Origin of the sequence: Mycolicibacterium hodleri (assembly GCF_025822245.1) — a bacterium.
Classification (GTDB): domain Bacteria; phylum Actinomycetota; class Actinomycetes; order Mycobacteriales; family Mycobacteriaceae; genus Mycobacterium; species Mycobacterium hodleri.
Genome location: NZ_JACKTL010000026.1, coordinates 305071 through 362741 on the forward strand (window position 1 = coordinate 305071; position 57671 = coordinate 362741).

Genomic DNA, 57671 nt, shown 5'->3' on the forward strand with positions numbered 1-57671 from the left:
GTCACCTACGCCTCGAACGGCGCCGAGGTCACCTCCGACAACTTCACCTATACCGTCAAGGACGACGCCGGACTGACCAGCAACGCCGCGACCGTGACAGTCACGATCACCCCGGTGAACGACCCGCCGGTGGCCAACGGCGACGTCGCCACCGTGGCCGAGGGCGGGACCACGACGATCGTGCTCACCGGCAACGACACCGATGCCGACGGCACCGTCGACGANCCGGTGGCCAACGGCGACGTCGCCACCGTGGCCGAGGGCGGGACCACGACGATCGTGCTCACCGGCAACGACACCGATGCCGACGGCACCGTCGACGAGTCCACGGTCGTGATCGTCCGGCAACCCACGGCCGGCACCGTCACCGTCAACCCGAACGGCACCGTCACCTACGCCTCGAACGGCGCCGAGGTCACCTCCGACAACTTCACCTATACCGTCAAGGACGACGCCGGACTGACCAGCAACGCCGCGACCGTGACCATCACCCCGGTCAACGACCCACCGGTGACGACCCCCGACACCTACACCGTCGCCAAGGGTGGCACGCTCACCGTCGCCGCCCCCGGAGTGCTCGGCAACGACAGTGACGTCGACGGTCCGAATCTGTTCATCATCGACGGAACCGGCGTGACGCATGGCTCGTTGGAGCTGCTCTCCGACGGCTCCTTCACCTACATCCCGGCGGCGTACTACGTCGGCTCCGACTCGTTCACCTATCAAGTCACCGACGGAATCGCCGTCTCCGCACCGGTGACCGTGAGCATCACCGTCACCGGAGTCAACGAGCCACCCGTCGGAAACGAGGACTTCTACTCACTCGCGGAGGATGGCACGCTCACCATCGGCGCTCCGGGCGTACTAGCCAACGACACCGACGCCGACAGCCCAGACTTGTTCGTCTCGGCGGCAACCGGCACGGCGTTTGGTGGGTTGGAGGTGCGCTCCGACGGCTCCTTCACCTACACCCCGGCGGCCAACTACAACGGTGCCGACTCGTTCACCTACCAAGTGTCCGACGGCAGTACGTCCTCGGCTCCGGTCACCGTGACCATCAGCATCAGTTCGGTCAACGATGCGCCAGTCGTCGCCGACGACACCATTCCCTTCCCGAAGAACGGATTCATCGGCTTCAGCCTGGCCAACAGATCCTCCGATGCCGACGGCGACACGCTGGTCGGCACACTGATCACCGGTACGCAGCACGGGAAGTTGTTCTTCGACGGCAACCAACTGGCATTCAGCTACATGCCCACCAAGGACTTCACCGGCGAAGATTCCTTCACCTACAAAGTGAACGACGGAACCGTCGACAGCAACGTCGCGACCGTGAAGTTGGTCGTCACCTAGCCGGGCGCGCGCATTGGGACACTGGGGTGTGAGCAACAGTGAACCGCTGCTGGGCCCGGGCCTCGTCGTCGTGTGTGTCGTCATGGCGGTGGCGGCGGGACTCGTCTCGAAGTTCGTCCTCAGAGGCTCCTGGTGGCCCGTACCAGGCGCCGCCGTCCGTGCGGCGGTGCAGCTGGCGGCCGTCGCCACCGTGCTGGCCGCGGCGATGTCACGATTGTGGTCTTCGGTGCTGGTGCTGATGGTGATGTTCGCGGTGGCTGCGGTGACGGCGGCCCGCCGTAGCGAAGCCGACCGCGGATCGCTGTGGCTGGCGCTGTCGCTCGCGGTCGGGATGTCCGCGGTCATACCGCTTCTGCTTCTTGCCGGGGTGGTGCCGTTGACCGGGGTTGCGCTCGTTCCGGTGTTCGGAATCGTGCTTGGCGGCACGATGACCGCCGCGGCGGTGGCTGCCCGCCGCGCACTCGACGCGTTGAGCCTACGTTCAGGGGAAGTCGAGGCGGCGCTGAGTCTTGGTCTGTCCGAGCGTGACTCGCGGATGGAGGTGATCGAGCGGCCGCTCTCCGATGCGCTGCTTCCCAACCTGGATCAAGCTCGCACGGCCGGTTTGGTGACGCTGCCCGGCGCGTTCGTGGGTGTCTTGTTGGCGACGGGGTCCGCGGCGCAGGCCGGCGCGGTCCAGGTGATGGTGTTGGTCTCTCTTCTGCTCGCGCAAGCGTGCGGTGTTGCGGTCACCGGTGAACTGGTGGCGCGCGGCCGGATTGCGCGCTCCGAGCCAGTCGTGTCGCAATCCCACGGGTGGGGCGCGGCTGCCGGTCGGCTCGCGTCAATCATTCACCGCCGACGGGGTGAGCCCCGGGCTTAGCCGCTACCGCCGGATCCGCCGCGGGCGTCGACTGACCCGTGTGAATCGTCACCGCCGTGGTGACCCGCTTTCACGCTGGCTGTGGTCATCGCCGCCGCGGTGATGCGTGACGCCATGTTCGGATCCCGCGACGAACCCCGCGGCGAACGCGAACCCGATGATGATTGTCGTCGCCGCAACCGACATCAGAATGGCGGTCACCTGACCGAGTTGCCGCCGGGGTCTGACGTGGTACCCGCGCGACAACGCCGGTGTCGAAGACCGTTCATCCGTCGGTATTTCATCGTCTGAGACGTATGGCGGCGTCGGCGACGTGTCGTCGTGTGGCAGTCGGTCGGTGCGTTCTGACACTTCGATTCGTCCGCTCGTCGAGGTGCTGGGCTACACCAGTGCAGTCAGCAGGTCGTCGAGGGCGTGTGTCTCGGTGGCGGGATCGGGACTGGCGGCCCGGATCGAGGTGAGCACGGCGTCGATGCGGCCGTCGACGGCCGTCCAGGTGTCTTCGTCCATCGGCTCGAGTGTGGGTTGCGCTTGGTCCCAGGCGGTTTCGAGGTTCTCGGCACTGGCCGTCGCGCCTGCTTGATCACCTGCCTTCACCTTGATCAGGGTGTCCAAGGTGATCGTGTGGAGACTTGCGAGGTCGGCAGGAGGGAACTTCGCGGTGGCCTGGCCGGGTGCAATCGCGGTGATCACCGCGGGGCCCTCCGCTCCAGGGGGTGCGCCGTGGGGTTGGGCGTGGGCCCACCCAAGCAACGCCGAGGCGGCGACGGCAACCACGGCGAAATAGGCCAGCATCACCCTCTCGTGACCGGGGTTGGCCGCCTGGGGTGGGTTGGTCTCCTCGATCACGTCAGCGTGGGTGACCGTGAGGTAGATGACGGTGGCGAGAATCGCCGCCAAGAAGATCACGCTGGTGATGGCGACGCCGAGCCCGAGACCATGCTCATCAGCCGAAAAGCCGAGCCAGTCACCCAGGTTGGCGCCGAGTGGGCGCGTGAGGATGTAGGCGAGCCAAAACGACAGAACCGCATTGGCGCCGAGTTTCCAGCCGACGGCGACGGCGACGATCAGTCCGACGGGCAGGAGAACCGCGATGCCGGGGCTCCAGCCGGTGAGCTCCAGGGTCCAGTCGCCCGCAGCGGTGCCGAGGGCGAACGTGACGAGGATCGCCAGCCAGTAGAACAATTCGCGAGGCATGGTGGTGATGCTGTGGATCGACAGCGTACGTTCCTTGGCCCACCACACCCCGAACACGACTGCCAACGTCGCGGCGAACACACTCGTACTCAAGGCAAGTGCTACGCCGAGATCGTCGGTGAGGATGTCGGTGTAAAGCGTGCCGGTCACGCTGACGAGGACGACCGTCAACCAGTAGACGAACGGTTTGTACCGGTCCAGGGTCAACTGCCACCCCAGGACGACGGCCAGCACGACGGTGAACATGATCGCCGTGACGTTCAGTCCGACACCGAGGCTCGCGTTGATCCAGTCGGCGAAACTCTCCCCCACGGTCGTGCACAACACCTTGATCACCCAGAACCACACGGTGATCTCCGGCACCTTGCTCAGCACGTGGCGGCGCGTCGTGGCCTCCGCCGATCTCGTTGTCTCGCTCACGAATCGGAAACGTACGGACACGTCGCTGAGACGCCGCTGAGAAGAGTCGGTCCGATGGGTCCTCAGCGTGATCACAGGGATCCATCCCGATGCTGGCGCCATGCATCTGCATCGTCGGGATGACCCTGCACGACAGCTCCAACCACCTGGCGACCGTCGGCCTCGTGCGGCGATCCTCGTACTCGCGTCGACGATGTTGTTGCTCTTCCTTGGGTTGGCCGCCGTCGCACACACTGCCGGGGGCGGGACCGCGGTGGATCACGCCGTCCTGGAGTGGATGGTCCATCACCGGGGCCGGTGGGCGACGACACTGGCGATCGCCGTCACCAACGCCGGCAGTCCGGTCGCGATGGCCCTGCTCGCGGCGCTCGCCGCGGTGCTGCTGTGGCGGCGATGTCGCTCGGTGGCCCCTGGCCTCGTCGTGGTCGCTACGTTGGGGGCGGCGACCGGGGTGAGCACGATGACCAAGGCCGTCGTGGCCGCCCGTCGTCCACCACGGTCGGTACAGCTGCTGCTCGAGGTGGATCCGACGTTCCCATCGGGACACGTCACGGGAACGTTGGCTCTGGTCGGCATCGTGGCCGTTGTCCTGGGTCGCGGCGCGAGTGCTGCGGCGCGTTGCCTACTGGTGGCGTGCGTTCTGGTCGCGACGGTCGGCGTCGCGACCACCCGCCTCTATCTCGGTGTGCACTGGCTGACCGACGTGATCGGCGGGTCGCTGCTCGGTGGACTTGCCGTGCTCGGAGGTTCGGTGGCGCTCGCCACGCTGGCACCGGTGCACGTGCGGGCCGGCCGGCAACCATGCGAGTCACCCGTCCCGCCGCCGTCGCGGATGGCATGATCCGCACAGTCGCGCTGCGACGAATGCGTTCCGTCGAAGCGGAAAGGGACCATGCCGACCACCGCGGGGGAGCGCCCGTGCCTCACTTGAGACGCCCGGGCACCTGGTGGCGGCCGCGGTACTGGGGAATCTCGGCTCGATCGGCGCTGGTCGCGGCCACAGTCGTGCTGGTGGCCTTCGTCCTCGCCGGTGCGGGTCTGGCATTCATCCTGTACCGCTCGCTGCTCTCCGGCGTCGACGACGCGGCCGCGGGCCGGGTCCGGGACATCGTCGCGGCCTTGCAGTTCGACACCGGCCCGGAATTGGACGCTGCACTGATGGCGACCGATCAGCGCATCGTTGCGGTACAGGTCGTCGACGCATCGGGAACCGTCATCAAGCGTTCGGCGTCAGCACCCGATGCACCGCTCGTCGACGTGGCCGCCTTTGGTAGCGGCCTGCGAACCGGGTTGTCGGATCACGCCTCCCGCGACGGGGACATGCGCATCAGCGGTGACACCGTCGACGCCATGGGCGGTCGGTACACCATCCTCGTCGGGGCGGGCAGCGAAGGCGTGGAGTCGACCGTCAAGACCGTCCTGGTCTTGCTCATGGGTGCGGCGCCGATCGTCACCGTGGTCTCGGCGGCGGTCACCTATGGCTTGGTGGGACGCTCGCTTCTCTCCGTGGACGCGATTCGCGCACGGGTCGCCGAGATCAGCACCTCGGACCTCGCCGAGCGCGTTCCCGTGCCGACCAATTACGACGAGATTTCCGCACTCGCGGTCACCATGAACGAAATGTTGGCCCGCATCGAGTCCGGCCACGACACCCAGCGCCGCTTCGTCGGCGACGCGTCCCACGAACTGCGTAGTCCCGTTGCTGCCATCCTCTCAGCACTCGACGTCGCGCAAGCGCACCCGGAACTTCTCAACGACGAATTCGCGTCGGCCACCTTGCGCCCCGAGGCGCAGCGGATGGAGTCCCTCGTCGAAGACCTCCTCTTGCTCGCTCGTGCCGATGAACGCGGACTAGCGTTGCAGCGCAGAGACGTCGACCTGGACGACATCGCATCGAACGAGATGGGACGTCTCCTCAGGAGGACGACGATGACCGTCGACGCCGACTTGGCGCCGACGCGTCTCGTCGGCGATCCCAGCGGACTTTCCCGCGTCCTGCGCAACCTCCTCGACAACGCAGCGAGGCACGCCACGTCGCTGGTGGAACTGAGGGTCCATGGCGATGGGAGCAACGCCGTGGTGACCGTCGGCGACGACGGTCCCGGCATCCCGGAGGCGGAGCGAGAACGCGTGTTCGACCGGTTCGTGCGACTGGACTCCGACCGGTCTCGACGCGGCGGCGGAGCCGGATTGGGGCTTGCCATTGTCTCGGAAGTGGTTGCTGCACATGGCGGCAACGTCACGATCGAAGACCGGCCCGGGGGAGGTGCGCTATTCGTGGTGCAACTGCCGCTGGTCAGCGTCGCCGACGGCTCGTACGACGCGGGTGGCCGCGGTTGAGGCATGGCCGGATCTGTCAGCTTTCGGTGACGAACTCTCCGGAGTCCAACCGGTATCCGGCTCCGCGGACCGTCTGAATCGTGTTGGTGCCGAATGGCGTGTCGATCTTGCGGCGAACGTAACCTAATTACACCTCTACCACGTTGTCCGGACCGGCGTAATGAGCGTCCCAGACGTGCTGCAGCATGTCGTTCTTGGTGACGACGGTGTCCTTGTGGCGCATAAGGTATTCGAGCACGCCGTACTCGCGTGGCGTCAGCTCTATCGGCGTGGAATCGCGCTCCACGACCCGTCGTGCCGGATCGAGGGTGAGGGTACCCGCGGTCAAGATGACCGGACGCTGCGGCGCGCCGCGACGCAGCAGGGCGCGCAGTCGCGCCAGCAGCACGATGAACGCGGCGGGCTTGCTGAGATAGTCGTCTGCGCCGAGATCGAAGGCATCGGTTTGGTCGTAGTCACCGTCCTTGGCGGTCAGCATCAAGACGGGCGTCCACACCTCACGGGCACGCAGCTTGCGCAGTACCTCATAACCGTTCAGGCCCGGCAGCATGATGTCCAGGACGATGACGTCGAACGTGTTCTCGGTTGCCTCCCAGAGGCCGTCGACGCCGTTGTCGGCGTGGACGACCACGAACCCCTCCGCGCGTAGGCCCATGGTGAGGGTGGCGGCGAACCGCGGTTCGTCCTCGACGATCAAGACCTTCACGGGTGCTCATCCTTCCCGCGTTGAGCGAGGGTTTCCAGGGGCAGCGGCGATGAGGCCGCGACCGGGCGCGTCAGGGGGAGGACGCGTCGGCCGCGGCCGGCCATCGTGGAAGCCGGCTACCGGGTCGGCGGTGCGGGCGCTGGGGTCGAGTCCGGGGTGTCGCCCGGCTCGGGCAGATCGGGCTGACCCGGCACGTCGGGGGCGTCGGCCGCGTCAGGGGTGTCGCCGGGTTCTGGGATGTCTGGCACCCCCGGCGCGTCGGGTGTGTCGGTTGGCGTAGGGCCCTGGGGGAGTGGACCGTTCAACGGATTGGCGGCCGCGACTACCCCCGCGCCGCCGACTAAGATGGCTGCCGCCGCGATGCCCGCGGCGATTACGTGGCGTTTACGCATGGTGGGTTCTCCTTTCACGCGCCGCCGGGTTGTGCGGCGTCGACCAGACCACCGTCGCAGCGAGCCGCTGTGAGGACGCTGAGCCTCCAAGGGCTGATGGGGCGTCCTCCGCATAGCTGGCGCACACTCGCTCTCGCCACGGTCACTTCAGCGACGTGGGCAACGTGCCGTGCCCTTCATGCCGCGAGGAGTTGCGCGGTGAGGTCTGGGGCTGGCCCAGTGCTACTGCGTGGACGATGCCGTCGTCGTCATGGAATCAGCAAGGTCCGACCGCGCAGTGCGCCGTCCTCGCTGAGTTGGTGCACCTGCGCAGTGTCGGAGAGGGGACGGCGCGCCTTGATGTCGAGTTGGAGCCGTCCGAGGTCGACGAGATCGACGATCTGGGTCAACTGCGTCGTGTCGCTGCGCACGCTGAAGAACACCACCCGTTGGGGACGGTCGGAGAAATCTCCACCCGGTTGGGTCGCCGACACCAGGGTCCCGCCGGGCACGATGCCGTCGAGCAGGGCGACGGTGTCCTTGGCGGTGCCGATGACGAGATTGATGGCGAGATCGACCGGTGCGTCGAGTGCGTCGGTGATCGTGGTCGAGGTGTAGTCGATGACGTGGTCGGCTCCAGCGGCGTCGACGGCGTGGGCACTGCGGGGACTCGCGGTGGCGATCACTTCGGCGCCCGCCCGTTTTGCGAGTTGGACGACGAACCCGCCGACACCGCCGCCGGCTCCGTTGACTAGGACGCGCTGTCCGGCGACGAGGTTGCCGTGTTCGAACAGTGCCTGCCAGGCGGTGAGCGCGGGGACCGGAATCGCGGCGGCGTCGGCAAGTGCGATGGTGGCGGGGGCCAACACCAGCAGTTCGGCGGGGGCGGTGACGTATTCGGCGCCGGCCCCGGGACCGGTCATGGGTAGGAATCCGATGACCTCGGCTCCGATGGCCGGACCTTGGACGCCAGGACCGTGGGCGACCACTGTTCCAGCCAGGTCGAGGCCCAGCGTGTGAGGAAGGCGCACCGGCATGATCTCTTTCATGGCTCCTGTTCTGAACCATCTGTCCACTGGGTTGAACGCCGTTGCCGCGACGGCGACGAGCACTTCTCCGGGGCCGGGCCTAGGTGTGGGGGCCTCTTCGTAGCGCAAGACGTCGACGTCGCCGTATTCGTGAAAGCGGAGCGCCTTCATAACACTTTCTCCTCTGAGATGAACCGATCGGAAGTTCGGCTGGTGAGGCGGCCACACTGTCCGTCGCGCTGTCGCGCACCATGATCGCGAAACGCTTTGTCGTGCAGCGCTTATCCGTTGCTGTAGACCCGGTCGGGGCGGATGAGTACCGCAGCTCGGCGCTGCTGGGCCATTGTCCGGTCGTAGTCGTCCCAGTCGTCGTGTTCGCCGCCGGCTGCGGTGAAGATCGCACGGAGCAGCAGCCTCAGCCCTTCGGCGTCCAGCCAGGGTTGGGGGTCATCGGGCCCGGCGAGTTCGGCGCGGCCTTCGACCGCCGCCCACTGCCAACCGTTGCGGAAGGTGGCGGTGACTTGGGGTCGAGCGCGCAGGTTCGCCAGCTTGACGGGGCCTGCCGCGACCACGGCCAAGACGGTCTCCCCGGTGGCGGGATGGTCCAACACGCCTGCGTTGACCAACGACGACTGGATGGTGCCGTCGGCCCGGAGCGTCGACAGCACCACCAGGCCTTGCTCGTCGCTGGACAGCGATGCTGCTTCGTGAAGTGTGGTCACGGAATGTACTCCTCGGTGTCGTGGTCTATCTCTCGTCCGTCTATGTCTGGCCGCCGCCGCGGCGCGTGTGGCGGCAGACGTGTAACCGTGGCGGTGGGCGCTGGCCGTCAGCGGGATTCGACGCCACCGATGGTGTGGGGAGGCGATTGTCGATGTGAGCGTGACTCTTTCACGAAGCGGTGGATGGCTTCGTAGGCATGCTGTTGTATCGCCGGGTCCTTGAAGTCTGCGACGATCTCCGACTGATCCACGAGGGGTCCGACGACTTTGCCTGGCCTGCTGGCGTAGAACACGCCGCTGCGCAACCGATCGTCTGTGACTCCGTCGGCCAGCCGCTTGGCGCCCTTCTCCAGCTGGTGTCCGACGCCCAGGGCGGGAAGGACGTGGGGCAGCATGACGTGATTCATCAGCGCCCGAGTGACGGAGCCCATGTCGCGCAACGCGTCGGTTCCCGCGGTGTTGCCCGGGCTCACCGTGAGCAGCCGCAGGTCGGGGTGCTGTCGCGCCAGTGCCGACATCCACAACGCACCAAGGTATTTCACCTGTCCGTAGGCGAGGAAAGTGTTGAACTCGTGCTGCGTGAAGTACGAACCGTCGATGACGCTGACGAATTCCTCCACCGAGTGGTCGGTGAACGTGGGCCGCGGCATCCGCATCATACGAACGCCGCGCGCAGCTTCACTGCCCACCAGGACCGCGGCGTTGGTCAATGCCCCGGCGGCGAGGAGATTCTCGAGTAGGACGACGTGGCCCAGGACGTTCGAGCCGAAGACATGCGTGACGCCGTCGGCGGTGAGCGCCAGTGGTGTTGGGCCGCCGGTGCCGCCGGCGTTCATGACCACCGAATGCAGTGGGCCATCCAATGTGTTCAGCGCGGACCTCACCGAGTCCACGTCGGTCAGGTCCATCCGCACGACCGAGAAGATGGGCCTACCCGTGAGGCGCTGCAGGTCGAAGGCGGCAGATTGCCCGCTGTCGGCGTTTCGACACGCCAGATAGATCCTGTCGAAGTCGCCGGTAAGAGCGAGTTGGCGTGCCACCTCCTTGCCGAGCCCAACGTTGGCACCGGTGATCAAAACCGCCTTGGAAGACGTCGCAGCCATGCTGTCATTTCCTTTCGATGGAGACTCGATGGAGCCTTCGCGCCGGCGCCACCGACGGGAGAAGCCGTCCGTGAGCGTGTCGCTGCGGCCCGATGGAACAGCCCGAAGATCTCGGGCTGTGATGTCGCGTAGTTGTCTGTGCGCAGGCCGCGCCGAGTGTCGACGTCGCCGTCAGTGTTTCTTCTGTACGCGACGACTGCCCTAGTCGTACACGTGTTGTTTGTAGTGCGTACTACATAATTGCTCTTCGGGACTCGGATGTCAACCGTTGGGTCGGCTGGTGGGAGACATAGCTGACATGACGTTGAATCTGGCCTATCAGAAGGTTATTGGATGATTTTGTCGCACGGAGCAGGTTCACCGCGGCGTGGCGACCCCGTATCGGTCGCTCTAGATATCGAATATCAGAATGTAGTGTGGAGTTCACTGAGTAGGGCGATGGGGCTACACTCACTTTCAGGTTGCCGCGGGCGGTACCCCGTAGAACCCCAGTAGGTCGGACGACCGGTTCGCAGCACCGCGAGCAGAACGCATGACGACTGGGAAGGGGGATCAGGGGAGCGGGGCCGCGCAACGGATCTCGCCAGACCTGACCAAAAGTGATGGCAGCGAACGAATCAGTCACCGAGCCGCGACGGCTCACCCCCAAGGGGCACGCGACGCGGGAGCGGATCGTCGCAACAGCAGCGCAACTGATGCACGACCACGGTGTCGCCGGCACGAGTCTTGGCGACGTCCAGAAAGCAGCGGGCGTTGGCGTTTCGCAGGTGTATCACTACTTCGCGGACAAGGATTCGCTGATCAGGGCCGTTGTCGCGCACCGCATCCAGGCTCTGCTGGCCACGCTCGGCGGCCTGGACACGATGGAGGGCCTGCGAGCTTGGCGAGACCTTCTCGTCGACACCCTCGGCCAGCGCAACTGTCAGGGTGGTTGCCCGGTCGGGTCCTTGGCCGGTGAGTTGGCCGAGTCCCTCCCGGAGTGTCGAGCCGACCTCGCCGTGGGATTCGACCAGTGGGAAGCGGTGATCCGCGAGGGCCTACAGACCATGTACGACCGGGGCGATCTGCGCCGCAAGGCCAGCCCCGATCGGTTGGCGACCGCGCTGCTGGCCGCGGTCGAAGGCGGCATGCTGCTCGCGCAGGTTCGCCGCGACCCCGCCCCTCTCGCAACGGCACTCGATGAGGTCCTCGACCGCATCGAGGAGCTCAGGCCCCGACGCGCACCGGCTCGTCAGTGAGCCTGCACGTCACCGTCATTGCTGGAGTCCGTTGGCGCGGCTCCTTGCGTGGCCGGGGTGGTGGGCTGCAGCACCGCAACGGCCACCGCCCCGTTTCGGAGGCGCGTGAATTCCTTGACGCCATAGCGCTCGTTGACACCGGCACTGCTGAACCGCTCTATGTAATGCATTGCGCATCACCACCGAGCCGTGCGGGGCGGCACGCGGTGGCCGTCATGGGGTGTAGTTGGCTAGTGCGGTGACGTCGATCTCGGTGTAGGGCCGGATCGGCAGGCTGGCGAGCGCCTCCTCCAAGGCATTGGCATCAGCGGCTGACCAGATGCCGATATTCGCCCGAGTACCAGGCAGCCGCCAGAGTTGCCGAATCACCCCCTGCGACAGCAGCTCTCGGCCCCTTGACCGTTCACGCTCGAGCAGAACCGTGCGTTCGTCCTCGGGTAGGTCGTAGGCGCGGCTGAAGTCCACGCGAACCAGGAAGTCCATCGTTCTCCTCTCATCACATGGTCCGCACGCGGACCCTTCGGGGCGCAGGTGGCCCTCGTTCGGCCCGTTCACGGCCCGAATGCGTTGCCGTGGCCTCGTCGCGGGAGGGCGCGTGCTAGTCGAGCACCGCGATCGCCTCCACCTCGACGAGGTGCTCGGGGACGAACAACGCGGCGACGCCAATCAAGGTGCCCGGCGGCATGAACGTGGTGACACCGAGTTTGGCGCAGGCTCGGGCGCGCCCCTCCTGCACCAAGGGCATCTTGTCCACCGACCAGTCGGTCACGTAGTTGGTCAGTTTGACGATGTCGTCGAAGGAGCCGCCAATCTCGGCGAGTGCCGCACCGACGTTGAGATAGCACTGCTCGACCTGCGCGGCGAGGTCGCCCTCACCGACTAGCGTTCCGTTAGCATCCCAGGCGACCTGCCCGGCCATGAACACGATTTTGGAACCGGAGGCGATAGACACCTGGTGGAAGAACTCGACTTTCGGCAGGCCCTGCGGGTCCGTCAAGGTGACGCTCATGTAGAACTCTCCTTCTGTCGTGAAGGCCGCTAGCCCCCAAGGTTGAGAACGCGTGGCACTCCAGGAATGGACCGCGCCGCGGCGCCCCAGATGAACACCGAGGCTTACGGCACATCGCAACGGCAATGCATCATGGGAGAAGTGACGCCTCGGCCGCGGGGTCGGCCACGTCGTCGATCCAACGCAGCAGCCGCCCCATCTGGCGGTGCATCATGTCGGGGTCGCGCAGGGAATGGGTGAGCACGGCGATGCCCTGGTAGGCGGCAACCAACGTGACGGCCAGATCGCGTGCATCGGGTTGTCCCATCTCACGAAATTGCCGCTCAACCCAGTCGATTACCACACCCAACAGCTCGGGGCTGCGGGAGGACGCTTCAATCCCAAAGCGCTTGTCCAGCTCGGAGGCGAGCGTTCCGATTGGGCACCCATGCTGCGAGACGGAGTCACGGGTGGCGTCGAGCTCGTCGACGAGAGCCCTCAGACGCGCGCGCGGTGTCCGTCGCCGATCCAGACGTGCGAGCAGCTCGTCACGTTCGTTGGAATAGCCTTCGACGATCGCGTCGACCAACTCGTCCTTGGTCTTGAAGTAGTAAAAGATGTTCCCAACGGCCACGTTGGCCTCTGTGGCGACATCGGCCAACGTCGTACGCTCGACGCCTTGGTGGTAGATCATCCGGCGAGCACCCTCGACCAGCCGCTGACGTTTCTGGGCTCCCTGCGCTCTGCGTGACCCGACCATGTTCACCGCCATCATGAGTTGGTTGACTGACTAAAGCATAGCGCCCAAAGGACGCCCGCCTACCGGCTTGGGGCCGCGAAGACAAATCGGGTGGCCTTGAATGGGCGGTCACCATCTCACCCGCTGGATCGGAACTCACATCCGAATCACCCCGCGCCCGCTGGCCATTGAGATGTTAGGTTAGTTGTCCAACCAACTATTAAGGGGTGGAACTCGGATGCGCATTGGACCTACCCATGCGTCGACCTCGCCGTCGCGGCGCCGGAGACCCACCCTCGCCGGGCGCTCGTGTGATCGCGGTCGGCTCATCGGTGAGCGGGCATCGGCTCAGAACCGCTTCGCCCACAACCGAAAGGCGTTTCAGTGAAAGGCTTTTCGGTCGTAAGCGTGGTCAAGCGACGCTGGACGGTGATCGTGACGGTGCTCGTCGTGACGGTCGCGGGTTTCGGCGTGGACCGGCTGCACGACGTCTTTGGTTCCAATGACGTGGTGTCGTGGCCACGCGCGGACTCGATAGAGAACAGCAAGTTCAACCCGAAGCAGGTCCTGTTCGAGGTCTTCGGCAGTCCCGGGGCGGTGGCGACCATCAACTACCTCGACGAGCACGCCCAGCCCCAACGGGTCGACGACGCGAGGCTGCCCTGGTCGCAGCTGTTGACGACCACTGACCCCACCCTATTCGCCGACCTGCGTGCGCAAGGGGATGCCGACACTCTCACCTGCCGCATCACCGTCAACGGCATCGTCAAGGACGAAAGGTCCACCACCAACGTGAACGGCTACATCTCCTGCCTGGACAAGTCCGCATGAGCGAGCACCGCGTCGATGACCCGGTCCGGCATTCAAGGGTTGCGCGCACCATCCGTCGACTCGCCATACCCATCGCCATCTTCTGGGTCGCCGTCGCCGCCCTGACCAACGTGCTGCTCCCCACATTGGAGATCGTCGGCGCGAGACACACGGTGGCACAAAGCTCGCCGGACTCACCGTCCCTGAAGGCGATGAAGCACATCGGCAAGGTGTTCGGAGAGTTCGACTCCGACAGCAACGCGATGATCGTCTTGGAAGGTGACCAACCCCTAGGCCCCGACGCCCACCAGTTCTACGCCACCCTGGTGAAGAAGCTGGCTGCCGACCCCCACGTCGAGCACGTCCAAGACTTCTGGGGTGATCCGCTGACCGCGGCGGGCTCACAGAGCAAGGACGGTAAGGCCGCTCTGGTGCAGCTGTACCTGGTGGGCAACCAGGGTGAGTCGACGTCCAACGAATCGGTCGACTCCATCCGCAAGATCGTCGCCGACACGCCGCCACCACCCGGGGTCAAGGCCTACGTCACCGGTGCGGCGCCGCTGACCACCGACACGTTCGAGATCGGCGGTTCGGAGAACATCCTGATCACCGGGGTCACCTTCGCGGTCATCGGGGTGATGCTGCTCGTCGTCTACCGCTCGTTCGTCACCATGATCTTGATGCTGATGACGGTCATGGTCGAACTGTCCGCGGCCCGCGGCGTCGTCGCCTTCCTCGCCAACTCCGGGATCATCAGCCTCTCGACCTACACGACGAATCTGCTGACCCTGCTGGCGATCGCCGCGGGCGCCGACTACGTGATCTTCGTCGTCGGGCGCTATCAGGAGGCCCGCTCCGCCGGAGAGGATCGAGAAGCCGCGTATCACAGCATGTTCCGTGGGGTCATCCACGTCATCGTCGGTTCGGGACTGACCATCGCCGGGGCGGTGGCCTGCCTGAGCTTCACCCGGCTGCCCTACTTCCAGAGCCTCGGCATACCCGCCGCCATCGGCGTGCTGGTCGCACTGGCGGCCGCGCTCACCCTAGGCCCCGCGATGCTGGTGATGGCCAGCCACTTCGGGCTGCTCGAACCAAAGCACGCGACCCGCACCCGCGGCTGGCGGCGCATCGGCACGGTCATCGTGCGGTGGCCCGTTCCCGTTCCCGTCCTCGTCGCGTCGATCGCGCTGGCCTTGATCGGCCTACTCGCGCTGCCCGGGTACAAGACCGACTTCGACGCCCGCCCGTACGTGCCCGCCACCTCACCTGCGGCGGTCGGGTACACCGCGGCCGAACGCCACTTCTCCCAGGCGCGGCTCAACCCCGAACTGGTGATGATCGAATCCGATCACGACATGCGCAACCCCGCGGACATGATCGTCCTCGAGCGGGTGGCCAAGGCCGTTTTGCACACCCCCGGCATCGCCATGGTGCAGTCGATCACCCGGCCCCTGGGCACGCCAATCAGCCACAGCTCCATACCGTTTCAGATCAGCGCGAGCAGCGCCAGCACCATCATGAACCTCAGCTACCAGCAGGCCAGGGCCCAAGACATCCTCAAACAGGTCGACCAGACCTCCAAATCCATCGACATCCTGCAACGACAGCTCGCGCTCCAGCAGGCCAGCGCCGCCGCCACCGACGAGCAGACCAAGGCATTCCACGACACCGTCGACACCATCAACCAGGTTCGCGACAACCTCGCCAACTTCGACGACTTCTTCCGCCCGCTGCGCAACTACTTCTACTGGGAGCCGCACTGCTTCGACATCCCGTCGTGTTCCGCGTTGAGATCGGTATTCGACTCCCTCGACGGCATCGATCAGCTCGCCGACAAGTTCGGGACCATCACGGCGAGTTTGGACAAACTCAACGCCCTGCAGCCGCAGCTGGTGGCGCTGTTACCGCCCCAGCTCGCCGTTCAGGAAGCCAACCGTGACCTGCTGCGCTCGAATTACGCCACCACGGCCGGCACCGATGCTCAGTCCGCGGAGGCACTCAAGACCGCGACCGCGCTCGGAAAGGCCTTCGACGACGCCAAGAACGACGACTCGTTCTACCTGCCGCCGGAAGCCTTCGACAACCCCGACTTTCAGCGCGGCCTGAAACTGTTCATGTCCCCGGACGGCCACGCCCTGCGCATGACCGTCACCCACGAGGGCAATCCCGCTACACCGGACGGAATCTCGCACATCGACCCGCTGCGAAACGCGGCATTCGACGCACTCAAGGCGACCCCGCTGGCGGACGCCAAGGTCTACGTCGCCGGAACGGCGTCGACCTACAAGGACATAGGGGAGGGCGCGACGTACGACCTGATGATCGCCGCGCTGTCGGGGATGAGCCTCATTCTGCTGATCATGGTCTTCATCACCAGGAGCCTGATCGCCGCGCTGGTCATCGTGGGCACCGTCGCCCTGTCCCTGGGTGCGTCGATGGGGCTGTCGATACTGGTGTGGCAGTACATCTTCGGCATCCAGTTGTACTGGGTCATCGTGCCACTGGCCGTCATGCTGCTGCTGGCGGTGGGGGCCGACTACAACCTGCTATTGATCTCCCGGTTCAAGGAGGAGCTGCCTGCCGGCCTGAAGACCGGCAACATCCGCGCGATGGCGGGCACCGGTGGGGTCGTCACCGCGGCGGGCTTGGTGTTCGCCGCCACCATGTCCTCCTTCATCGTCAGCGACCTCGTCATGCTTGGTCAGCTCGGCACCACCATCGGCCTCGGCCTCCTCTTCGACACCCTCGTCGTCCGGGCATTCATGACACCGTCCATTGCGACTCTCCTTGGTCGCTGGTTCTGGTGGCCGCTCAACGTGCGTACCCGACCGGCCAGCCAGATGTTGCAGCCATACGGCTCGCGCATCTCCGTCCGAGAATTGCTTGGCCACCAACGCCGCCCGGCAACCGGACCGCCCGCGGGCACCGAGGAGGAGGGGCAGCGACCATGACGTCGACTAAGACCGTGACCTGGCTGATGCAGGCCGTCTCGGCGGCCATGGCCGCGGTCTTCCTCGCCGCGCCTGCGCCCGCGCACGCCGACGTCGACACCGACTTCGCCAACCAGTTGCACGTCTACGGCATCTACGGTCCCCGCGACGAGAACGCCTGGCTGGCCAAACTCACCTGCAAGCGGTTGACCAGCCGGGTCGACGGGGACGCGTTCGCCTCGGCGAGGTTCCTCAAGACCAACCTCGCTCGCACCACGTCCACCCAGCAGGTGTGGCAGTTCCTTGGGGCAGCCGTCGACGTCTACTGCCCCGAGCAGACACCGGCATTGCAGTCGGCGGCGGATACCTCTGCTGCGGCAACGAAGAATGAGGAGCAGGGATGAGAGACGCCACAACGGTCGTTCGGCGGTCCATCACGAGGTCAGTGGCCCTCGGCGTGTTCGCCGTGGCGACGGTGGCGCTGGCCCCCGCCAACCTGGCCGCCGCCGACGCCACCGACGACTTCCCCATCCCGCACCGGATGATCATCACCACCTGCGACACCGAGCAATACATGGCCGCCGCCCGCGACACCAGTCCAATCTACTTCGAGCGCTACATGATCGACCGGAGCAACCGCCCCGCCGACGTCCAGCAGCAGGCCTTCGACCGCATCCACTGGTTCTTCTCCCTGGACGCCGTGGCACGCCGCCAGTACTCCGAAGACACCGCCACCAACGTCTACTACGAGAACGTGGCCACCCATTGGGGCAACTGGGCCAAGCTCTTCTTCAACAACAAAGGCGTGGTCGCTCACGCCACCGACGTGTGCATGAACTACCCCAAGGGCGACATGTCCGTGTGGGATTGGGCGGTTACGCCCTGACGTGGCGCAGCAACACGCGCTCCGCACACCCCGTTCATCGAACAGCGCAATTGTCCATCGAGAATGCACGAAACCCGTTGCCGTGGCGTTCCGCCTTCCTCGGCGGAGCTGGCACCGCACGCAGGCGCAGGCCGGGCGCCGGCACGCAGGCCCAGTGCACCATTCAGCAGTGACGCATGAAGCGAGAAGCGAGAAGCGATGGAATGCAACACATTCGGCGATCGCCTACTTCATCTTCATGGGCCTCCAACGTCAACGAATCGCCGTAGCGAGTGTGATCGACAGTCGCAAGCGGCCCACAGTGGCATTGGCGCCATTCTCACGTGCGAGAAGGTCAAGGACTCCCGACGCCACCGCAAAAGGATGGCAGGCCGTCGCCCATGGTCGGGAGTCGGACGTCAATCCCGTTCTGTGGCAACCAGATTACGCCGTGGACGTGACGGCTGACTGCCTCGTGGGCGATGATCACGCCGTCGACGCTGTTCCGCAGGCTGACTGTGGATGAAACCTGAGAAGCCACACCCATCAGGTCGACGAGTCAACCCGTGGCCTGGGCGGCGGGCCGGTCGAGCGCTCCGGCGCTTTGGCGCATCTGTCCGAGAACGCGTATGACGACCTGGGCGGCGAGCCACAGCGCCACCTCGTCGTCATGCGACACCGCGGGTAACAGCTGCGCGATGCGCTGACGACGCACACGGGCTCGGTTGTCCCAATTCTGTTGTCCTGCCTCGCCGAGCACCACCAACGACGCACGACCGTCCTTCGGATCGCTGCGCTTCTCCAGCAGTCCTTGGCGCTCCAGGCGTTGGACGAGCTGCGTCATACCCGACTGGCTGGCACCCTCGGCTTCGGCGAGGGCGGTCAGTCGCATGGGACCTTCGCGGTATAGCCGGTTCACCACGAGGGCGGCGCTGGCGCTGAGATCTCCACGGTCGATCAGGTAGCGCCACATCAGGTCGGTGCCGAGCTCGATCATTTCGGCGATGCTCTCCACACTGTCCCCGACTGGGTGTTTCATAGAAGTTTTATATCACTTAAGTGATGATTGGGGAATAACCGAGGCTGTGCGGCGGTTTTAGTCGAGTTTCATCGGAACACCCTAAATCCGCTCGTAAGCGCGTTGTTTGGAGCAAATGTGTAGCGACGTCACCTTGAGATTGGCTGTGAATAGCCGGTGAATCTGCCCGGCAGTTGAAAAATTCATCGTAGATCGGATATAAAAATCAGGCGAGCGGTTCGGGTCGACGATTTGCGTCGAGAGCCCCGATTGCGGACCCTGGCACGGAATTCGAGGAGTCATTCAGTGCGTCGACGACCAAGCGCCAGGATCGTAGTGGCGAAGACGTGGCTGCCCCTGGTGATCGTCGTGGCGCTCGCCGTCGGCGGGCTGGGCATGTACAAGGCGCACCAGTCGTCGGAGCCCGGCGCGGTCATGGCGGTGCCCCCGCCGCAGGCACCGGAGGAGTTCACTCCCAAGCACATGACCTATGAACTCTTCGGGGACGTCGGCAGCGGCGGAATGTTGTCCTACATCGACGTCGACGGTTATCCGCACGAGGTCAACTTGACCGAGCTGCCGTGGTCGCACGTCGAAACCACCAACCTCAGCGTGGTGTCGGGGAGCATCTCAGCCCAGGTGCACGGTGGCCAAGTTGGCTGCCGGATGTTGGTCGACGACGTCGTTCGCGATGAACAGACCGCCACCCGGCAGGACGCCGATGTCACCTGCCGGGTCAAGTCCGCGTGAGCGCGCACCAAGCGGCAAGGCCGTTCATCCCAAGAATGGTGCGCCTCTTCGCCATTCCGATCATCATCTTCTGGGCACTGTTCGCGATCACGACCAATACCTTCGTGCCCAAGGTCGAGGACGTCGCCACCGAACTGGCCGGCCCTGAGGTGCCGACCTACGCGCCGTCGCAGGCCGCGCTGCTGCACATCGGGGACAAGTTCAAGGAATCCAACTCCACCAGCCTGACGATGGTCGTGCTGGAGGCCGACCATTCGCTCGGTGAACCCGAGCACCGGTACTACAACGATCTGGTCGTCCGACTGAACGACGACAAAGAGCACGTCCAGTACGCGATGGACCTGTGGGGTAGCCCGGTGACTGCGGCAGGCGCGCAGAGCATCGACGGCAAGGCGACCTACCTCCTGTTGCGCCTGGCGGGCAACGTGGGACAGATTCAGGCCAACGAGTCGGTCGACGCAGTACGGGACATCATCAAGGACGACCCGCCGCCGCAGGGTCTCAAGGTCTTCGTCAGTGGGTCGGCACCCATGGCCTCGGACACCCTGTCCATCGCCAACGACAGTCTCAACAACATCACCATCGTCACGATCGTCTTGATCCTGGTGATGCTGCTGCTGGTGTACCGCTCGCTAGCCAACGTCGCCGTGCCCATGTACAGCGTGTTGTTCGAGATCCTGATTGCCAAGGGCCTCGTCTCGACCCTGGGGCACTACGGGTTCATTCCCATGTCGTCGTTCGCGGTGAACATCGTGGTGTCGTTGACGCTGGGCGCGGGCACCGACTACGGCATCTTCCTGATGGGCCGCTACCACGAGGCGCGACGGTTGGGGGAAAGCCGGGAAGAGGCCTACTACACCGCCTACCGCGCGGTCTCGCCGATCATCATCGGTTCCGGGCTGACGATCGCCGGTTCATGCTTCTGCCTGACGTTCGCGCGGCTGGACTACTTCCACACCATGGGCCCCGCGGTGGCGATCAGCATGCTGTTCACCATCGCCGCGGCGCTGACGCTCGCGCCGGCCTTGTTGACCGTGGGCTCCCTGTTCGGGCTGTTCGATCCGAAGACGGCGACCCGCGGCCGCTTGTACCGGCGGATCGGGGCGAGTGTGGTGCGCTGGCCGGTGCCGATCCTCGTGGCGAGTATGGCGGTGGTCCTGATTGGGGCGATCTTCGTGCCGACTTATGCCGTGAGTTACGACGATCGGGCCTACCAACCGCCGACCGGCGCGGCCAACGAAGGTTTCGCCGCGGCGGATCGCCATTTCGCGCCCAGCAAGCTGTTCACCGAGATGTTGATGGTGGAGTCCGATCACGACATGCGTAATTCGGCGGACTTCATCTCCCTGGATCGGGTCGCCAAGGAGCTGGTCCGGCTGCCGGGCGTGGCCATGGTGCAGAGCGTCACCCGACCGCTGGGCCGACCACTCGACCACGCCAACGTGCCCTACCTGTTCACCGTCCAGGGTGGCGCAGCGGGTCAACAATTGCCGTTCAACGAACACGCCAACGACAACACCGATCAGCAGGCCGACATTCAGGCCCAGACCGTCGCGACCCTTGGAAAGACCATCGACCTGACCCAGCAGTTGGCAGACGATCTGCACGCCACCACGCTCACCGCGGAGAACCTGGCAGCGGTCACCGACGAGGTGAACGACGACATCGCCAACCTCGACGACACCTTCCGACCGCTCAAGGCCTACTTCTACTTCGAGCCACACTGCTACGACATCCCGGTGTGTTTCGCGATGCGTTCGCTGTTCGACTCCTTGGACGGCATCGACGCGCTCGACGAACAGATCCACAACACCGTGACCGATTTGCAGGCCGTCGACGCGCTGATGCCCCAAATGGTGGCCCAGCTCAAGATCACGCGCGATGAGACTCAGGCGCTGCAGACCGTCATCGTGAACAATTACGGCCCGGCCCATCTACAGTCCACGCAGACCGACCAGACTTACTTCGACCAGGTCAACGTCGGCAACGACTTCGACAGGTCCCGCAGTGACGACTACTTCTACATGCCCCGAGAAGGGTTCGACAACGTAGACGTCAAGACCGACCTGCGGTTGAACATGTCCCCGGACGGCAAGGCCGCGCGGTTCGTGGTCACCCACGAGGGCAATGCCATGGCACCGGAGGGCATCGATCACGTCAACCAGTTTCCCGACGCGATCCGGGCCGCACTGAAGGAAACGTCGCTCGCCGGGTCGAAGATCTACATCGGTGGTGCGGCATCGCAGAACAAGGACATCAAGCAGTACGCCGAGTCGGACCTGACCATCGTGGCGATCGCCGCCTTCGTGTTGATCTTCCTGATCATGTTGGTCCTTACCCGCAGCCTGATAGCCGCCATCGTCATTCCCGGCACGGTGGCCTTCTCGTTCGCGGGCGCGTTTGGGCTGTCGATCTTGGTGTGGCAGCACCTGATTGGATTGCACCTGCATTGGTTGGTCCTGCCGATCACGTTCGTCATCCTGGTGGCGGTGGGCTCCGACTACAACCTGCTGCTCATCGCCCGGGTCAAGGAGGAGATCGGCGCCGGGGTTCAGACCACCGGTCTGCACACGGGGCTGATCCGCGCGCTCGGCAGCACCGGTGGTGTGGTCACCTCCGCAGGTCTGGTGTTCGCATTCACCATGCTGGCGATGCTGGCCAGCGACCTCAAGACCATTGCCCAGGTCGGTTCCACGGTGTGCATCGGCCTGCTCATGGACACCCTGATCGTCCGAACGTTCTTCGTACCGGCACTCATCAGGCTTCTCGGCCCGTGGTTCTGGTGGCCCACCCTGGTCCGGATGCGCCCCCGCCGTCTCAGCGAACCCACCGACTTCCTCGGAGTGACGCGATGACCTTCGACACCAGCACACACACCGCCGGCCTCGGTTTGTGGGGCCTGCTGATGTTCGTCGCCCTCGGCGTCGAACTCGTGCTGGCCAGCCTTGCGTTCGTCTACGTTCGACGACTACTGGCCCTTCGGACTCTTCCGGGCGCCGATGACCTCAACAGCTATCAGAAGGCGCTCCGCAAGCTTCGCAAGGACGAGCCCATGACCGAAGACGAAGTGAACCTCGCCGGTCGAATCATCGACATCCGCCGAGCTCCGTTGGCGTACACCGTCCCCGCCGCGTTCATGACGTTGGGCGTCTTCTACGTCCTCGGCAGCTTGGAATACCTGCACGGCCACCAGGCCTCCGAACGCACCTTCCTCGGCGTAATCCCGATGTTCACCGCCACCAATCTCATCATTCAAATGCGTAAGACCGCGCGCCTGAAGAAACGATTGACCAAGCTGCCCGCACCGCAGCCCATGTCCGGACCGGTGACGGCGCACTAACCGACTCAACCCTCAGCCCAGTCAGCGGTGAACGGTGCGTCCATCACCCCGCTCGGACGCTGGGGCCGTTCTGAGGAAACCGCGGCGTTGACCGGCTACTGGACACGTTGTGACGCGCAATGATCGCGGTCGTCACCGGCGCTCCTGGTGGTTGTCGCGGTGGGCACGCAAAGTGCGTTCGGTCTGCAGGTAGACCTGCTCCTGCAGGTGCTCGGTGCGGGACTTCGCGGAGGACTTCTTCTGCTTGGAGGGCGTGTGGTAGCCGCCGGTGACGGTGGCCAGGTCGGGGTCGGTCATGATCCGGATCACCCCGGCAGAGCCCTTGCTGGCGTGGCCGTAGAACGGTGAGCCCAGCTTCATCATCAGCCCGAAGATTCCGCCGGCCTTGGCGCCGAAGCCGCTGTTCACGCTGCCGGGGCTGACCGCGTTGACGGTGATCCCGCGTCCGTCGAGTCGGCGGGCCATGGCATAGACCCAGAGCAGGTTGGCCAACTTGGCGTTGAAGTAGGCCTGGGTCTGGGAGTACTTGCCCGGGAAGGACCAATCGGTTTCGACGTTCCCGCGCCCCTCGATCAACGCGGTCATGCTGACTACCCGAGACGGTCTTCCCAACGAGTCCGCACCCGCGTGCAGCAGGTCCAGGAGTGCGTCGGTGAGGGCGGCGACCGCGACGTGGTTGATGGCCATGGTCATCTCGATGCCGTCTGGGGACAGCCGCCGTTCGTTGAACCCGGCGCCGGCGTTGTTGACCAGACCGTGGATGCCTTGGGGGGCTGCGGCGCGGGCGGCCTCGGCGAGCGCTCGCGCGCCGGCGATCGAGCTGAGATCGGCGGCGAGTGGGAGGAACGTGCCCGCTCCGTTGCCGTCGACGACGAGGCCTTCGACGTTGGCGCGTGCCGCTTCCGGGGTGCGGGCGTGGGTCAGGACGGTGGCTCCTTCGTCACCGAGAAGGCGGGCGGTCTCGTACCCGATGCCGCCCTTGGTGGTGCCGGTGACCAGGACGGTCTGGCCCCGCAAACGGCCGTTGGGGGAGGGGTTCTTGCTCATTGGAGTCTCCTAATCGTGGGGTGCGGTTGTGAGGGTGGGCGTGGGCCCGGAATGAGATGCAGGTCGGGCCGCCAGCGGTGGCTTCGAGAACGCGGAGGCGGCGGCGGTGACGAGGACGTCCTTGCCACTGAATCTCATCGGTCGTTCCTTCTCGATTGGCGTTCGCGGCTAGCTGTTGATGACGAGGTCGCAACCGTTTGGACTGATCACTCCACAACCATCTACCGGTCGGATTGGAATGTCAACTCCAGAAATTACTCCTTGGAACGACGATCGAACGCGCGGTGCAGTCGCCTGAAACCGCATCTGGGCGCGCCACGATGCGGGCAATCTAGCTGCGGTAATGACCCTCGCGCGTTTGCCCGTTTCGCGATGGCGGGCCAGCGTCGTCGGTGGAGGGCTCTTAAATTATGGACTGATCACTCCACAAATATCCGGTGAATGTGGAATGCCAATACCAGAGCCGGTTACCATCGGAGGATGATCACGCGCAAGGGCCAGGTGACTCGCGACCGCATCGTGGCCGCCGCCGCGGGCCTGATGTATCAGCAAGGTGTGGCTGGCACCAGTACCGAAGACCTCCAGGCCGCCGCTGAGGTCAGCGCGTCGCAGATCTACCACTACTTCGACGGCAAGGACTCCCTCGCCTGCGCCGTCATCGGGCATTGGAGCGACACGCTCGTCGGGTTTCACCAACCCTTGCTCGCGCGCCTCGACGACATCGGCGCGTTGCGCAGCTGGGCCGAGGCCATCGTGGAATCGGCGCGGGCCAACGACTTTCGGGGCGGCTGCCCGTTGGGCTCGTTGGCAAGCGAGCTCGCCGATCGCGACGAGGCCGCTCGAGTCGACGTCGTCGTCGGCTACCGACGGTGGCAGGGCGTCATCCGTGACGGCCTGTTCGCGATGAAGGCCCGCGGTTCGCTCGTCGACGACGCGGACGTCGACGAACTCGCGATGGCGCTGCTGGCTGCCCTGCAGGGCGGTCTCCTGTTGTCGAAGGCCTTGCGCGACGCCGAACCTCTACGAGTCGCACTGAACACCACCATCGACCACATCGCCTCGTTCGCCACGACGGGAACCGACTAGGCCACGCGGCTCACGATCCGCTCGACGGCGCGGGAGAGGGCAGGCGTTCAGCATGGCTCAGTGCGCACCGCACGCCGTGGGCACGATGGAGCCACGTCGGTAAACGCACTGTGCGGCAAGGCGATCGAGATCGCCTCGATGGCCTGCAGTCACGACGCTGCAACCAGGAGCGGATCTCGCGTGGCTCCGCAAAACTGGCGGTGAAGCGGTTGCCGACGCCGGGATGCACGTGCAGTTCCGCCTTTGGCATCCTTCTAACGGTGGTGCGGGAATTGGTCAGACGTGGTCTACGCCCCCTGCACTCCCTCTCCGACTAGCTTTCGAGGGTCGACCACGTCGTCGAAGGTCTTCTCGTCGACGTCACCTGATTTCAGCGCTGCCTCTTTGAGCGTCGTACCGTTGGCGTTGGCCGCCTCGGCGATCTTCGCGGCGCCGTTGTAGCCGATAACGGGCGTGAGCGCGGTGACGAGCATCAGCGATTCGCCGACCGTTGCGTCGATGCGCGCGTGGTTGAGCTCGGTTCCCTCGATGGAGTAGGTGCGCATCTTGTCGCACATGTCTCCGATGATGCGAATCGAGTGAAGCGCATTGTTGATGATGATGGGGCGCATGGCGTTCAGCTCGAATTGCCTTGGCTGCCGGCGAACCCGACGGCGTTGTCCTCGCCGATCACCTGGATGCAGACCATCACCATCGCCTCGCACTGGGTCGGGTTGACCTTGCCCGGCATGATCGAGCTGCCGGGCTCGTTCTGCGGGAGCAGCAGTTCGCCCAGCCCGCAGCGCGGACCCGAGGCTAGCCAGCGCATGTCGTTGGCGACCTTCATGAGCGCGACCGCGACGCCGCGCACGGCCGCCATCGCCGCGACCATGGCGTCGAGCGAGCCTTGCGCCGCGAACTTGTTCGGTGCCGTGCTGAACGGCTTGTCGGTGAGTTCGGCGATCGTCTTGGCGATGTCGGCCGAGAAGCCCTGGGGCGCATTGAGTCCGGTGCCCACCGCGGTGCCGCCGCACGCCAGTCGGTAGAGCCCGTCCAGTGACCGGCGTACGTTCTCCATGGCGTCGCGCACCTGGGCGGCGTAACCCGACCACTCCTGGCCGACCGTGAGCGGCACTGCGTCCTGCAGATGGGTGCGGCCGGTCTTGACCACGCCCATCCACTGGTTCGCCTTGGCCTCGATCGCGGTGGCGAAGCGGTCCAGCGCGGGCAGCATGTGCTCGGTGAGTGCCAACACCGTGGCGATGTGCATGGCGGTGGGAAAGCTGTCGTTGGACGACTGGCCCATGTTGACGTGGTCGTTGGGATGGACCGGGGTCTGCGTGCCCACCGTCCCGCCCAGCAGCTGAATGGCACGATTGGAGATGACCTCGTTGAGGTTCATGTTCGACTGCGTCCCGGACCCCGTCTGCCAGACGTAGAGCGGGAAGTGGTCGTCGAGCTTGCCGGCGATCACCTCGTCAGCGGCCTTGACGATCGCATCGGCACGCCACTGCTCGAGTCGCTCCGCCTTGGCATTGACGAGCGCGGCCGCCTTCTTGACGTAGCCGTACGCGTGATAGACCGCCTTGGGCATGTGGTCGTCGCCGATCGAGAAGTGCTGCAGCGAGCGCTGTGTTTGCGCGCCCCAATACCGGTCGGCGGGTACGTCGACGTCGCCCATGGAGTCGAATTCCTTGCGCTGACCGGTCGCGTCGATGCCAATCGGCACGTCCTTGATCGTCTCGTGCTTGGCAGTCGTCTGGTTCTCGCTGTCAGCCATCTGATCCTCCTGGCATTGGGGATGTGGTTCTTGGGCAGGGTCGCCGGGGCCGGGGCGGGCGTCAGTAGGTGGGGGTGTAGGTCAGGCTCTTGATCCAGGCGCGGATGTCATCGGGTCGGTCGACGGTCGCGAGGCCGCGGTCGAAGATGTGCTCGGCGATGCGGGTGGCCGTGGTGATCTCGACCTCGAGGATCTCATTTTGGTTGGGGTACAGCATCCCTTCATCGCGAGATGCCTGGTCGATTTGGTCTGCCGAGCCGCGTGCTCCGGCAATCCACATGTCGTCGTCGATGCGCGTCGGCTTGGTCGCGTAGATGGCCAGGCCAAACGCCGGAAAGACGTAGAAGTTGTTGGCTTGCCCCGGGTGGAAGGTCTTGCCGTTGAAGGTGACGTCGGGGAACTGCACGCCGGCTGCGAAGAGCGCCTTGCCGTCGGTCCACTCATAGGCCTGCTGCGCGGTGCACTCCGCCTTGTCGGTGGGATTGGACAGCGGAAAGATGATCGGTCGGTCGGTGTTCGCGGCGACTCCCTTGATCACCTCCTCGGTGAACAAGCCCGGGGTCGTACTCACGCCGATGAGCACCGTCGGTTGAAACGACGTCACCGCCTCGGCCAGGCTCTGCGTCGCGGGCAGGTCCTTGGCATAGACCTTTTGGGACGGGCTTAGGTCACCACGTGTGGCGTCGAGGAACCCGTCGACGTCGTACATTGCGATGCGTCCGCGGGCATCGTCTCGTGATGATCCCTCGTCGATCATCGCCTCCACGATCATGTTGGCGATGCCAATTGCTGCCGATCCTGCACCGGCGAAGAGAACCTTCTGGTCTGCCAGCTTCTCGTTCTTGATTTGAAGCGCGGTCGTGAGTCCGGCGATGGTGACGCTCGCCGTGCCCTGGATGTCGTCGTTGTAGACGAGGTATTCGTCTTGGTAGCGTGCGAGCAGCCGGATCGCGTCGGTGCCCTTCCAATCTTCGAAATGTACGCACACGCCCGGGAATACCTCGTTGACGGCCTCCATGAACTCGTCGAGCAGCGCGTCGAGGTCGTCATCGGAGGGGGGTGTCTCGCGCAGCCCGGTGTATAGCGGATCGGCGCGCAGCGCGGCGTTGGTGGTCCCGATGTCGAAGTGTATGGGCAACAGGCATTCTGGGGGCACCGCGGCGCACGCCGTGTACAGCTGAAGCTTGCCGATCGGGATGGGGGCGCCGTTGGCCCCGATGTCGCCGAGACCCAGGATGCGCCCGCCGGAGGTGACGCAGATGAATCGGATGTCCCGCGTTGGCCAGTTGGCCAGTACCTCGGCGATCCGTCCCTTCATCTTCTTGGTCAGATACATCCCTTGGGGCCCGCGATAGATGTGGCCATAGGTGAGGCAGGCGTCGGCGATGGTGGGGTCGTAGACGATCGGGATGAAGCGTGCGGGGTCACTCATCAGCAGCGCATAGAACAGCGTCGAGTTGCGGTCGCACAGCTCTTCGAGATAGATGTACTGCTCCAGGTCGCTCGGCTTGGCCGCGAGATGGTGCAGCGCGCGTTCGACTTGCACGTCCAGCGTGTCGACGGCCGCAGGCAACAAGCCTTCGAGGTGGAGGTCGGACCGCTCCTCTGCGGAGAAACCGGTTCCTTTGTTCAATGCTCTGTCGAGCAGGACTTCCATACCGACACGAGGTTGCTCGCTCATCTCATTCTCCTATCTCATGGGGTCGCGTTGGTGACTGTGGCATCAGATGATGTCGAGACAATCGAGGAACCCGACGGCGGCGGCCTGATCGCCGGTGAGCTGACAGAAGTTCCGCCAGGGTTTGCGCTTCGTGCCCCAGGCGACGAAGTCGGTTGCCGCACTGCGGATCCGGGTAGTACCGCTCGCACCGGCCTCGATCGTCAGGCGGGTGTGCGGCCCCTTCGCCGGTCGCACGGTGACGGTGGTCGCGCCGGGCCCGGTGAGTTCGAGGACCAGTGGCGCCGTGACGGTGGCGGTGAGTTCGGGTCCCTGCATCTGCGGCACACCGGCGAGCATGAACTCGACGGCAGGTGCCACGAGACGATCGGTCGGAGGGGGCACGGGGATCGAGAGGGGCCCGTCGGGCGCGAGCATGTCGTTTCGCAGATGGCAGAAGACGTTGAAGGCCATCGTGTTCGCCAGCAGGTGCCGGGGGTATGTGCCGAGGCCGGGCACCTCGACCGGTGTGTCGGCGCTCGGAGGTTGTTGTGCCATCTCCAGCAGATCGAGTTGTCGCGGACCGTAGTGTTTCCACTCGTCGATGACCTCGGCATGGCTGAGCCCGCGCCGCTGATCGACTCGCAGATCGTGGTACCGCTCGCGGTTGCTCGGCGCCGTCGGGTCCGGTGGCGGCGGTTCGACGGCTTCGTGGGCGAGCGCCGCGAGGTGGGCAATGACGTCGATGACGCGCCAGCCAGCGCACGCCGACGGCGCCTCCCACTGGGCATCGTCGACCTCGGCGATGACGGCGTTCAGCTGCTCGGAACTCTCCCGAGCAGCCTCAAAACCTTGTCTGGTCAACGTATCTCCTGTGACTGGCGCATCCGGCGGGTGGCCGCGACCAGCCCATCGTCCTTGCAGCCCTGCGGCGCCGTCTCAGGCGTCGGCGCCGATCCACACCGTCTTGGCGTTCATGAATTCGCGCATCCCGAGATCGGACAGTTCGCGCCCGTAGCCGCTGCGCTTCACGCCACCGAACGGGATCTCCGGATAGCTGGTGGTGTGTCCGTTGATGAAGGCCATGCCGGACTGGACGTCGCGGATGAACAGGGCGCGTTCGTCCTCGTCTTCACTCCACAGATTTGAGCCCAGACCGTAGGGGTGACCGTTGGCGACCTCTAGCGCCTCCTGGATGGATGCCACCGAGAACACCTGCGCCACAGGGCCGAAGACCTCCTCGTGGAACATCGTCATCTTCGAGGTAACCCCGGTCAGGACCGTGGGCGGGTAAAACCAACCAGGTCCCTCGGGCCGCGTGCCGCCGACGAGCGCGGTGGCGCCCTTGGACAGCGCGTCCTCGACGTAGCCCGCCACGTCGTCGCGCCCGGATTCGGTAGCCAGCGGACCCACGTCGGTGGCGGAGTCCATGGGATCGCCCACGACGAGTGCACCCATCTTGGCGACGAACAACCTCAGGAAGGCGTCGTAGATGTCGGCGTGTACGAAGAAGCGCTTCCCGTTGATGCAGGACTGGCCGTTGTTGAGGGTGCGGGCCGTCACTGCGACGTCGGCCGCGCGATCCAGGTTCGTCGAGGGCATCACGATGAACGGGTCGGAACCGCCGAGTTCGAGGACCACCTTCTTGATTTCGCTGCCAGCAATGGTGCCCACCGACTTGCCTGCGGGTTCACTTCCGGTCAGGGTCGCGGCCCTGACCCGATCATCGCGCAGTACCTGCTCGACACGGCCGGAGGAGATCAGCAGGGTCTGGAACACGTCGTCGGGGAAGCCGGCGTCGCGGAACAGTTGCTCCATGTACAGCGCGGTCTGGGGCACGTTGGAGGCGTGCTTGAGCAGCCCGACGTTGCCTGCGGTGAGTGCGGGCGCGGCGAACCTCATCGCCTGCCACAGCGGGAGGTTCCACGGCATGACCGCGAGTACCGGGCCGATTGGTTGGTACGTCACGTAGGCGTTCTTGGCCCCGACGCGGGTGGCGTCCGCCGGCAGGTCCCTCAGATACCCGGGTCCTTCGGCAGCGTAGAAGCGTAGCCCGTGAACGCATTTCGCGACCTCTTCCTGCGCCGCGCGGTAGGTCTTGCCCATCTCGGTAGTGATCAGCTCAGCAACGGAGTCCGCCTCCTTCTCCAGGTGGTCGGCGGCCCGTCCGAGCCATCCGACGCGCTCTTCGACAGTGGTCAGCCGGTAGGACTCGGCGGCGGCCGCTGCGCGCGCCAGTTTCTCCTCGAGTTCTTCGGCAGTGAGCTCGTCGAAGGTCTTGAGAACCTCTCCGGTAACGGGGCTGATGGTGCGAATTGCCACGGCGATCCCTTCCTATGTATCGGGGTGGTCAACGATGTCTTCGTCGGCGCGACACGGCGTGTGGCGACGGTCGTCCTTGTTACGCAGCGTGATTCAGGTGCCCGGTACATTCTGTCGAGATGACTCGCCCGGGAGGTCCGCGGGATGGACGGTGCTGCCAGCCGGCCCGCGGCGCTCGGGCCGGCCTGGCGGGGAGTCGTGGTTAGGGGGCGGGGATCGGGTCTTGGTCGTCGCGCAGTTGCTCGGGTGTCATGTCGAACGATTTCTGGATGCCGTCGTTGCGGGTGCCGAGACCGTCGGTGGTCTTCTTGCTCCACGGCGCCTCGACGAGGCTCTTGGTCTCCTCGAGCATCGACTTCGGCTCCAAGTTGCGGTAGCTGTCAATCTCCCCGGCAGCCAGCGCTGTCAGCGTCGCGTACACGGGTTCGGGGTTGAACTGCGCCCGGGGAAAGGCCAGCTTCGAGTAGTCGAACAACCGCTGCTGCGGGTCGTCCTCCCAGCTTCTCCCACGTCTGGAAGATGCGGTCGTTGAACCCGGTCAGGAACGGTCCCGGGTTCATGGTCGCGACCTCCACGCCGAACTCCTGCAACTCGTCCTTCATGCTCTCGGCAATGGCCTCCACGGCGTGCTTCGAGGCGGAGTAAAGGCCGGTGAACGGGTTGACGTTGAGCCCCTCGCGGGAGGACACCCAGATGATGCGTCCGGATCCACGTTTGGCCATCTGCTTGGCGATGCCCTGGGTCAGCAGCAGCGGTCCGGTGACGTTGACCTCGAACTGGTGACGGATGTTGTCTGGGGGAATGTCGACCGTGGAACCGCCTTCGCCGACGCCGGCGTTGTTGACGAGAACTTCGATGCCCCAGTCGAGGGCCTTGCGGCGGTCGCCGGCGTTGGTGACGTCGAGCTTTTCGACCTGAAGGGTCACCCCGCGCTCGTCGGCTTGTCGCTTCAGGGTCTGCACCTGGCCGTAGATCTCGACGGCGGCCACCACAGTGAAGCCCTTCTCGGCGAGTCGCATCGCGACTTCGTATCCGAAGCCGGTTCCGGCTCCGGTGATGAGCACCTTCTTCAACGTCGTTGCAGGGGTTGCCATGACGGCATCCTTTCGGGGTGGGGAGGGCGCCGGCTGACTACGGGCGCCAGTCGGGGGTTGTGTTCATCTGCCAGAGGTGGGCAGGATCGGTCGGAAGGGGGCAGTCCGTCGCGGTGGGCTCTACGAGGGACCGAAGCTCCACTCGTCAGTGCGGGATGGAGTTTGGGTCGAGACGGTCGGTGGGCACACCCCTGACGTAGGTTGCCACCCCCAGGCCCATGGAGAAGTCGGCCGGCTGAACCGTCATGAGGTTGAAGAAGACGTCCTCGGGCCGCACCTGCAGCTTTTCCTCCAACTCGTCCACGACGGCTTCGTAGAACGCGCCCTTCTGTTCGGGGGTCGCGACGTCGAGGAAGATCAGTTGGATGAAGATGCAGTTCTCGGAGCGGTAGATTCCGAGATAGTCGGCGTCGAAGAGGAAGTTCTCCGCCTTGTGTTCGCTGATGGTTTGGAACCGATCCTCGGGCACGCCAAGGCATTCGATCATCTTGTCGTAGACGACATCGGCGATGGTCCGGCGATATTCCGCTGACTTGCCTTCGATGAGGTCGATACGAGCTAGCGGCATGAAAAGCTCCTGACGACGCTAAGAGCCCGGAGTTGCACCCCGGTCGATGGTGTGGACGTGAACTACATTCCCTACTCCGTAGTGAACTCCGACCGCTGGCGGTGTGCTAGCCCAATTCGGCTCGACTCGTGCCCATTTCGACTTCATCGTGGATAGGCGGCATCTGAGGTGGTGTGCTCCTGCGCAGGCTGCGGCCCGTCTGTCACGGCCCAATCTGCCGGGGCCGTATGGCTTGACGTCTTCCCAGCAGACTCCCAGCCTCAGGCCAGGGAGGCGATATTGAGGTGTGCGATATAGGATCGGGCGAGCGACGAGCCCACTCGGAACTGGAGGTTGGGATGCTCGATCACCCCTGTGAGCATGGAGTGCCCTCCAACGACCTTGCCGAAGAACTGTCAGCTCGTTCGTTCGGCGACGGCGCCAACGTGGGCCTGTGGCCCGGCTTGACGATCTACCGATACGTCGAGCCGACGGTGCCGAAATGGGATGAGATCCAATCGCTTTCGGTGTGTATCGTCGCGCAGGGCCGCAAGGCCGTCACCGCCGATGGTCATCACTACCCATGCGACGAAGGCCAATATCTGCTGCTGAGAAGCGACCTGCACTTTCAGGTGCAGATCCTGGACGCAACGCCGGACAAACCGTTCCTCGCCTTCGTGCTGGAGATCGATCCGGCGGTGGTTCGTAGACTCTCGGAGGCGGTGGTCGGTGGTCGAGGCACGTCGGACCAATCGAGGTCTTCGACGGAGGGTCAGGATCAGGGGGTCGTGTCCGAACTCGACGCCGACCTCGGGGGTGCGGTACTCCGCTTCTTGAGGTCACTCGCAGCGGATTCGGACCGACGGGTGTTAGCGCCGCTGTATCAACACGAGCTGGTTTACCACATCTTGCAACGTGACCGGTCCTCTAAACTGCTGTTGATGGCAGGCCAGCAGGAAGATGGGAATTCCGTTGCGGCGGCGTTGAACTACATCAACACGCACCTGTCCGAGCCACTGACGGTCGAGACCCTTGCCGGGCAGGTGAACCTCAGTTCGTCGGCGTTCTCACGAAGGTTTCGCGAACTTACCGGCAGATCGCCACGCCAGTTCGTCAAGGAGACCCGACTAGAGCGGGCGCGCGAACTGCTGTTCGAACGCCGACTGGGGGTCGGAGACGTTTCCGTCGCAGTCGGATACGCCAGCCAGTCGCACTTCACGACTGAATTTAGGGCGCGTTTCGGGACCCTTCCGCGCGACTACGCCGACGCAGAGGGACTGAGCCGCGATCTACGGCCGACCTGCAGCGCAGCAGACTCAAGCGGTGAACTCGGTCCCTCGAGAGCGAAGTCATCGGAGCAAAGGGCAGTGTCGTGTTGCGGAGCGCAACTCTCCGCGAGCGGGGCCAATTCCTCGCGGTGACTCCGCCATCTTGCCTGAGCACGTCACGGGCTGGCGTCCTCGCCTGGCGTTACGACGATGGGGACCTGTAGGACACGCAGGATCCTGGCGGCGGTCGAACCGATGAACAACCGGCGAGGCGGGGCCAGTCGACTCGACCCGAGCATCAGCAGATCTCCGGGCTCCCAATCGAGTCCTTCGACGGCCGCCTCGACCGTGTCGCCGTCGGCCACGACCGCAGTGACGGCGGCGCCCTCTGGCAGTGCTGCTCTTACGGATTCCAGTGTGGCGTGGGCATGTTCGCGAGCAGCCTCGACGCCCTTCTCGCCGTGTTCGTCGAGTGCCACCAGCGAGACCAGTCGTAGGGGTGCCCCGGTGGCCCGACTCATCTTTACCGCGGTGTCGAGTAACCGGGCCGCACCGGGGCGATCCCCGACCGCGCACGTGACGCTTCGGACGCGCTGTACGTCCGAGTGTCGGGTACCTCGCGGCGCCACCGCGACCGGCGCGGGTGCAGAGTGCAGCAGGTCGTCGACGAATGAGCCAAGTGCCAAGCTGCCCGCCAGGCCACCGCCGGATCCACCGACCACGAGGGCCTCGGCACCGAGCTTGAGTGCTTCGTCCCCAAGTGCTTGGGCGACCGACTCTCCGATGACCACTTCCGCCCCAGCCGTGACGTCCTCGGGCACCAGGCGCATCGCGTCGGCGAGCCATGCCGAGCCCTGGCCGGCGAGCACGTCGTGAAATCTGTCGGCCGTCACGCGAGGAGTGGTCACGTCGTCGGGCGACAGCACCATTCGCAGTTCCAGTTCGGCGCCAAGGGTGCGGGCGAGTCGAACGCCGAGTGACACTGCATCGGCCCCACCGGCGGTCGCGAGGTAGCCGACGACGAGCTTCACTTGTGTCCACCTGCCCTGCGGTGCTCGACGTGCTCGATTGGCGTGCCCTCCTCGGCCAGGGTCTCCTCTTCGATCCTCATCGTGAGCGGCTTGCGTAGCCCGCGGGTGACGTACACCAACAGCACGAGGCCGACGACGAACCAAATTGCGCCGTAGAGAAGGGCATCGAAGTGCAGGTTGAGCCATAGCACCGCCGTCAGGGACATACCGATGATCGGCAGCACGATGTTGGTGAAGATCTCCACCGGTGTGCGCCGCTTCTTCAAGTGCACGGCGAAGTACAGCAGAACGGTCAGGTTGACGACGGTGAAGGCGATGAGGGCGCCGAAATTGATCATTGCCGAGACGAATTCGAGCGTGAACCTGAATGCCAGCAACGACACGGCGCCGACGATCAGCACGGCGTGCAACGGGGTGAGAAACCGCGGATGGATGTAGGACAGGAAACGCGGGATGCGCCCCGTCTGATTGCGAGCCATCACGTAGATCATCCGGGAGACGCTGGCGTGCGAGGACAGGCTCGAAGCGAACATGGCCGCCAGCGCAGCCGAGACGAACAGAATCTTGAAGAAGTCGCCGCCTACCTTCAGCGCGAGCTCGGGCAGGGTGTCGTCGGTGACCTCGAACCCGTCGAGCGTGGGGAAGGCGCTCTGGGCGAACCATGCCCCAAGCAGGAAGATGGCGCCGCCGATCAGGAGGGCCAGGACGATGGCCTTGGGGACGGTATTCGGTGTCTTGGCCTCTTCGCTGTACATCGTGATCGCGTCGAACCCGATGAACGAGAAGCACACGACGGTGGCGCCCGCGATGACTGCCTGCATGTCGACACCGGCGTGATACAGCGGTTGCAGCGTCAGTGCGGTGCCCTGACCCAAGCCACGCGTCAACGAGATGTACGTCAAGACGACGAACACACCGATGAGCACGGTTTGGAAGACGACGAGCACTCCGTTGATGTTCGACGTGCCCTTGATGCTCCAGCAGTTGAGCGCGGTGACGATCGCCACGTAGACGAGGACGAAGATCCAGGACGGAGCGTCGGGGAAGAACGACTCGAAGTAGATTCGGCCGATGACTGCGTTGACCATCGGCAACAACAGGTAGTCGAGCAACGAGGACCACCCGACGAGGAAGCCGACGTTGGGGTGGATGACCTCCGATGCATACGTGAAGGCCGACCCCGCCGAGGGGAAGACGCGGGTCATCCGTCCATAGCTGAGCGCGGTGAACACCATGGCGACGAGCGCGACGATGTAGGCGAGCGGAACGACGCCGTCCGTCTCCTCCGACACGATGCCGAACGTGTCGAAGACGGTCATGGGGGTCATGTAGCCGAGGCCGAGGCCGACGATGGCCCAAAGCCCGAGTGATCGCGATAGGTGAGACGTGGCGGCTGGTGCCGTGTTCTGTTGCACGCGATAACCTTTCGTCGACCGTCGAGAGAATCCCACGTCGCCCTCGGGGTGGCAGTCGGATTCCCAGACGGACACCCTATCCACTCGGGGGCGCTGGCCGAACGTTTCGGACCACATTTTGGACCGCGAGACAACACGAACCTCTTCTCGCTGGCGCCCGAAGAACGCCCCCAGTCCTTCGGCGAGCCGATGGCGTGAAGGAGTGACCGAGGATTGACGCGCGGTGGAACGGTGCGCCCGAGGCAGCGAGGAGGAACGGACACCTCGGACGCCGACGCGGCGGATCGGTGGATTCCGCGCGGTGCGGACGGGTTGGCACCGCCAGGCGAGACTAGCGCTTGCTAACTCGCGCTTCGGTCGACACCCGTTGTGCGGAAACGGCTTCGGTAGGTCCCCGGTGAGACACCGAGATTGCGACGGAAGGTGCGCCGCATGGTGTCCGGCCCGCCGAAGCCCGCGCGCCGGGCGATGGCTTCCTGGCTGTGGTCGCCGGTCGCCAACATCACCTTGGCCGCCTCCAGGCGCGCCTGCTCGACGAACCTGGCGGGTGTCATGCCCACCTGGTCGCCGAACATCCGTGCCAGGTGCCGCTCGCTGACCGCCGCCTGCGCGGCGAGGACCGCAACTGAGTGGTCCGCGCCCGGATCGGCGACGATGGCGTCGAGGATCTCCCGCAGGCCCGTGCTCACCGGCAGCGCCGACTGGGCCCACACGCTGAACTGGGCCTGTCCGCCCGGTCGCTGAAGGAAGACGACCATCCACCGCGCGACGCGCCGGGCGACGGCAGGACCGTAGTCGGTCTCCACCAAGGCCAGTGCCAGGTCGATTCCCGCGCTGATGCCTGCGCCGGTGATGAAGGGGCCATCCTGGACGAACAGCGAGTCGGGGTCGACCTTCACCCGTGGGTACCTGCGGGCCAGGGCCTGGCAATGCGCCCAGTGCGTGGTGGCCCGGCGATCGTCCAGCAATCCGACGGCGGCCAGCACGAAGGCGCCGGTGCATACCGACGCGATCCTGCGCGACCGTGGAGCGAGCGCGCGCACCATCGCGAGTGCGGGCTCGACGGCGTCCGGCGTCGTCTCCTCGGGAATGTCGTGCTCACCCGGGGTGAAGGTGAAGTCCGCGGGCACCCCGCCGGGAACGATCAACGTGTCGATCTCTTCGGGCGCCTCTGCCAAGGAGAGGTCGACGTGAAGTGACGCGTACGCGGTGGTGGCGACGGAGTCACCGGTCGGTGAGACCAGGAGGACCCGGTAGTGCGCACCAAAGTCGTTGGCACGCGCGAAGATCTCCAACGGCGCCGCGACGTCCTGCAGCGTCACCTTGTCGTAGAGCGCGAAGACGACCGTCCTGGGCGTTTCTCCGTCGGGATGTCCGGAATCGTCGGCCATGTGTCCTGTCCTGCCCTTTCCGCCTGCCCGGTCAGGCCCGAGACTCATCTGCACAGGTCAATGTCGATCTGGGAGAAGCGATCGACATCCACCGGAATCCGAGCCACCGCAACATCGTTCGGGCACTGCGAGCGTCGGATCAAACTAGCGGACTCGTGTTACCGCGACGTTGCGATCAGTCGGCTCTTTCCCGCCAACCCCGCGTCGTCGACGTCGACGACACCCCAAGTTCGGTGTGCCTGACGACAGTCCCCGGGGCTGACACCGCACCATCGTCGAAGGAAGCACGTGTGTCCGAAAAGAATGCTCTGACAATCAGTATCGGCGTCCTCGGCGCCGTCGCGGTATGGCTGACGGCCGAGGTCGTCCAAGTGCCCGTCTGGGTGGTGTTCATCGCCTGGGCGTCGTTCTTCATTCTCGGCGGCGGCCCACGGGGATTGCTTCAATCGGCGGCAAGCAACCTGACCGGCATCGTGATCGCGTCGGTGTGCCTCCTCGTCGCCCAGCAGGCGGAGCTGGGGGTGTGGCTCACCGGCGTCGTCGTCGGTCTCGGGAGCGCACTGATGGTGGCGGTGTCGCGCGTGCCGCTGCTCGCCGCGATCCCCGCGATCGTGTGGGGCTTCGCGTCGACGGTGGGCACCAGCGCGGTCACCGGCAGGGACGTCCTCTACGCCGACTCCGTGGGCAATCCCGTCCTGATGGTTGCGACCGCGATGCTCCTCGGCGGTCTGTTCGGCATTGCGTCGGAGACCTTCGCGAACCTGATCACCACCCGGACCGAGAGTAGGGAAGCCACGGCATGAAGCTCCAACACAACCTGGGAGGGCTCGAGGGGCTCGGGCCCGTCGACTTCGAGAAGAACGTCTTCGTCGAAGAGTGGGAGAAGCGCATCTTCGGCATCCACACCGCGCTGATGGGTCTCAGTGACTCACTGCGACAAGCCCTTCCGGGCTACGACTTGGACGCGGCCGGCACCTCGTTCCGGACCACCTGGACCTGGGCGGACCTTCGCAAAGGCGCCGAGGCGATGAATCCGTTCGACTACTTCAAGTACCGCTACTACGAGAAGTGGCTCGGCGGCATCAGCGCCTACTGTGTCGAGCAGGGCTACCTCACCGCCGACGAGCTCTCCTCGGCGATCGGAGAATTCCGTAGTCAGGCCGACGCGCTGCTCCCCGACGGCGTCGATGCCATCGACGAGCAGGTGATTCGCTATCTGCGCGAGGGTGATTCACCGCGGCGCGGCCCCGCGACACCGGAGTTCTCGGTGGGCGACACCGTGCTGATCGCCAATCCGCCCACGGGTGACCACACCCGGCTCCCCGGCTATCTGCGGGGACATCGGGGCGTCGTCGAATCCGTCGCCGAGGGCAACTACGCGTACTTCTGTTCGACAGGTGCCGACGGTCTCGGGGACCCGGTGCCGGTGTACGTCGTCCGCTTCGACGCCGTCGACCTCTGGGGCGCCACGGCGGAGGGTCACCCCAGCCCGTTGTACGCCGAGCTCTACGAGCCGTATCTGACCGCCGTCACCAACGCCGAGGAGGCACCCACATCATGACCGATCGATTCGACTATCCGCCGGATCGCGAAAGCGAGAGCGCGGCGAAGGTTCAAGCGCTGGAGGCACTCTTGATCGAGAAGGGCGTCATCACGCCCACCACGGTCGACAAGGTGCTCGGCTACTTCGAGTCGGAGATGACGCCGCTGAACGGTCAGAAGATCGTCGCCAGGGCGTGGGTCGACCCCGAGTTCGCCGAGCTGCTGGCGCGCGACGCACCCGCGGCCATCGCACAGCTCGACCTCCCCGACGGGATGGCGGGCGCGGAAGGGGAGCACATCGCCGCGGTGGTCAACGAGCCCGGAGTACACAACCTCGTCATCTGCACGCTGTGCTCGTGCTTCCCGTGGCCGGTGCTCGGGCTGCCGCCCTACTGGTACAAGGATCCGGTCTTCAGGGCCAGGGCGGCGCGGGAACCACGGGCCGTCCTCACCGAACTCGGGGTGCCCCTGGACGAGGACACCGAGGTCCGCATCTGGGATTCCAGCGGCCACTCACGATGGTTCGTCGTCCCCAGCCGACCCGAGGGGACCGACGGTTGGTCCGAGCAGCAGCTCGCCGAACTCGTCACCACCGAGGCCATGATCGGTGTGGCCGTCGTCGAACCCCCCGCTGTCACCGTGGGGAGCAACGCATGACCACCAGCGACGTCGAATACGACGAGACGGGCAAGGTCCGCTTCCACGACAGCTGCGTGACCGACACGAATCAGCCCACCTTCCAGGCGGAATGGCAGCGGCGCGCATTCGGTCTGGCGGTGGCGCTGTCGGAGTTCGACCACTACGACTGGGACGACTTTCAGGGCGAACTGATCAAGGCCATCGGCGCGTGGGAGACGCAGGACGACGCCTCGGCGTCCTGGGAGTACTACGACCACTGGGTGGCGGCGCTGCAGCGCGTGGTCGACGACCACGGCCTGCTCGCCGACGGCTACGTCGGTCCCCGGGAACGGGACCATCAGCTCGACCACGACCACGACCACTAACGAATCGAGAAGCCATGTCGCACAGCACTGTCCTGACCACGGGAGTCGAGATCCCGTCACTTCCCCTGGGCAAGATCGCACCATGGGCCGTCCTCTACGGGCTGGTCGCGATCCTCGCCCTGTACTTCGTCAGCACCGAACAGGGGGCGCTGTCGATGTTCTCGGGCACCGAGATCCACGAATGGGTGCACGACGCCAGGCACCTTCTCGGCTACCCGTGCCACTAGAGCGCGCAGGAGCAGACGTGAACGCACGCGCCTTCTTGATCCGTGGACTGCTCGCCGGTCTGCTGGCCGGCTTCGCAGCCTTCGGGGTCGCCTTCGTCGTCGGTGAGCCCTCGGTGGACAAGGCCATCGCCATCGAGGAGGCGGGCTCGGCGCCCGCCATCGCGGATCACCACGGCCAGGCCGAGGCCGCCGAGCCCGGTCATACCCACGGCGAGGTAGCCGTCGTCAGCCGGCAGGACCAGTCGACGTGGGGCCTGCTGACCGGAACGGTGACCGTCGGCGTCACGATCGGTGGTCTCTTGGCCCTGGTGGCAGCCGGGGTGATGGGTCGCGTCGGCCGCCTCTCACCGGCGACGTCCACCGCGGTGGTAGCCGGAATCGGTTACGTGTCAGTCGCCTTGGTGCCGTTCCTGAAGTACCCGGCCGCACCGCCGGCCGTGGGCGATCCCGACACCATCGTCCAGCGCACCGCGCTGTACTTCGCGTTCGTCCTGATCTCACTCGGCGCGGCGGCGGTCTGCACCGGCGCGGCCTTACGGCTGCGCGGCGCGTGGGGGAGTCAGGCGGCGGTGCTCGTCGGTGTCGGTGGCTACCTGGCGATCGTGGCGATCGCGGGCGCACTGATGCCGTCGGTCGACGAGATCGGAACCTTTCCCGGGGACGTGCTCTGGGACTTCCGGCTCGGGTCGATCTTCACCTCCGCTGCGCTGTGGGCCACCGTCGGTGGGGCGCTGGTCGTGATGGTCGGCCGACTCCACGCCGAGCACCTGGCGTTGCAGGCGCGTCGCGAATTCGCCCGCAGCCTGTGAGCAGGCGCGAGCTCAGTCCCGCCGCGCCGCGTGGGTGGCGGTGAGATAGCGGTCCAACGTGTCACGGCTGGCGGACAGGTGGCGGATGCGCTCGTCGAGCCGGTTCATCTCGTGGGCCAGCGTGCTCAGGATCTCGGGGCACGGGTCGATCGTCGGCTCGCTCCCGTGCGCGCAGGGGAGGATCTGACGAATGGTGTCGGTGGGCAGGCCTGCGTCGAGCAATCCACGGATCTGGGCGACCGTGGTCACGGCGTCCGGGCAGTACTGCCGGTACCCGTTGTCGGCGCGGACGGGGTCCAACAAGCCCTGTTGCTCGTAGTAGCGCAGCATCCGCGCAGAGGCACCCGACCTCCGTGACAGCTCACCGATGGAGATGGCCGTCGGGGACGCGGGGGTTGACCTTGACATAGATGTCAGACTCTAGCATTCGCGTCATGAGAACACATCGGCTCAACCGTCCTCAGTACCCGGCAGAGTCGAACGAAGCTGGTGCCGAATGAGATTGAGCGTCGCACTGTCCAACGACGAGACCGGCGTCGACCCGCAGTCAATCGTGGCCCAAGCGCGCCTGGCGGAGGAGTTGGGATACGCCGGGGTGTGGGTGCCCGACCACCTACTGCCGCCCGAGCAGTACGGCGACGTCTACGGCGGCGTGTACGAGGCCTTGATGCTGCTGTCCCACGTGGCCGCGGTGACGACGCGGGTCACGTTGGGGACGACGGTGATCATCGTGCCGCTGCGGGAGCCGGTGCTGTTGGCCAAGCAGCTCTCCACCCTGGAGCGCCTGGCGCCCGGACGGGTGGTCTTCGGTGTCGGCGTCGGCTGGGACGCGAGCGAGTTCGACGCCGTCGGTGTTCCCTTCGCGGAGCGGGGCGCACGAACTGACGAGACGATCGAGTTGATTCAGGCGGTGCATCGGGGAGACAGGCCTGCGGAGAACCACTTCTTCGGGTCAGCCGCCGGCGTCTTCGAACCCCGGCCGTCCGCGCCGATCCCCGTCATGGTCGGCGGTATGACCGGCCCCGCGTTCCGCCGGGCCGCGCGCGTCGCCGATCGCTGGCAGGCGTTCGGACTCACCCCGCAGGAATTCCGCACCAAGCGTGAGGAATTGGACCGGATGGCGGCGCCGCGCCGGATCTCCGCGGGCATCATGCTCTCACGGGCGAGCAGCCAGGAGAGCGTCGCGGAACTACTCGTTCGCCTAGGCGCCTACGAGGAGGCGGGTGCCGACGAGGTGACGATCCACTTCGGGTCCAGCGCGCAGACATCGGCGCCCATGACCGAACTGATGGAGCGGTGGCGGGCCGGTCACCGGTCCTGAGCACCGCGCCGATGCCCTACACGTCAGCCCGCCGGCGTCACGTCCGCACCCGAGCCCTTGATCGACGCCTTGGCGCGCTTCTCGGCCCGGACAGCCCTGGTGCCGCGCACGAAACCGGTCGCCGAGACTGCGGCCGCCATCAGCGCCGCCTCGCCCGCGGTGAACGGGTGGAAGCCGACGCCGGCTCCGCCGCGGCCCTTCACCGGGATGTCGGCGACTTCGGTGACTTTCCAAGCCTTTTCGGAGATCGACAGGATGGCCTCGCCGTTCTCACACGTCAGCGGCAACGCGGCTATCACCTCGTCGCCGTCGGCGGCCAGCTTCACCCCGGCCACGCCGTTGCCGGCCGCGCCCTGCGGATTCACCGCGGCGGGGTCGATGCGCAGCACTTTGCCGCGACGGGTCACCAACGCCAGGTGGGAGCCGGGCGACAGCACGCCGGACCGCACCAGCCCGGTGATGTCCGGTGCCACCGGGATGTCGCGGATCTTGTATGGCAGCCCGCCCCCGGTGGTGAACTTGATTCGCCCGTCGGCCCACGCCGCCCAACCGAGCCCCGAGGTCAGCAGCTCGCCGTGGCTGTCGGAGAAGACACCCCGGTCGTCGAGTCGCCACGCGGCGTTGGTCTTTCGCTCGCGCGCACCGTCCTCGTCCGAACTGGACGTCACCGGCACCGCTTCGAGGTCCAGCACCGTACGTCGGTCGAACTCGGGGCCCTTGAACAGCTTGGCGGTCTCGACGAGCTCCTTGTCGATCACCACCCGGCGCGCGTCGGGGTTGCCCACCAACTCGGTCAGCTCGGCGAACTCGGCGTCCAGCTTCTCCGCCTCGGCCTGCAGCTCGATCACGTCGAGTTTTGTCAGACGCCGAAGTTGCAGCGCGAGAACGTAATCGGCCTGCACGGCATCGATCCCGAAACGCTCCTGCAGCCCCTGGCGGGCTTCGTCGACGGTGTCGGAACCGCGGATCACCGCCACCGCGGCGTCGATGTCCAGGTGGATGGTCATCAGGCCGGTCACCAGGTGGCGCCGGTCGGTGACCTTGTCCAGCCGATACTCGCTGCGCCGCAACACCACTGAATCGCGCAGGTGCAGGAAGGCGCCGATCAGCTCACGCACCGTCCACCAGCGCGGCACCCGGTCCTCGTCGAGCGCGACCAGGCTCGCCGCGAACGTCGACTCCAGCGGTGTCAGGGCGAGCAGCTGGTCACGGATCGTCTCGGCACTGTGGCCACGTTTGGCGGTGACCACGATGCGCAGCCCGTTGCGGCGGTCGGTCAGGTCGGACATGTCGGCGACACCCGACATCTCTCCCGATTCGACCAGCGCCCGGATGCGTTCTTGCACGGTGTTACTCGCGACACCGGGCGGCAGCTCGGTGACGACGACGTTCTTCCCGTCGACCGACACCGTGCCGCGGACCGTGAGCTGCCCGCGCCCGGTGGTGATGTACTCCCGCAGTCCGGCCGTGCCCACCACGGTGGCGCCGCAGCCCCAGTCGGGGCCGGGAATGAGTTTCATCAACCTGTCGTCGGTCATGTTCGGGGTCTTCAGTAGTGCCCGGCAAGCGGCCATGATCTCGCGCGGATTGTGCGCGGGCACCTTGGTGGCCCAGCCCTCGGCGATGCCGACGGCACCGTTGCACAGCAGCACCGGCCACTGCGCGGGCAGAACCGTCGGCTCGATCCATTCCCCGTCGAACGTCGGGACCATCGGCACCGCATGGTCGTTCAGTTCGGCCGTCAGTGCCGCACCGGGTGCCGACAACCGCATCTCGGTGTAGCGATCGGCGGCGGGGATGTCGCCCTGGATGCGAGGGAAAGCGCCCTGTCCGTCGATGACCTTCACACGCTGGAACTCGGCGGCCATCAGCGCCGCCGCCCCGTACATCGACGCGCCGCCGTGGGGGTGCAGATTGCCGGTGACGGCCGAACAGACCTTGGAGGACTTCTGCGGCTTGTTTCCCGGCAGCAGTCGGGAGTCGTGCATCTGATAGAGCAGTCGGCGCTGGCCGGGCTTGAGCCCGTCGAACGCGGACGGGATGGCGCGGTCGCTGACGCTGTAGAGCGCGAAGGTCAGCTGGTAGTGGTTCCAGTAGTCGTCGGCGCTCTGGTCGAGCACCAGGTCCGGATTCTGCTCGGGAACGTCCAGGGTGGCGGTCACGGGTTCTCCTAGCTGAGGTCGAGCGCAAGGGTGTCGACGCGGGAGGCGACATCGGCCATCCACGTGCGCCGGCCCTCCGGCGGTCCGCCGAACAGGGTGTGGTGCAATTTCGGATCGCCGTCGTCGAGGTGGACTCGAATCACGGTGCGCCGCTCGGGATCCAGCACGGTGTTCCAGAAGTCGTCGGCGTCCATCTCGCCGAGGCCCTTGTTGCGCTGGACCTCCACCTTGCGTTTGGAGGTGGCCTTCAATTGGGCCACCGCAGCATCACGCTCGGACTCGTCCTGGCAGTAGATCCGCTCCTGCCCGTCCTTGACCACGAACAGCGGCGGCAACGTCACGTAGACCATTCCGGCCTTCACCAACGGCCGATAGAAGTCCAGGAACATCGAGATGAGGCTGGAGTTGATGTTGCCGCCGTCGGGGTCGGCGTCGGAGGCGAACAGGATGCGGTCGTACCGGCAGGACTCCGGGTCGCAGTTGTCGCGCACGCCGCAGCCCAGGATGCGCTCGATCGAGTCGAATTCGTCCTTGATCCGCGCCTTGTTCAGCGTGAATCCGTAGACGTTTGGCGGCTTGCCCTTCAGAGGGAACGCCGCCTGGAAGGTGGCGTCGCGGGCGGCCTTGATCGTGCCCAGCGCCGAATCGCCCTCGCACAGGAACAGCTCGGCGCCCGAGCCGCGGCCGGTTTCCCGGCTGGGTAGCAGCTTCGGCGGCAGCGACAGGTTCGTGCCGAGGCCCTTGGCCTTCGACGCCGCCCGGGACCTGGCCTTGGCGCCCTCGGCGCTGCGGCGCGCCCTGGCCGCCTCCAGCGCCAGCTGGGTCCACCGCGACACTGCCTCGCCGTTGCCGGGGTTGGCGGCCCAGATGGTGACGCTGCGCGCCACGTCCGGCGCCATCGCGACGTTCAGCGAGCGCGACGACACCGCGGTCTTGGCTTGGGAGTCCCAGGACACGTCCGGTGCGCGAGTGTCCACGGCGAGTGCGGTCACGGCCGCGAAGTCCTGCGCCTCCGGCCCGTCCTCGCCCTTGGCCAGGCCCAGGTCGCGGATGCGCGACGCGCGGTCGGCCAGCGCCTCGGACAAGCCCTTCACCGCGGCGGTCAAATGAGATCCGCCACCGGGGGTGCGCACGGTGTTGCAGAACGCGGCGACGGTGGCCGGTTCGGCGGGGCCCGCGGTCAGCGACCAGCGGAACGGGGTGGGTCCACGACCGGTCGTGTAGTCGCCGCGGCCGTCGACCACGGCGCGTACGCCGGGCACGGGGGTGCCGGCGGCGACGCACATGAGGTCCAGGAGGGTGTCGGTGCCCCACGGTCCGCGGAACGGCTCGAGCAGTTCGGGCCGGACCTCGTCGCCGGGCCAACCCTCGTCGGCGACGAGCAGGTGCACGCCGGGGGACATCCGTGCGGCCGCGTGCGCCCGCAGCAGGACCTCGTTGACGTCGACGGTGGAATCCGGCACCACCGCCGCGTCGAACAGGATGCGGACGGTCGTGCCGTGTGCGTCGGGTTGGCGATTGCCGGAGCCGCGCAACTTCTGGGCGTCGGCGCGGGTGAACGGGGCGTCGGCGTCGAAGTCCTTGCCCTCGAACACGCCCGGATAGCCGCCGCCGAAGCTCTGCAGATAGGTCTTGCCGGCCCGGCGCACCGTCACGTCGGTGCGCGCGGAGATGAAGACCGCAGCGGCGGCGCCGATTCCGTTCAGGCCGGCACCCGTGCTGGTCGCGTCGGCGTGGGCGTCGAACTTGCCGCCCGCCCGCGCGGTACCGAGGGTCTTGACGATGCCGTTCTTGCCGTTGACCGGGTCGGAGTCGACGGGCAGGCCGCGGCCGTCGTCGGCGACGCTGACCGAGCCGTCGGCGTGCAGGGTGATGGTGACCGTCGATCCGCCGTGACTCGGGTCGGCGACCTCCTCGATGGCGTTGTCGACGATCTCGCGCAGCGCGGTGTTGAGCACGTCCAGACCGAGGTTGACCGCCGGCCGCAGGCGTGTGTGCTGGACATCGTCGAGCTCGGTGATGTCGGCGGCGGTGTAACTCACTGCTCGCCCCTTCCATCGGTCTTGGGTGTGCCGCAGGAATCGTAGACGTCCGGTCGGACATCTTCGTGCAGCCGCGGCGGCGTATGAGCAGACTCATATCGCGGCCGGTTTGCGCGTACCGGCCACAGGGGCGGTCGCCGGCTCGTCACCAGGGGTCCTGCCCCACCCGGTCCGGAAGTCTCTATCACCGGCGATATCACCCATGCAGTGATATCGCCGGTGATAGAGACTTGGAGTGCGGGTCCCCACCCGGAGCTGGGCAGGTCAGTCGCAGGCGAACGTCGCAGTTCGCCGCTCCTACGTCGTGGGATCCCCACGCGCGTCGCACGGAGCGGCGTGCCCGTCGTCGATCAGTCGCAACGTCACTCGCATCTGGTCGGGCTGCAGGCTGCCCGACCAGTCGTCGTAGGGATGGTCCAGGAACGCCACGACGAGTAGGGCCGAGGTCACCAACGCCGAGACGAACGCGATGGGCACCGCCTGGATGACGGCGCTCTCACGACGGTCGGCCTGTACGCACATGTAGCTGAGGATGGCTGCTGCGCCGATGCCCAGAACGATCCACAGCGGTGGTGGCACCGAGGGGGCGGCTTCGGCGGAGCGGGCCCGGCGGCCGTCGCGGCGCTGCGCCTGCTGGTCGAACCATTGACCGTAGGCGGCTTCCTGCTTCGCGTTCGTCGGATTGGTGGCCTCGAAGTCGGCGGCCATCGTGTCGACCCAGTTCTGCACCGTCGCAGACGATTCGCCGCGCTCCATGGCCGGCCACTCCTGTGATATCACGGCTCGCGAGTAGCAGATCAGGTCGCCGTGCAGCCGTGTTCCGGTGTGCCCTTCCAGCACGTCGGCCACGTTGTGCAGCTCGGTGACCGAGATGGCCTCCATGGTGCCGCCGTCGCGGGCACGCTGGTAGTTCTGCAGCGCGTAGAAGATGGTGAAGGCCAGCAGCACCGCGAACATGGTGCCGATCACGGTGAGAGCCCCTGCGGCACGGGTGCTGTCGATGAACCAGCCGGGGTCGGGCGCGCGCCTGCGTGCCAGTAGCTTCACCACGACGGCGGTCGTCACCACGATGACGAGCACCGCCACCGCCAACCAGCTCAGCATCGGCCGAGTCCGGCGATCGCTGGAGCGTGAACTCGTTCGACTTGCCGCGCGTGGTTCATGCACACCCATCGGTAAAGGGCGGTGGATCACCGTGACTCACCGCCTGCCGATTGTGGGGGCTGTCGGGCCGGTTGGGTGCAGTAACGCGCTACTGAAGTATGTGGCACCCGCGGGGCTGGACTACTGCACCTTGGCCGGGGGAGTGAGGTAGCGCCCGGTGACGCTGGCCGGGTGGTCGGCGATCTCGGCCGGCGTGCCCGTGGCGACGACGGTTCCGCCCGCGGCACCGCCGCCGGGTCCCATGTCGACGACGTAGTCGGCGTTGGCGATCATGTCGAGGTCGTGCTCGATGACGACGACGGTGGCGCCCTTCGCGCCAAGGCGGTCGACCACCCCGAGCAGAACGCGGACGTCGAGGGGATGCAGGCCGACGCTGGGCTCGTCCAGGACGAACAGCGCGTCGGATTGCTTGCGCCCGAGTTCGGTTGCGAGCTTGAGCCGTTGGGCCTCGCCGCCCGACAACGCCGGGGTGTCCTCGCCGAGGGTCAGGTAACCCAGCCCGAGGTCGACAAGCGTGTGCAGCTTCTTCTGCACCTTCGGCAGATCCTCGGTGACCGGAAGCGCCTGCCTGACGGTGAGGCAGAGCAGTTCGGGCAGCGACAGGCCACCGGGTCGTCGCATGGCTCGCGCCGCCGGGTCGTACCGCGTGCCGTCGCACACCGGGCAGGCAACCTCGACGTCGGGGAGGAACTGCACGTCGAGGGAGATCTCGCCGGTGCCCTCACACCGTGGGCAGCGTAGCGACCCGGTGTTGTAGGAGAAGTCCGACGCGGTGAGGCCGCGCCGCGTCGACTCCGCGAGCGCGGCGTAGGCGCGGCGTAGATCGTCGAGCACACCGCTGTAGGTGGCGACGGTGGACCGTACGTTGGTGCCGATGGGGGTGGCGTCGATGACGTTGACCCGCGCGACGCCCGAGGACTCCACGGAGGAGACGTGCGCGGGCAGCGGCTCACCGGCCGCGGCAGTCTGCAGCGCCGGCACCAGACTCTCCAGGACCAGCGTGGTCTTGCCCGATCCGGACACCCCGGTGACCGCGGTCAGCCGACCCTTGGGGATCTCGACGTCGAGCGCGTGCACCGTGTGAAGCGGGCGAGTGGACAGCCGGATCCGGCCGTGGTCGAACAGCTGCTCGGATGATACGTTGGCGCGCAGGCGAATCGGCTCGGTACCGTCGAGGAATCCGGCGATCAGCGACGACGGGTTGCCCACCAGGTCGGTCAGCGTGCCCTCCGCGAGGAGGGTGCCCCCCTCGCCCCCCGACCCGGGGCCCATCTCGACGAACCAGTCCGCTTCGCGCAGGACCTGGACGTCGTGGTCGACCAGCACGACGGAGTTTCCGTCGCGCAGCAGGTCGCGGATGACGCCGTTGAGGCCGTCGACGTTGGACGGGTGCAGGCCGATCGAGGGCTCGTCGAGGACGTAGAGCACGCCGGTGGTCTGGTTTCTCACCGCGCGGGCGAGCTGAACCCGTTGGCGCTCACCGGTGGACAGCGTCGCGCTGGGCCGGTCCAAGCCCAGATAGCCGAGGCCGAGTTCGATGAGCCTCTCGGCCATCTCGAGGAGCTGACCGACGATCACCGTCGCCATCGTGTGCATCTCTGCGGGCTGGGCGTCGACGACCGTTGGCGCCCAGGCGATCACCGCGTCGAGCGTGTGAGCCGTGGCCTCGGCCAGGTTCAGCCCCTTGACGTGTGTGCCGAGGGCCTGGTCGCTGAGTCTGGTGCCGTGGCACGTGGGGCAGGTGCCGGTGTGGATGAACTTGTTGACCCGGGTGAGGCCGCCCTCGCTGGCGGCTTTGTCGAGTGCTTCCTGCACGGCCAGGCGGGCGTTGCGGTAGGTGAAGTTGACCTCGAACAGCTTGCCGCTCTTCGACGGAACGGTGATGAGGTGCTTCTCGGCGGGGCCGTGCAACACGACGTCGCGTTCCGCATCGGTGAGATCGCGGTAGGGCACGTCGGTCCGCACGCCGAGTTCACCGACCATTTGCGGCATGACGGTCAGGCCCATCATCTTCCAGGGGGCCACTGCGCCGTCGGCGATGGTCTTCGAGGGGTCGGGAACCAGCAGATCGTCGTCGATCACGCGCACCACCCCAGGCCGCCGCAGGTCGGGCACGCGCCGTCGGAGTTGAAGGCGAGCGCTTCGGCACCAGGCGGGGTGAACGTGACGCCGCAGACCGGGCACGTCAGGTCGAGGCCGGCGGCGACGTCGATCGTCGGCTGCTGGCGATGTCCGTTCGGGCAGAGGTGTTCGCCCAGCCGGGAGAACATCAGGCGCAGGACGTTGAGGAGTTCCGTCGAGGTGCCGAACGTGCTGCGGGCGCCGGGAACCCCGAGCCGTTGTCGCAGCGCCAGCGCCGCCGGCACGTGCCGGACGGAGTCGACGGTGGCCTTCGTGGCGTGCGACATCCTGCGGCGGGTGTAGGTCGAAAGTGCCTCGACGTACCGCCGCGATCCCTCGGCGTAGAGCACGCCCATCGCCAGCGACGACTTGCCCGAGCCCGAAACGCCTGCGATGGCCACCATTTGGTGCAGGGGTACGTCGACGTCGACGTCCGCGAGATTGTGGACGCGTGCACCCCGCACCTCGATCGTCGCGGGCCTGTCCTGACCGGACGCGGCCACCTCACGCCTCCGTGCCGCGCATCATCGCGGCGAGACCGGCGCGCCCGTTCACCCCGGCCTTGTTGCTGGCGCGATAGACGTGACTTTCGACCGTCCGTACGGAAAGCGACACCGACTCGGCGATCTGGCGATTGGTCAACCCCTGCGCCACGAGCACCGCGATCTCGCGCTCGCGGCTGCTGAACGGCGGGGTGAAGGAGGCCGCGACCATCGCCGGACTCGTCGCACCGCCGCACGCGGCGGCCAACCGCCGTGATGACGCCGCCGCCGTCATCGCGCTGCCCACCCGGCCCGATCGGCGGTGTGACGTCGCGGCCTGTCCCGCCGCGTCGGCAGCGGTCAGGAGGTCACCCATGTGCTCGAATTCAGCTGCAGTGCGGTCTAGTTCGTCGGCGTCGTCGGCGGCCACCGCGGCGGCGTAGCGCGCCGCGACGGCGGCGCGCGGACCGTCGACCAGCAACGCCAGCTCGGCCAGGCGATCGGCGGCCTCGGTGTCGTCGAACTGCACCGCGGTCTGCAGGCACCACACCTCTCGGGCCAGCTGGTCGTGGCCGCGGGCGTACGCCGCCGCCGTCCTGGCCAACTGACGCGCCTCGCTCACCCGCATCTGAACGGCGGCCACCCAGGCCTCGGTCAACGACTCGCTGGACCCGACGTACACGTAGGCGGGATGCGAATGAGCGCGAGCTGTCTGCAGCGCGCGGTCGGCGGCGTGGCCGTCGCCGGAGCGTGCCAACGCTTGGGCGCGCAGCAGGTGGAATCGGTGAAAGCTGTTGGCCACGTGAAAGCTGTTGGCGGCCAACGAGCTCGCGTCATCGGGCAGATGTAGCAGCGCTGCGCTGAGGTCGCCGGCGGCCAGCATGGCCATCCCGAGGATCTCCGCCGCCACCGCCCGCGCTGCCGCGGGTTCGTCGCGCTGGGCGCGAAAGTTGCGCTCGCCGATCTCGACGGCCTCGGCAATTCGCCCCGCCGCCGTCAGGGCGAACGTGTGGAACTCGGTCACCGGCTGACGGAGGAACTTGCCTTGATCACTGGTCTTCAGCACCCGACCGGCCGCCACCGCCATCTCCGCGGACCGGTCGGTTCTCCCGAGTTCACCGCAGGCCATGCTCTCGGCGCCGTAACCCATCGCGGCGCCGTAGTCGTCGAGATCGTCGTAGGCGACCTCGGCCATGGTCGCCAGCACCTCGAGGGGGCGTGCGGCCATCGCAAGCTGGTTCGCGCGGAACACCAGCAGTTGCTGTCGATGCGCACCGCGGGCGGTCTTGAGTGCCTCGTCGACGAGACGCCACGAACGTTCCGGTGACCGCATCGGCCACAGCAGATTCGACGCGCGCACCACCACCTCGTTGATGAACGCCGACCGCGTGGCCTCGTCGGCCTCCACGTCGTCGAGCACTTCAAGGACGCGATCGCCCTTCTGTGACATGAACAACGAAAAGGCGAGGGATACACGGGCTTCTGGGCCGATGCCCGTGTCGGTCGCGGCGGTGAACAGCCGCTCGGCGGTCTCGAAGTCCAGCAGCGAAATCGCCGCCTGGGCGGCCGACAGCAGGACGTCGGTGTCGCTGGGAAGGTCGGATTCCAACCACAGCAGTCCGCGCTTCATGACCTTCGCGGGACTCCCGCCGTCCTTCATCGCGGTGGCCACCTGGCCACGAAGGCGGCGCAGGCGCGCTGAACCGCACCGGCTCAGGCGCACCTCGGCATACATCGGGTGACCGATGAAGACCTCGTCGCCCGCCGTCCGGATCAATCCGAGCTGCTCGGCGTGCTCGACGGCAATCTGGTCGGCGATCAGCCTCACGCAATGCCAGTCGGCCGGTTCGGAGACGGCGACCAGGTCCACCACGTCGCGCACCTCGACGGGGATGGCGCCGATCTGCGCGTCCACCAGTTCGGCGAGTGATCCCGAGATGGCGACGCTGCCCAGCCACCGCAGGTGTCCCTGGGTGACCACCATGCGCCCGGCCGTGACCTCCTGGTCGACCAGTTCACGGAGGAACAAAGCGTTCCCGGCGGTGAGACGCCACACCGCGTCACCGCATTGCTCATCCGGGGTGGCCCCGAACGCCGCCGCCAGCAGGCGGTCGGTGTCGTGGCGAGTCAACGGCTCGACGTCTCGTCGGCGCAGCGCACCGCTCTGCCACAACGCGGTCACGGCGTCGGGCGCGGGTTCGCCCGTACGCAGGGTGAGGATGACCGTGGCGGTGTGCGATTCGACGAGCTGGTGCACCACCAGGGCCGACAAGTCGTCGAGCAGGTGCGCGTCGTCGACGAACACGACGAGGCGACCCAATTCACCGTCGACGGTGAGGGCGTCGACGACGCGCCGGGCCAAGGCGTGCGGCGCGCCCCCGGCGTCGTCGGTCCACCGAGCGAAGGCACCAAGCGGGATGGCTTGACTGGTCGCGGTGGCGACGATGCTTCGTACACTCCACCCCGCGCCGGCGGCCGCCAGCACCGCTTCGCGGGCCAACCGCGACTTGCCGACCCCGGGCTTGCCCGCGAGTACCACCCCGCGTAGACCGTCGACGGCAAACAAACGGTTGATCTCGGCGACCTCGTCTTTCCGGCCCGTCAGAGGCCAGTGGTCACGCACTAGCGAATATTAGCCCGCATCGCCAATGTTCGACTGCCGACGGTCAGGAGCCGTAGTTGACGGTCACCGTGGCGTCGCGGTTCACGGGGGTGTTGGGCGGGGGATCCTGCTGCACCACCTTGAAGTGACCGGCGGAGCCGGCGTCGACCGCGGGCCCGACGGTGACCGGCACGGTGAAGCCCAGTTGAGCCAGACGCTGCACGACGGCGTCGTGGAACTGGCCCGTCAAGTCGGGCATCAGTACCTGGTTTCCCTTGGAGACCTTCAGGGTGACCGGCGCGTCGACGGCGAGTTCCGTGTTGGCCGCCGGGTCGGTGGCCACCACCTGCCCGGCGGGCAACAGACTGTCGACCGGCGCGGTGAGGATCTTCGTGAACCCCGCGATGGTCAGGTTCTTCGTCGCCACGTCGCCGGGCTGCGTGACCACGTCCGGCACCGCCACGGCGCCGGGACCCGTACTGACCAGCATGGTGATCTCGTCGGTGACGGGGGCCGTCGACCCCGCGGCGGGGCTGGTGCCGCTCACCGCACCCTTGGGCACCGTGGGGGAGGGCGAGTCGGTCTGCCCCACGTCGCCAAAACCGGCCTCCTTCAGCTTGTCGGCGGCGGCCGACGGGCTGAGATTGGAGACGTCGGGAACCTGGCGCTGCTCCGGGCCGCTGGAGACGTTGATGGCGATGGTGTCGTCGACCCGGGCGGTCGAGTCGGCGCCGGGGTCCGTGCTGATGACGATCCCGCGTCGCACCGTCGAACTCGCTTCGGGGTTGACGATGGTCTTGAACCCGAGGTTCTGCAGGGACACCTGGGCGTCCGCCTGCCCCTGACCGCGAACGTCCGGGACGCGTTGCCGATCGCCGACGAACACCGTCACGGCAATCGTCACGACGATCGCAAGCACGGCCAGCATCGCCCCTGCGGCCAGCCACCGCCGGCCCGAGCCGCCGACGCGGGCGGCCCGGCGATGCCCGGGTGACGTGGAGGCGAGGTCGGCGTGTTCGGCGTCGGTGAAGACCTTCGGCGCCGCGGGTGTCAGACCGTCGCGGACGCGGATCAGGTCGTCGCGCATCTCGGCGGCGGTCTGGTAGCGGTTGGCGGGGTTCTTCGCGAGGGACTTGAGCACCACGGCGTCCAGGTCGGGGGACAACGCCGGGTTGCGTCGCGACGGTGGCGGCGGGTCCTTTCGGACGTGCTGGTAGGCCACGGAGACGGGGGTGTCGCCGACGAACGGCGGCTCCCCGGTGAGCAATTCGTAGAACACGCAGCCCAGCGAGTACACGTCGGAGCGGGCGTCGACGGTTTCACCGCTGGCCTGCTCGGGCGACAGATATTGGGCGGTGCCGATGACGGCGGAGGTCTGGGTCAGCTTGGCGCCGTCGTCGTGCAGTGCGCGGGCGATGCCGAAGTCCATCACCTTCACCGCGCCGGCGCGGTCGATCATGATGTTGGCGGGCTTGACGTCGCGGTGAACGATGCCGTTTTGATGGCTGTAGTTCAGGGCTTGGCAGGCGTCGGCGATGATCTCGACGGCCCGGCGAGGCTCGACCGGGCCGTCGTTGCGCACGATGTCGCGCAGCGTGACGCCGTCCACGTACTCCATCACGATGTAGGGCAGCGGCCCGTCGGGGGTGTCGGCCTCCCCGCTGTCGTAGACCGCGACGATGGCGGGATGGTTCAGCCCCGCGGCGTTGCGCGCCTCACGACTGAAGCGCAGGAAGAACGTCGGATCCCTGGCCAGGTCAGCGCGCAGCACCTTGACCGCGACGTCGCGGTGAAGCCGCACGTCACGGGCGAGGTGAACCTCCGACATGCCACCGAACCCGAGGATGTCCCCGAGTTCGTAGCGGTCGGACAATCGCTGGTGGGTGGTCATAGGGCTATCTGTCCTGTGGTTGCCATGGCGGTCGCCGGGCGAGGGAATCCTACGACGACCGATCCGTCGCGAGTGAATTCACGCCCCACCCCTGCCGCGGCCGCATCTTTGCCGACTCGTCCAATCGGGTAGAACTGCGGTGACAGCCGATCACCACGATCCATCGTCCGAGGAGCCATCATGCCCGCACCGTCCGCCGCCACGTTTGCGCGTCTTGCCGGCCTGATCGCCATCCCGGACGCCTCCGAACGCCCCACCCGTTCGGTGGTCGAGGTGTTCACCGGCCAGGAGCTGGCGACGATCCCGGTGGGGACCGCGCAGGACGCCAAGGATGCCATCGCGCGCGCCCGGGTGGCCCAGAAGGAGTGGTCGGCCCGGCCGGTCGCCGAGCGGGCCGCGATCTTCCACCGCTACCGCGACCTCGTGCTGAAGAACCTCGAACCGCTGATGGACATGGCACAGGCCGAGACGGGGAAGTCCCGCAACGCCGCCCAGGAGGAGATCCTCGACATCGCGATGACGGCGCGCCACTACGCGCGCGTCGCCCCGAAGCTGCTGCGCCCGCAGCGGGTGACGGGCATGCTGCCCGGCCTGACCAAGACCGTCGTGCGGTATCAGCCCAAGGGCGTCGTCGGCGTCATCTCGCCGTGGAACTACCCGATGACGCTCGCGGTGTCCGACGCGATCGCCGCCCTGCTTGCCGGCAACGCAGTGGTGCTCAAGCCGGACAGCCAGACGCCCTATTGCGCGTTGGCGTGCGTCGAGCTGCTCTACGACGCAGGTCTGCCGCGCGACCTCTTCGCCGTCGTCCCCGGCCAGGGCTCGGTGGTGGGCACGGCGCTCGTCGAGAACACCGAGTACCTGATGTTCACCGGCTCCACCGCGACCGGTCAGCTGCTCGCCGAGCAGGCCGGTCGGCGGCTCATCGGCTTCTCGGCGGAACTCGGCGGCAAGAACCCGATGATCGTCGCGGCCGGCGCCAACCTGCGTGAGGTCGCCGACGCGGCCGTGCGCGCCTGCTTCGCCAACTCGGGGCAGCTCTGCATCTCCATCGAGCGCATCTACGTCGAGCAGTCGATCGCCGACGAGTTCATCCGGGTGTTCGGCGACCGCGTCCGGAAGATGACGCTGCGCGGCGGCTACGAGTTCGGCGTCGAGATGGGCAGCCTGATCTCCGAGGAGCAGGTGAAGGCCGTCTCCGCCCACGTCGACGACGCGAAGGTGAAGGGCGCGACCGTCGTGGCGGGTGGCAAGGCGCGACCCGACCTCGGGCCGCTGTTCTTCGAGCCGACCGTGCTGACCAACGTGCCCACCGACGCCGAGTGCTACCGCGACGAGACGTTCGGCCCGCTGGTCTCGATCTACCCGGTCGCGGACGTCGACGAGGCCGTCGCGCGCGCCAACGACACCGAGTACGGGTTGAACGCCAGCGTGTGGGCCGCCACCAAGCGCGACGGCGAGGAGATCGCCACCCGGATCCACGCGGGCACCGTCAACGTCGACGAGGGCTACGCACCGACGTGGGGCAGCACCGCCGCGCCGATGGGTGGCATGGGCGTGTCCGGGATGGGCCGTCGCCACGGACCCGAGGGTTTGGTCAAGTACACCGAGCCGCAGACCATCGCGACCACCCGCGTCCTCAATCTCGGTGGGCCGCGCGGTCTTCCGCCGAAGGTGTGGGCAAAGTTCATGCCGCCCTTCGTCAAGGGCCTGCAGTGGCTGCCCGGCCGCTGAGGACGTCGCGACGCTCGAAACGTAGGCCCAGTGGCCGGGTTTGACGTGCTCGGCGGGCGCTACGAGCTCCGCGGCGTGCTCGGCGTCGGCGGGATGGCCGAGGTCCGCGACGGCTGGGACACCAGGTTGGGCCGCGCGGTCGCCGTGAAGCTGCTCCATCCCGCCCTCGGCGCTCGGCCCGACGCCCGGGCCCGGTTCGAGGAGGAAGCCCGCGCGGCCGCGCGCCTCTCACACCCCAACATCGTTGCCGTGCACGACTTCGGTCATCACGGCGGCACCCCGTACATCGTGATGGAGCGACTGCCGGGAAGCACTCTGCTCGACGAACTCGGGCGTGGCCCACTGCCACCGATGCGGGTGCGGGTGATCCTCGACGAGGTCCTCGCCGCGTTGTCGGCCGCGCATGCTGCCGGTGTCGTGCACCGCGACATCAAGCCGGCCAACGTGTTGACGGCCGGACCGGGAGGGGTCGTCAAGGTCGCCGACTTCGGCATCGCCAAGACCGGCGACGCCGGGCACACCGCCACGGGTCAACTGGTGGGGACGATGGCGTACAGCAGTCCTCAGCGCTTGACCGGGGCCCCCTCGTCGGTGGCCGACGACCTGTATGCGGTGGGCGTGGTCGGTTACGAGCTGGCTGCCGGTCGACCGCCGTTCCCGCAGAACGACGTTCAGGCCCTCGCCTTCGCGATCCTGCACGGGCAGCACGTGCCGCTCGCGTCGGTCACCGGTGGCGTCGACCCCGCGTTGGACGCGGTGATCGAACGGGCGATCGCCCACGATCCGCGAGTCCGGTTCGCCAGTGCCGACCAGATGCGGGCGGCCCTGGCGGGTCCGCGACCGGTCACGCGGGTGTTCACCGCACCCTTCGAACCGGTCGTGTCGAGCGCGTACCCGCGCTCCGCACCCCGACCGCCGCGGCGCCGGACGATCCTGGCGGTGGTGGGGGTGGTCGTCGCGCTCGTCGCCGCCGCGGTGGCCGTGGCACTGCAATCGAACTCGCAGAACGCCCCCGCCCCCGTCGGCACGTCCACCACGACCCCGCCGCCGCCGACGACGACGACGAGCACGACGCCGCAACCGGTCTCGTCGACCACTGTCCAACCCGCCGAACCGCCCGGCCCACCGCCCGGCAAGGGCCCCGGCAACGGTAGAGACAAGGGACCGAAGCAC

General features: G+C 66.5%; 50 protein-coding genes and 2 pseudogenes (1 of these 52 running past the window's edge). 23 read left to right on the forward strand and 29 right to left on the reverse strand.

Annotated features, from left to right (window positions below):
• Positions 1–1353: Ig-like domain-containing protein (locus H7J06_RS09660; protein WP_264038529.1), on the forward strand; the 1353-nt coding region annotated here is incomplete at its 5' end.
• A 28-nt stretch (positions 1354–1381) separates the two neighbouring features.
• A complete protein-coding gene (locus H7J06_RS09665) occupies positions 1382–2215 on the forward strand; it encodes an ABC transporter permease (protein WP_264038530.1) in 834 nt (277 codons plus the stop codon).
• 381 nt (positions 2216–2596) lie between these two features.
• Here the strand turns inward: H7J06_RS09665 and H7J06_RS09670 are convergent, their stop codons facing one another.
• Positions 2597–3832, reverse strand: coding sequence for a COG4705 family protein (locus H7J06_RS09670; protein WP_264038531.1), 1236 nt, complete (start codon positions 3830–3832; stop codon positions 2597–2599).
• 193 nt (positions 3833–4025) lie between these two features.
• Here H7J06_RS09670 and H7J06_RS09675 point away from each other — a divergent pair, with 193 nt between their 5' ends.
• Positions 4026–4673: a phosphatase PAP2 family protein gene (locus H7J06_RS09675; RefSeq protein ID WP_264038533.1), complete on the forward strand. Its 648-nt coding sequence runs from the start codon at positions 4026–4028 to the stop codon at positions 4671–4673.
• Between the two features lie 23 nt (positions 4674–4696).
• Positions 4697–6172: a sensor histidine kinase gene (locus tag H7J06_RS09680; RefSeq protein ID WP_372515276.1), complete on the forward strand. Its 1476-nt coding sequence runs from the start codon at positions 4697–4699 to the stop codon at positions 6170–6172.
• 16 nt (positions 6173–6188) lie between these two features.
• Here the strand turns inward: H7J06_RS09680 and H7J06_RS09685 are convergent.
• From H7J06_RS09685 to H7J06_RS09705, 5 genes and pseudogenes are all read right to left on the reverse strand, one after another.
• Positions 6189–6878, reverse strand: a pseudogene (locus H7J06_RS09685) (response regulator transcription factor).
• Positions 6879–6994: 116 nt separating this feature from the next.
• Positions 6995–7270 carry a hypothetical protein gene (locus H7J06_RS09690; RefSeq protein WP_264038535.1) on the reverse strand — a complete coding sequence of 92 codons (276 nt, stop codon included), beginning with the start codon at positions 7268–7270 and terminating at the stop codon, positions 6995–6997.
• Between the two features lie 248 nt (positions 7271–7518).
• Positions 7519–8448 (reverse strand): NADP-dependent oxidoreductase, encoded by a 930-nt coding sequence (locus H7J06_RS09695; RefSeq protein ID WP_264038536.1) that lies wholly within the window; start codon positions 8446–8448, stop codon positions 7519–7521.
• 110 nt (positions 8449–8558) lie between these two features.
• On the reverse strand, positions 8559–8999 hold the full coding sequence (locus tag H7J06_RS09700; RefSeq protein WP_264038537.1) for a TIGR03618 family F420-dependent PPOX class oxidoreductase: 441 nt from the start codon (positions 8997–8999) through the stop codon (positions 8559–8561).
• A 107-nt stretch (positions 9000–9106) separates the two neighbouring features.
• Positions 9107–10102, reverse strand: coding sequence for an SDR family NAD(P)-dependent oxidoreductase (locus H7J06_RS09705; protein WP_264038538.1), 996 nt, complete (start codon positions 10100–10102; stop codon positions 9107–9109).
• A gap of 602 nt (positions 10103–10704) precedes the next feature.
• Here H7J06_RS09705 and H7J06_RS09710 point away from each other — a divergent pair.
• Entirely contained in the window at positions 10705–11340 is a 636-nt protein-coding gene (locus tag H7J06_RS09710; RefSeq protein WP_264038539.1) for a TetR/AcrR family transcriptional regulator, read from the forward strand.
• 213 nt (positions 11341–11553) lie between these two features.
• On the opposite strand, the gene H7J06_RS09715 is transcribed toward H7J06_RS09710, so the two are convergent.
• From H7J06_RS09715 to H7J06_RS09725, 3 genes are all read right to left on the reverse strand, one after another.
• Positions 11554–11823: a muconolactone Delta-isomerase gene (locus tag H7J06_RS09715; protein WP_264038540.1), complete on the reverse strand. Its 270-nt coding sequence runs from the start codon at positions 11821–11823 to the stop codon at positions 11554–11556.
• A gap of 115 nt (positions 11824–11938) precedes the next feature.
• Complete coding sequence (locus H7J06_RS09720; RefSeq protein ID WP_264038541.1) at positions 11939–12349, reverse strand: RidA family protein; 411 nt, start codon at positions 12347–12349, stop codon at positions 11939–11941.
• Positions 12350–12479: 130 nt separating this feature from the next.
• On the reverse strand, positions 12480–13100 hold the full coding sequence (locus tag H7J06_RS09725) for a TetR/AcrR family transcriptional regulator (RefSeq protein ID WP_264038542.1): 621 nt from the start codon (positions 13098–13100) through the stop codon (positions 12480–12482).
• A gap of 351 nt (positions 13101–13451) precedes the next feature.
• On the opposite strand from H7J06_RS09725, the gene H7J06_RS09730 reads away from it, so the two are divergent.
• The 4 genes from H7J06_RS09730 to H7J06_RS09745 are packed head-to-tail and all read left to right on the forward strand — an operon-like array spanning position 13452 to position 17693.
• Positions 13452–13898, forward strand: a complete 447-nt coding sequence (locus H7J06_RS09730; RefSeq protein ID WP_264038543.1) for an MmpS family transport accessory protein — start codon at positions 13452–13454, stop codon at positions 13896–13898.
• Complete coding sequence (locus H7J06_RS09735; RefSeq protein WP_264038544.1) at positions 13895–16828, forward strand: MMPL/RND family transporter; 2934 nt, start codon at positions 13895–13897, stop codon at positions 16826–16828. Before H7J06_RS09730 ends, H7J06_RS09735 begins: the two co-directional genes overlap by 4 nt.
• Positions 16825–17211, forward strand: a complete 387-nt coding sequence (locus H7J06_RS09740) for a DUF732 domain-containing protein (RefSeq protein ID WP_264038545.1) — start codon at positions 16825–16827, stop codon at positions 17209–17211. The genes H7J06_RS09735 and H7J06_RS09740 overlap by 4 nt, the downstream gene beginning before the upstream one ends.
• The gene (locus tag H7J06_RS09745) at positions 17208–17693 is read left to right on the forward strand and encodes a DUF5078 domain-containing protein (protein WP_264038546.1); all 486 of its coding nucleotides are present in this window, start codon (positions 17208–17210) and stop codon (positions 17691–17693) included. Before H7J06_RS09740 ends, H7J06_RS09745 begins: the two co-directional genes overlap by 4 nt.
• A 538-nt stretch (positions 17694–18231) precedes the next feature.
• Here H7J06_RS09745 and H7J06_RS09750 read toward each other — a convergent pair.
• Positions 18232–18711 carry a MarR family winged helix-turn-helix transcriptional regulator gene (locus H7J06_RS09750; protein WP_264038547.1) on the reverse strand — a complete coding sequence of 160 codons (480 nt, stop codon included), beginning with the start codon at positions 18709–18711 and terminating at the stop codon, positions 18232–18234.
• A gap of 375 nt (positions 18712–19086) precedes the next feature.
• Here H7J06_RS09750 and H7J06_RS09755 point away from each other — a divergent pair, with 375 nt between their 5' ends.
• The 3 genes from H7J06_RS09755 to H7J06_RS09765 are packed head-to-tail and all read left to right on the forward strand — an operon-like array spanning position 19087 to position 22780.
• On the forward strand, positions 19087–19440 hold the full coding sequence (locus tag H7J06_RS09755) for an MmpS family transport accessory protein (protein ID WP_275079234.1): 354 nt from the start codon (positions 19087–19089) through the stop codon (positions 19438–19440).
• Between the two features lie 35 nt (positions 19441–19475).
• A complete protein-coding gene (locus H7J06_RS09760; RefSeq protein ID WP_264038788.1) occupies positions 19476–22295 on the forward strand; it encodes an MMPL/RND family transporter in 2820 nt (939 codons plus the stop codon).
• Positions 22292–22780, forward strand: a complete 489-nt coding sequence (locus H7J06_RS09765; RefSeq protein ID WP_264038549.1) for a hypothetical protein — start codon at positions 22292–22294, stop codon at positions 22778–22780. Before H7J06_RS09760 ends, H7J06_RS09765 begins: the two co-directional genes overlap by 4 nt.
• Positions 22781–22912: 132 nt before the next feature.
• Here the strand turns inward: H7J06_RS09765 and H7J06_RS09770 are convergent, their stop codons facing one another.
• Positions 22913–23827, reverse strand: coding sequence for an SDR family NAD(P)-dependent oxidoreductase (locus H7J06_RS09770; protein WP_264038550.1), 915 nt, complete (start codon positions 23825–23827; stop codon positions 22913–22915).
• 480 nt (positions 23828–24307) lie between these two features.
• On the opposite strand from H7J06_RS09770, the gene H7J06_RS09775 reads away from it, so the two are divergent.
• Positions 24308–24913, forward strand: coding sequence for a TetR/AcrR family transcriptional regulator (locus H7J06_RS09775; protein ID WP_264038551.1), 606 nt, complete (start codon positions 24308–24310; stop codon positions 24911–24913).
• A gap of 287 nt (positions 24914–25200) precedes the next feature.
• Here the strand turns inward: H7J06_RS09775 and H7J06_RS09780 are convergent, their stop codons facing one another.
• The 8 genes from H7J06_RS09780 to H7J06_RS09815 form a co-directional block, all read right to left on the reverse strand.
• Entirely contained in the window at positions 25201–25524 is a 324-nt protein-coding gene (locus H7J06_RS09780; RefSeq protein WP_264038552.1) for a lyase family protein, read from the reverse strand.
• A 5-nt stretch (positions 25525–25529) separates the two neighbouring features.
• The gene (locus tag H7J06_RS09785; protein ID WP_264038553.1) at positions 25530–26672 is read right to left on the reverse strand and encodes a class II fumarate hydratase; all 1143 of its coding nucleotides are present in this window, start codon (positions 26670–26672) and stop codon (positions 25530–25532) included.
• A 61-nt stretch (positions 26673–26733) separates the two neighbouring features.
• Complete coding sequence (locus H7J06_RS09790; RefSeq protein WP_264038554.1) at positions 26734–28353, reverse strand: NAD-dependent malic enzyme; 1620 nt, start codon at positions 28351–28353, stop codon at positions 26734–26736.
• Between the two features lie 42 nt (positions 28354–28395).
• On the reverse strand, positions 28396–29193 hold the full coding sequence (locus H7J06_RS09795; protein ID WP_264038556.1) for a maleylpyruvate isomerase N-terminal domain-containing protein: 798 nt from the start codon (positions 29191–29193) through the stop codon (positions 28396–28398).
• A gap of 75 nt (positions 29194–29268) precedes the next feature.
• Positions 29269–30651, reverse strand: a complete 1383-nt coding sequence (locus tag H7J06_RS09800; RefSeq protein ID WP_264038557.1) for an NADP-dependent succinic semialdehyde dehydrogenase — start codon at positions 30649–30651, stop codon at positions 29269–29271.
• 202 nt (positions 30652–30853) lie between these two features.
• A complete protein-coding gene (locus H7J06_RS09805) occupies positions 30854–31003 on the reverse strand; it encodes a hypothetical protein (protein WP_264038558.1) in 150 nt (49 codons plus the stop codon).
• A 28-nt stretch (positions 31004–31031) separates the two neighbouring features.
• Positions 31032–31745, reverse strand: coding sequence for an SDR family oxidoreductase (locus H7J06_RS09810; RefSeq protein WP_264038559.1), 714 nt, complete (start codon positions 31743–31745; stop codon positions 31032–31034).
• Positions 31746–31890: 145 nt separating this feature from the next.
• Positions 31891–32313: a tautomerase family protein gene (locus tag H7J06_RS09815; protein WP_264038560.1), complete on the reverse strand. Its 423-nt coding sequence runs from the start codon at positions 32311–32313 to the stop codon at positions 31891–31893.
• A gap of 338 nt (positions 32314–32651) precedes the next feature.
• On the opposite strand from H7J06_RS09815, the gene H7J06_RS09820 reads away from it, so the two are divergent.
• A complete protein-coding gene (locus tag H7J06_RS09820; protein WP_264038561.1) occupies positions 32652–33713 on the forward strand; it encodes an AraC family transcriptional regulator in 1062 nt (353 codons plus the stop codon).
• 23 nt (positions 33714–33736) lie between these two features.
• Here the strand turns inward: H7J06_RS09820 and H7J06_RS09825 are convergent, their stop codons facing one another.
• From H7J06_RS09825 to H7J06_RS09835, 3 genes are all read right to left on the reverse strand, one after another.
• On the reverse strand, positions 33737–34591 hold the full coding sequence (locus H7J06_RS09825) for a universal stress protein (protein ID WP_264038562.1): 855 nt from the start codon (positions 34589–34591) through the stop codon (positions 33737–33739).
• Positions 34588–36123, reverse strand: a complete 1536-nt coding sequence (locus H7J06_RS09830) for an APC family permease (protein ID WP_264038563.1) — start codon at positions 36121–36123, stop codon at positions 34588–34590. Before H7J06_RS09830 ends, H7J06_RS09825 begins: the two co-directional genes overlap by 4 nt.
• Before the next feature lie 224 nt (positions 36124–36347).
• Positions 36348–37397: a GlxA family transcriptional regulator gene (locus tag H7J06_RS09835; RefSeq protein WP_264038565.1), complete on the reverse strand. Its 1050-nt coding sequence runs from the start codon at positions 37395–37397 to the stop codon at positions 36348–36350.
• 290 nt (positions 37398–37687) lie between these two features.
• Between H7J06_RS09835 and H7J06_RS09840 the strand changes: the two genes are divergently transcribed.
• Genes H7J06_RS09840 through H7J06_RS09865 form a run of 6 tightly spaced genes read left to right on the forward strand, consistent with a single transcriptional unit; the run spans position 37688 to position 40979 of the window.
• The gene (locus H7J06_RS09840; RefSeq protein WP_264038566.1) at positions 37688–38200 is read left to right on the forward strand and encodes a DUF1097 domain-containing protein; all 513 of its coding nucleotides are present in this window, start codon (positions 37688–37690) and stop codon (positions 38198–38200) included.
• A complete protein-coding gene (gene nthB, locus H7J06_RS09845) occupies positions 38197–38958 on the forward strand; it encodes a nitrile hydratase subunit beta (protein WP_264038567.1) in 762 nt (253 codons plus the stop codon). The genes H7J06_RS09840 and nthB overlap by 4 nt, the downstream gene beginning before the upstream one ends.
• Positions 38955–39596 (forward strand): nitrile hydratase subunit alpha, encoded by a 642-nt coding sequence (nthA, locus tag H7J06_RS09850; RefSeq protein ID WP_264038568.1) that lies wholly within the window; start codon positions 38955–38957, stop codon positions 39594–39596. Before nthB ends, nthA begins: the two co-directional genes overlap by 4 nt.
• Positions 39593–39943, forward strand: coding sequence for a nitrile hydratase accessory protein (locus H7J06_RS09855; protein ID WP_264038569.1), 351 nt, complete (start codon positions 39593–39595; stop codon positions 39941–39943). Before nthA ends, H7J06_RS09855 begins: the two co-directional genes overlap by 4 nt.
• A 14-nt stretch (positions 39944–39957) precedes the next feature.
• Positions 39958–40170, forward strand: coding sequence for a CbtB domain-containing protein (locus tag H7J06_RS09860; protein ID WP_264038570.1), 213 nt, complete (start codon positions 39958–39960; stop codon positions 40168–40170).
• 17 nt (positions 40171–40187) lie between these two features.
• Positions 40188–40979, forward strand: a complete 792-nt coding sequence (locus H7J06_RS09865) for a CbtA family protein (RefSeq protein WP_264038571.1) — start codon at positions 40188–40190, stop codon at positions 40977–40979.
• Positions 40980–40991: 12 nt separating this feature from the next.
• Here the strand turns inward: H7J06_RS09865 and H7J06_RS09870 are convergent, their stop codons facing one another.
• Positions 40992–41387, reverse strand: a complete 396-nt coding sequence (locus H7J06_RS09870; RefSeq protein ID WP_264038573.1) for a MerR family transcriptional regulator — start codon at positions 41385–41387, stop codon at positions 40992–40994.
• A gap of 88 nt (positions 41388–41475) precedes the next feature.
• Between H7J06_RS09870 and H7J06_RS09875 the strand changes: the two genes are divergently transcribed.
• The gene (locus H7J06_RS09875; RefSeq protein ID WP_264038574.1) at positions 41476–42300 is read left to right on the forward strand and encodes a TIGR03619 family F420-dependent LLM class oxidoreductase; all 825 of its coding nucleotides are present in this window, start codon (positions 41476–41478) and stop codon (positions 42298–42300) included.
• A gap of 23 nt (positions 42301–42323) precedes the next feature.
• Here H7J06_RS09875 and H7J06_RS09880 read toward each other — a convergent pair whose 3' ends face one another.
• From H7J06_RS09880 to pknB, 6 genes and pseudogenes are all read right to left on the reverse strand, one after another.
• On the reverse strand, positions 42324–44462 hold the full coding sequence (locus H7J06_RS09880) for a DNA gyrase subunit A (protein ID WP_264038575.1): 2139 nt from the start codon (positions 44460–44462) through the stop codon (positions 42324–42326).
• A gap of 8 nt (positions 44463–44470) precedes the next feature.
• Complete coding sequence (locus tag H7J06_RS09885) at positions 44471–46504, reverse strand: toprim domain-containing protein (RefSeq protein WP_264038576.1); 2034 nt, start codon at positions 46502–46504, stop codon at positions 44471–44473.
• Positions 46505–46801: 297 nt separating this feature from the next.
• Entirely contained in the window at positions 46802–47608 is an 807-nt protein-coding gene (locus tag H7J06_RS09890; protein ID WP_264038577.1) for a bestrophin-like domain, read from the reverse strand.
• Positions 47609–47788: 180 nt separating this feature from the next.
• Positions 47789–50193: pseudogene (locus tag H7J06_RS09895) on the reverse strand (excinuclease ABC subunit UvrA).
• A gap of 100 nt (positions 50194–50293) precedes the next feature.
• Entirely contained in the window at positions 50294–52894 is a 2601-nt protein-coding gene (locus H7J06_RS32350; protein ID WP_264038578.1) for a helix-turn-helix transcriptional regulator, read from the reverse strand.
• Between the two features lie 43 nt (positions 52895–52937).
• Complete coding sequence (gene pknB / locus H7J06_RS09905) at positions 52938–54764, reverse strand: Stk1 family PASTA domain-containing Ser/Thr kinase (protein ID WP_264038580.1); 1827 nt, start codon at positions 54762–54764, stop codon at positions 52938–52940.
• A gap of 180 nt (positions 54765–54944) precedes the next feature.
• Between pknB and H7J06_RS09910 the strand changes: the two genes are divergently transcribed.
• Positions 54945–56498: a succinic semialdehyde dehydrogenase gene (locus tag H7J06_RS09910; protein ID WP_264038582.1), complete on the forward strand. Its 1554-nt coding sequence runs from the start codon at positions 54945–54947 to the stop codon at positions 56496–56498.
• A 30-nt stretch (positions 56499–56528) separates the two neighbouring features.
• Positions 56529–57671, forward strand: the 5' portion of a protein-coding gene (locus H7J06_RS09915) for a serine/threonine-protein kinase (RefSeq protein WP_264038583.1). 9 nt of this gene lie beyond the right edge of the window; 1143 of the gene's 1152 nt are visible here — the first part of the coding sequence; its start codon is at positions 56529–56531; its stop codon lies off the right edge, out of view.

Excerpts from the sequence above, each read along its gene's own strand:
- H7J06_RS09675 (WP_264038533.1), top strand. The coding sequence starts at position 4,026 with ATGTTGTTGCTCTTCCTTGGGTTGGCCGCCGTCGCACACACTGCCGGG.
- H7J06_RS09680 (WP_372515276.1), top strand. The coding sequence starts at position 4,697 with ATGCGTTCCGTCGAAGCGGAAAGGGACCATGCCGACCACCGCGGGGGA.
- H7J06_RS09690 (WP_264038535.1), bottom strand. The coding sequence starts at position 7,270 with ATGCGTAAACGCCACGTAATCGCCGCGGGCATCGCGGCGGCAGCCATC.
- H7J06_RS09695 (WP_264038536.1), bottom strand. The coding sequence starts at position 8,448 with ATGAAGGCGCTCCGCTTTCACGAATACGGCGACGTCGACGTCTTGCGC.
- H7J06_RS09705 (WP_264038538.1), bottom strand. The coding sequence starts at position 10,102 with ATGGCTGCGACGTCTTCCAAGGCGGTTTTGATCACCGGTGCCAACGTT.
- H7J06_RS09710 (WP_264038539.1), top strand. The coding sequence starts at position 10,705 with ATGGCAGCGAACGAATCAGTCACCGAGCCGCGACGGCTCACCCCCAAG.
- H7J06_RS09715 (WP_264038540.1), bottom strand. The coding sequence starts at position 11,823 with ATGGACTTCCTGGTTCGCGTGGACTTCAGCCGCGCCTACGACCTACCC.
- H7J06_RS09720 (WP_264038541.1), bottom strand. The coding sequence starts at position 12,349 with ATGAGCGTCACCTTGACGGACCCGCAGGGCCTGCCGAAAGTCGAGTTC.
- H7J06_RS09725 (WP_264038542.1), bottom strand. The coding sequence starts at position 13,100 with ATGGCGGTGAACATGGTCGGGTCACGCAGAGCGCAGGGAGCCCAGAAA.
- H7J06_RS09735 (WP_264038544.1), top strand. The coding sequence starts at position 13,895 with ATGAGCGAGCACCGCGTCGATGACCCGGTCCGGCATTCAAGGGTTGCG.
- H7J06_RS09740 (WP_264038545.1), top strand. The coding sequence starts at position 16,825 with ATGACGTCGACTAAGACCGTGACCTGGCTGATGCAGGCCGTCTCGGCG.
- H7J06_RS09745 (WP_264038546.1), top strand. The coding sequence starts at position 17,208 with ATGAGAGACGCCACAACGGTCGTTCGGCGGTCCATCACGAGGTCAGTG.
- H7J06_RS09750 (WP_264038547.1), bottom strand. The coding sequence starts at position 18,711 with ATGAAACACCCAGTCGGGGACAGTGTGGAGAGCATCGCCGAAATGATC.
- H7J06_RS09755 (WP_275079234.1), top strand. The coding sequence starts at position 19,087 with ATGTACAAGGCGCACCAGTCGTCGGAGCCCGGCGCGGTCATGGCGGTG.
- H7J06_RS09760 (WP_264038788.1), top strand. The coding sequence starts at position 19,476 with ATGGTGCGCCTCTTCGCCATTCCGATCATCATCTTCTGGGCACTGTTC.
- H7J06_RS09765 (WP_264038549.1), top strand. The coding sequence starts at position 22,292 with ATGACCTTCGACACCAGCACACACACCGCCGGCCTCGGTTTGTGGGGC.
- H7J06_RS09770 (WP_264038550.1), bottom strand. The coding sequence starts at position 23,827 with ATGAGCAAGAACCCCTCCCCCAACGGCCGTTTGCGGGGCCAGACCGTC.
- H7J06_RS09775 (WP_264038551.1), top strand. The coding sequence starts at position 24,308 with ATGATCACGCGCAAGGGCCAGGTGACTCGCGACCGCATCGTGGCCGCC.
- H7J06_RS09780 (WP_264038552.1), bottom strand. The coding sequence starts at position 25,524 with ATGCGCCCCATCATCATCAACAATGCGCTTCACTCGATTCGCATCATC.
- H7J06_RS09785 (WP_264038553.1), bottom strand. The coding sequence starts at position 26,672 with ATGGCTGACAGCGAGAACCAGACGACTGCCAAGCACGAGACGATCAAG.
- H7J06_RS09790 (WP_264038554.1), bottom strand. The coding sequence starts at position 28,353 with ATGAGCGAGCAACCTCGTGTCGGTATGGAAGTCCTGCTCGACAGAGCA.
- H7J06_RS09805 (WP_264038558.1), bottom strand. The coding sequence starts at position 31,003 with ATGCTCGAGGAGACCAAGAGCCTCGTCGAGGCGCCGTGGAGCAAGAAG.
- H7J06_RS09810 (WP_264038559.1), bottom strand. The coding sequence starts at position 31,745 with ATGGCAACCCCTGCAACGACGTTGAAGAAGGTGCTCATCACCGGAGCC.
- H7J06_RS09815 (WP_264038560.1), bottom strand. The coding sequence starts at position 32,313 with ATGCCGCTAGCTCGTATCGACCTCATCGAAGGCAAGTCAGCGGAATAT.
- H7J06_RS09820 (WP_264038561.1), top strand. The coding sequence starts at position 32,652 with ATGCTCGATCACCCCTGTGAGCATGGAGTGCCCTCCAACGACCTTGCC.
- H7J06_RS09830 (WP_264038563.1), bottom strand. The coding sequence starts at position 36,123 with ATGTGGTCCGAAACGTTCGGCCAGCGCCCCCGAGTGGATAGGGTGTCC.
- H7J06_RS09835 (WP_264038565.1), bottom strand. The coding sequence starts at position 37,397 with ATGGCCGACGATTCCGGACATCCCGACGGAGAAACGCCCAGGACGGTC.
- nthB (WP_264038567.1), top strand. The coding sequence starts at position 38,197 with ATGAAGCTCCAACACAACCTGGGAGGGCTCGAGGGGCTCGGGCCCGTC.
- nthA (WP_264038568.1), top strand. The coding sequence starts at position 38,955 with ATGACCGATCGATTCGACTATCCGCCGGATCGCGAAAGCGAGAGCGCG.
- H7J06_RS09855 (WP_264038569.1), top strand. The coding sequence starts at position 39,593 with ATGACCACCAGCGACGTCGAATACGACGAGACGGGCAAGGTCCGCTTC.
- H7J06_RS09860 (WP_264038570.1), top strand. The coding sequence starts at position 39,958 with ATGTCGCACAGCACTGTCCTGACCACGGGAGTCGAGATCCCGTCACTT.
- H7J06_RS09870 (WP_264038573.1), bottom strand. The coding sequence starts at position 41,387 with ATGTCAAGGTCAACCCCCGCGTCCCCGACGGCCATCTCCATCGGTGAG.
- H7J06_RS09875 (WP_264038574.1), top strand. The coding sequence starts at position 41,476 with ATGAGATTGAGCGTCGCACTGTCCAACGACGAGACCGGCGTCGACCCG.
- H7J06_RS09890 (WP_264038577.1), bottom strand. The coding sequence starts at position 47,608 with ATGCTGAGCTGGTTGGCGGTGGCGGTGCTCGTCATCGTGGTGACGACC.
- pknB (WP_264038580.1), bottom strand. The coding sequence starts at position 54,764 with ATGACCACCCACCAGCGATTGTCCGACCGCTACGAACTCGGGGACATC.
- H7J06_RS09910 (WP_264038582.1), top strand. The coding sequence starts at position 54,945 with ATGCCCGCACCGTCCGCCGCCACGTTTGCGCGTCTTGCCGGCCTGATC.